The 56,894-nt window shown below is 69.5% G+C and carries 51 protein-coding genes (2 of these 51 cut by a window edge); 22 read left to right on the top strand and 29 right to left on the bottom strand.

Annotated features, from left to right (window positions below; translation table 11 throughout):
- Positions 1-66: the 5' end (the start) of a DUF2332 domain-containing protein gene (locus tag BJQ95_RS13135; RefSeq protein ID WP_130176455.1), read on the bottom strand. It extends 936 nt beyond the left edge of the window; the window shows 66 of its 1,002 coding nt (coding positions 1-66); it begins with the start codon at positions 64-66; its stop codon lies beyond the left edge, outside the window.
- Complete coding sequence (locus BJQ95_RS13130) at positions 59-298, bottom strand: hypothetical protein (protein WP_130176454.1); 240 nt, start codon at positions 296-298, stop codon at positions 59-61. Before BJQ95_RS13130 ends, BJQ95_RS13135 begins: the two co-directional genes overlap by 8 nt.
- Before the next feature lie 267 nt (positions 299-565).
- Between BJQ95_RS13130 and BJQ95_RS13125 the strand changes: the two genes are divergently transcribed.
- The gene (locus BJQ95_RS13125; RefSeq protein ID WP_130176453.1) at positions 566-1,438 is read left to right on the top strand and encodes a phospholipase; all 873 of its coding nucleotides are present in this window, start codon (positions 566-568) and stop codon (positions 1,436-1,438) included.
- Positions 1,439-1,444: 6 nt separating this feature from the next.
- Here the strand turns inward: BJQ95_RS13125 and BJQ95_RS13120 are convergent, their stop codons facing one another.
- The 3 genes from BJQ95_RS13120 to BJQ95_RS13110 form a co-directional block, all read right to left on the bottom strand.
- The gene (locus BJQ95_RS13120; RefSeq protein WP_130176452.1) at positions 1,445-1,777 is read right to left on the bottom strand and encodes a hypothetical protein; all 333 of its coding nucleotides are present in this window, start codon (positions 1,775-1,777) and stop codon (positions 1,445-1,447) included.
- A gap of 31 nt (positions 1,778-1,808) precedes the next feature.
- Positions 1,809-2,549: an META domain-containing protein gene (locus BJQ95_RS13115; RefSeq protein ID WP_130176451.1), complete on the bottom strand. Its 741-nt coding sequence runs from the start codon at positions 2,547-2,549 to the stop codon at positions 1,809-1,811.
- Between the two features lie 113 nt (positions 2,550-2,662).
- Complete coding sequence (locus BJQ95_RS13110) at positions 2,663-3,616, bottom strand: helix-turn-helix domain-containing protein (protein ID WP_165384853.1); 954 nt, start codon at positions 3,614-3,616, stop codon at positions 2,663-2,665.
- Between the two features lie 234 nt (positions 3,617-3,850).
- Here BJQ95_RS13110 and BJQ95_RS13105 point away from each other — a divergent pair, with 234 nt between their 5' ends.
- The 6 genes from BJQ95_RS13105 to BJQ95_RS13080 all read left to right on the top strand — a co-directional run bounded on the left by BJQ95_RS13105 (position 3,851) and on the right by BJQ95_RS13080 (position 12,036).
- On the top strand, positions 3,851-5,572 hold the full coding sequence (locus BJQ95_RS13105; protein ID WP_130176449.1) for an MFS transporter: 1,722 nt from the start codon (positions 3,851-3,853) through the stop codon (positions 5,570-5,572).
- A gap of 8 nt (positions 5,573-5,580) precedes the next feature.
- On the top strand, positions 5,581-7,170 hold the full coding sequence (locus BJQ95_RS13100) for an SLC13 family permease (protein WP_130176448.1): 1,590 nt from the start codon (positions 5,581-5,583) through the stop codon (positions 7,168-7,170).
- A 30-nt stretch (positions 7,171-7,200) separates the two neighbouring features.
- Entirely contained in the window at positions 7,201-8,745 is a 1,545-nt protein-coding gene (locus BJQ95_RS13095; RefSeq protein ID WP_130176447.1) for a leucyl aminopeptidase, read from the top strand.
- Positions 8,746-8,787: 42 nt separating this feature from the next.
- Positions 8,788-10,242 (top strand): cardiolipin synthase, encoded by a 1,455-nt coding sequence (gene cls, locus BJQ95_RS13090; protein ID WP_130176446.1) that lies wholly within the window; start codon positions 8,788-8,790, stop codon positions 10,240-10,242.
- A 20-nt stretch (positions 10,243-10,262) separates the two neighbouring features.
- Entirely contained in the window at positions 10,263-10,949 is a 687-nt protein-coding gene (locus BJQ95_RS13085) for a GAP family protein (RefSeq protein ID WP_130176445.1), read from the top strand.
- 220 nt (positions 10,950-11,169) lie between these two features.
- A complete protein-coding gene (locus BJQ95_RS13080; RefSeq protein WP_256041379.1) occupies positions 11,170-12,036 on the top strand; it encodes a DarT ssDNA thymidine ADP-ribosyltransferase family protein in 867 nt (288 codons plus the stop codon).
- 83 nt (positions 12,037-12,119) lie between these two features.
- Here the strand turns inward: BJQ95_RS13080 and BJQ95_RS13075 are convergent, their stop codons facing one another.
- The 3 genes from BJQ95_RS13075 to BJQ95_RS13065 form a co-directional block, all read right to left on the bottom strand.
- Positions 12,120-12,674, bottom strand: a complete 555-nt coding sequence (locus BJQ95_RS13075; protein ID WP_130178946.1) for an MOSC domain-containing protein — start codon at positions 12,672-12,674, stop codon at positions 12,120-12,122.
- A gap of 35 nt (positions 12,675-12,709) precedes the next feature.
- Positions 12,710-13,549 (bottom strand): DUF4097 family beta strand repeat-containing protein, encoded by an 840-nt coding sequence (locus BJQ95_RS13070; protein ID WP_130178945.1) that lies wholly within the window; start codon positions 13,547-13,549, stop codon positions 12,710-12,712.
- 123 nt (positions 13,550-13,672) lie between these two features.
- The gene (locus BJQ95_RS13065; protein ID WP_130178944.1) at positions 13,673-13,882 is read right to left on the bottom strand and encodes a hypothetical protein; all 210 of its coding nucleotides are present in this window, start codon (positions 13,880-13,882) and stop codon (positions 13,673-13,675) included.
- A 183-nt stretch (positions 13,883-14,065) separates the two neighbouring features.
- Between BJQ95_RS13065 and BJQ95_RS13060 the strand changes: the two genes are divergently transcribed.
- Positions 14,066-14,794, top strand: coding sequence for an endonuclease/exonuclease/phosphatase family protein (locus BJQ95_RS13060; protein WP_130178943.1), 729 nt, complete (start codon positions 14,066-14,068; stop codon positions 14,792-14,794).
- A 125-nt stretch (positions 14,795-14,919) separates the two neighbouring features.
- Entirely contained in the window at positions 14,920-16,170 is a 1,251-nt protein-coding gene (locus BJQ95_RS13055; protein WP_130178942.1) for an exonuclease domain-containing protein, read from the top strand.
- 117 nt (positions 16,171-16,287) lie between these two features.
- Here BJQ95_RS13055 and BJQ95_RS13050 read toward each other — a convergent pair whose 3' ends face one another.
- Positions 16,288-16,578, bottom strand: coding sequence for a GNAT family N-acetyltransferase (locus tag BJQ95_RS13050; protein ID WP_130178941.1), 291 nt, complete (start codon positions 16,576-16,578; stop codon positions 16,288-16,290).
- 96 nt (positions 16,579-16,674) lie between these two features.
- Between BJQ95_RS13050 and BJQ95_RS13045 the strand changes: the two genes are divergently transcribed.
- The gene (locus BJQ95_RS13045) at positions 16,675-20,163 is read left to right on the top strand and encodes a bifunctional RecB family nuclease/DEAD/DEAH box helicase (protein ID WP_240694901.1); all 3,489 of its coding nucleotides are present in this window, start codon (positions 16,675-16,677) and stop codon (positions 20,161-20,163) included.
- A gap of 30 nt (positions 20,164-20,193) precedes the next feature.
- Here BJQ95_RS13045 and BJQ95_RS13040 read toward each other — a convergent pair whose 3' ends face one another.
- Positions 20,194-20,700: a MarR family winged helix-turn-helix transcriptional regulator gene (locus BJQ95_RS13040; RefSeq protein ID WP_205750227.1), complete on the bottom strand. Its 507-nt coding sequence runs from the start codon at positions 20,698-20,700 to the stop codon at positions 20,194-20,196.
- A gap of 110 nt (positions 20,701-20,810) precedes the next feature.
- Here BJQ95_RS13040 and BJQ95_RS13035 point away from each other — a divergent pair, with 110 nt between their 5' ends.
- Positions 20,811-21,491 carry an NADPH-dependent F420 reductase gene (locus tag BJQ95_RS13035; RefSeq protein WP_130178940.1) on the top strand — a complete coding sequence of 227 codons (681 nt, stop codon included), beginning with the start codon at positions 20,811-20,813 and terminating at the stop codon, positions 21,489-21,491.
- Between the two features lie 70 nt (positions 21,492-21,561).
- On the opposite strand, the gene BJQ95_RS13030 is transcribed toward BJQ95_RS13035, so the two are convergent.
- The 4 genes from BJQ95_RS13030 to BJQ95_RS13015 all read right to left on the bottom strand — a co-directional run bounded on the left by BJQ95_RS13030 (position 21,562) and on the right by BJQ95_RS13015 (position 29,721).
- Positions 21,562-24,567 (bottom strand): SNF2-related protein, encoded by a 3,006-nt coding sequence (locus BJQ95_RS13030; protein ID WP_130178939.1) that lies wholly within the window; start codon positions 24,565-24,567, stop codon positions 21,562-21,564.
- A 59-nt stretch (positions 24,568-24,626) separates the two neighbouring features.
- Positions 24,627-25,082, bottom strand: a complete 456-nt coding sequence (locus BJQ95_RS13025) for a GyrI-like domain-containing protein (RefSeq protein ID WP_130178938.1) — start codon at positions 25,080-25,082, stop codon at positions 24,627-24,629.
- 66 nt (positions 25,083-25,148) lie between these two features.
- Positions 25,149-27,446 (bottom strand): bifunctional diguanylate cyclase/phosphodiesterase, encoded by a 2,298-nt coding sequence (locus tag BJQ95_RS13020; protein ID WP_130178937.1) that lies wholly within the window; start codon positions 27,444-27,446, stop codon positions 25,149-25,151.
- Positions 27,447-27,561: 115 nt separating this feature from the next.
- On the bottom strand, positions 27,562-29,721 hold the full coding sequence (locus tag BJQ95_RS13015; RefSeq protein WP_130178936.1) for a S9 family peptidase: 2,160 nt from the start codon (positions 29,719-29,721) through the stop codon (positions 27,562-27,564).
- 131 nt (positions 29,722-29,852) lie between these two features.
- Between BJQ95_RS13015 and BJQ95_RS13010 the strand changes: the two genes are divergently transcribed.
- The 3 genes from BJQ95_RS13010 (at position 29,853) to BJQ95_RS13000 (ending at position 33,914) form a co-directional block, all read left to right on the top strand.
- Positions 29,853-30,953, top strand: a complete 1,101-nt coding sequence (locus BJQ95_RS13010; RefSeq protein WP_130178935.1) for a hypothetical protein — start codon at positions 29,853-29,855, stop codon at positions 30,951-30,953.
- A 469-nt stretch (positions 30,954-31,422) separates the two neighbouring features.
- The gene (locus tag BJQ95_RS13005; RefSeq protein WP_256041378.1) at positions 31,423-33,003 is read left to right on the top strand and encodes an HNH endonuclease signature motif containing protein; all 1,581 of its coding nucleotides are present in this window, start codon (positions 31,423-31,425) and stop codon (positions 33,001-33,003) included.
- A 98-nt stretch (positions 33,004-33,101) separates the two neighbouring features.
- Positions 33,102-33,914 carry an HAD-IA family hydrolase gene (locus BJQ95_RS13000; RefSeq protein WP_205750224.1) on the top strand — a complete coding sequence of 271 codons (813 nt, stop codon included), beginning with the start codon at positions 33,102-33,104 and terminating at the stop codon, positions 33,912-33,914.
- Here the strand turns inward: BJQ95_RS13000 and BJQ95_RS12995 are convergent.
- On the bottom strand, positions 33,898-34,494 hold the full coding sequence (locus BJQ95_RS12995) for a DUF2510 domain-containing protein (protein WP_130178934.1): 597 nt from the start codon (positions 34,492-34,494) through the stop codon (positions 33,898-33,900). The two genes, BJQ95_RS13000 and BJQ95_RS12995, sit on opposite strands and share 17 nt — an antisense overlap.
- Positions 34,495-34,546: 52 nt before the next feature.
- Here BJQ95_RS12995 and BJQ95_RS12990 point away from each other — a divergent pair, with 52 nt between their 5' ends.
- Entirely contained in the window at positions 34,547-36,253 is a 1,707-nt protein-coding gene (locus tag BJQ95_RS12990) for a CYTH and CHAD domain-containing protein (protein WP_130178933.1), read from the top strand.
- A 10-nt stretch (positions 36,254-36,263) separates the two neighbouring features.
- Here the strand turns inward: BJQ95_RS12990 and BJQ95_RS12985 are convergent, their stop codons facing one another.
- A complete protein-coding gene (locus BJQ95_RS12985) occupies positions 36,264-36,695 on the bottom strand; it encodes a MarR family winged helix-turn-helix transcriptional regulator (protein ID WP_240694900.1) in 432 nt (143 codons plus the stop codon).
- Between the two features lie 66 nt (positions 36,696-36,761).
- Between BJQ95_RS12985 and BJQ95_RS12980 the strand changes: the two genes are divergently transcribed.
- On the top strand, positions 36,762-37,571 hold the full coding sequence (locus BJQ95_RS12980; protein ID WP_130178932.1) for a tryptophan-rich sensory protein: 810 nt from the start codon (positions 36,762-36,764) through the stop codon (positions 37,569-37,571).
- Positions 37,568-39,169: an MFS transporter gene (locus BJQ95_RS12975; RefSeq protein ID WP_130178931.1), complete on the top strand. Its 1,602-nt coding sequence runs from the start codon at positions 37,568-37,570 to the stop codon at positions 39,167-39,169. The genes BJQ95_RS12980 and BJQ95_RS12975 overlap by 4 nt, the downstream gene beginning before the upstream one ends.
- Here the strand turns inward: BJQ95_RS12975 and BJQ95_RS12970 are convergent.
- The 7 genes from BJQ95_RS12970 to BJQ95_RS12940 all read right to left on the bottom strand — a co-directional run bounded on the left by BJQ95_RS12970 (position 39,147) and on the right by BJQ95_RS12940 (position 46,331).
- Positions 39,147-40,019 (bottom strand): FHA domain-containing protein, encoded by an 873-nt coding sequence (locus BJQ95_RS12970; RefSeq protein ID WP_256041377.1) that lies wholly within the window; start codon positions 40,017-40,019, stop codon positions 39,147-39,149. The two genes, BJQ95_RS12975 and BJQ95_RS12970, sit on opposite strands and share 23 nt — an antisense overlap.
- Before the next feature lie 4 nt (positions 40,020-40,023).
- On the bottom strand, positions 40,024-40,275 hold the full coding sequence (locus BJQ95_RS12965; RefSeq protein ID WP_130176686.1) for a hypothetical protein: 252 nt from the start codon (positions 40,273-40,275) through the stop codon (positions 40,024-40,026).
- Positions 40,276-40,432: 157 nt separating this feature from the next.
- The gene (locus tag BJQ95_RS12960; protein ID WP_110127836.1) at positions 40,433-40,711 is read right to left on the bottom strand and encodes an HPr family phosphocarrier protein; all 279 of its coding nucleotides are present in this window, start codon (positions 40,709-40,711) and stop codon (positions 40,433-40,435) included.
- A gap of 96 nt (positions 40,712-40,807) precedes the next feature.
- Positions 40,808-42,496 (bottom strand): phosphoenolpyruvate--protein phosphotransferase, encoded by a 1,689-nt coding sequence (gene ptsP, locus BJQ95_RS12955; RefSeq protein ID WP_130176685.1) that lies wholly within the window; start codon positions 42,494-42,496, stop codon positions 40,808-40,810.
- 42 nt (positions 42,497-42,538) lie between these two features.
- The gene (locus BJQ95_RS12950; RefSeq protein ID WP_130176684.1) at positions 42,539-44,578 is read right to left on the bottom strand and encodes a fructose-specific PTS transporter subunit EIIC; all 2,040 of its coding nucleotides are present in this window, start codon (positions 44,576-44,578) and stop codon (positions 42,539-42,541) included.
- A complete protein-coding gene (locus tag BJQ95_RS12945; RefSeq protein WP_130176683.1) occupies positions 44,575-45,546 on the bottom strand; it encodes a 1-phosphofructokinase family hexose kinase in 972 nt (323 codons plus the stop codon). Before BJQ95_RS12945 ends, BJQ95_RS12950 begins: the two co-directional genes overlap by 4 nt.
- Positions 45,543-46,331 (bottom strand): DeoR/GlpR family DNA-binding transcription regulator, encoded by a 789-nt coding sequence (locus BJQ95_RS12940; protein WP_130176682.1) that lies wholly within the window; start codon positions 46,329-46,331, stop codon positions 45,543-45,545. The genes BJQ95_RS12945 and BJQ95_RS12940 overlap by 4 nt, the downstream gene beginning before the upstream one ends.
- 521 nt (positions 46,332-46,852) lie before the next feature.
- Between BJQ95_RS12940 and BJQ95_RS12935 the strand changes: the two genes are divergently transcribed.
- Positions 46,853-47,623, top strand: coding sequence for a DUF559 domain-containing protein (locus tag BJQ95_RS12935; protein WP_130176681.1), 771 nt, complete (start codon positions 46,853-46,855; stop codon positions 47,621-47,623).
- A gap of 17 nt (positions 47,624-47,640) precedes the next feature.
- On the opposite strand, the gene BJQ95_RS12930 is transcribed toward BJQ95_RS12935, so the two are convergent.
- A complete protein-coding gene (locus tag BJQ95_RS12930; protein ID WP_130176680.1) occupies positions 47,641-48,378 on the bottom strand; it encodes an SDR family oxidoreductase in 738 nt (245 codons plus the stop codon).
- Between the two features lie 116 nt (positions 48,379-48,494).
- Between BJQ95_RS12930 and BJQ95_RS12925 the strand changes: the two genes are divergently transcribed.
- The 3 genes from BJQ95_RS12925 to BJQ95_RS12915 are packed head-to-tail and all read left to right on the top strand — an operon-like array spanning position 48,495 to position 53,011.
- Entirely contained in the window at positions 48,495-49,640 is a 1,146-nt protein-coding gene (locus tag BJQ95_RS12925; RefSeq protein WP_130176679.1) for an exonuclease SbcCD subunit D, read from the top strand.
- Positions 49,637-52,630 carry an AAA family ATPase gene (locus BJQ95_RS12920; protein ID WP_130176678.1) on the top strand — a complete coding sequence of 998 codons (2,994 nt, stop codon included), beginning with the start codon at positions 49,637-49,639 and terminating at the stop codon, positions 52,628-52,630. Before BJQ95_RS12925 ends, BJQ95_RS12920 begins: the two co-directional genes overlap by 4 nt.
- 15 nt (positions 52,631-52,645) lie before the next feature.
- Complete coding sequence (locus BJQ95_RS12915) at positions 52,646-53,011, top strand: DUF2834 domain-containing protein (RefSeq protein WP_130176677.1); 366 nt, start codon at positions 52,646-52,648, stop codon at positions 53,009-53,011.
- A 3-nt stretch (positions 53,012-53,014) separates the two neighbouring features.
- Here BJQ95_RS12915 and BJQ95_RS12910 read toward each other — a convergent pair whose 3' ends face one another.
- The 5 genes from BJQ95_RS12910 to BJQ95_RS12890 form a co-directional block, all read right to left on the bottom strand.
- Positions 53,015-53,398: a tyrosine-protein phosphatase gene (locus BJQ95_RS12910; protein WP_130176676.1), complete on the bottom strand. Its 384-nt coding sequence runs from the start codon at positions 53,396-53,398 to the stop codon at positions 53,015-53,017.
- 80 nt (positions 53,399-53,478) lie between these two features.
- Positions 53,479-54,174, bottom strand: a complete 696-nt coding sequence (locus tag BJQ95_RS12905) for a Pr6Pr family membrane protein (protein WP_130176675.1) — start codon at positions 54,172-54,174, stop codon at positions 53,479-53,481.
- Between the two features lie 26 nt (positions 54,175-54,200).
- Positions 54,201-55,022, bottom strand: coding sequence for an amino acid ABC transporter ATP-binding protein (locus BJQ95_RS12900; RefSeq protein WP_130176674.1), 822 nt, complete (start codon positions 55,020-55,022; stop codon positions 54,201-54,203).
- Entirely contained in the window at positions 55,009-55,632 is a 624-nt protein-coding gene (locus BJQ95_RS12895; protein ID WP_130176691.1) for an amino acid ABC transporter permease, read from the bottom strand. Before BJQ95_RS12895 ends, BJQ95_RS12900 begins: the two co-directional genes overlap by 14 nt.
- 41 nt (positions 55,633-55,673) lie before the next feature.
- Positions 55,674-56,495 (bottom strand): amino acid ABC transporter substrate-binding protein, encoded by an 822-nt coding sequence (locus BJQ95_RS12890; protein ID WP_130176690.1) that lies wholly within the window; start codon positions 56,493-56,495, stop codon positions 55,674-55,676.
- Between the two features lie 213 nt (positions 56,496-56,708).
- On the opposite strand from BJQ95_RS12890, the gene BJQ95_RS12885 reads away from it, so the two are divergent.
- Positions 56,709-56,894, top strand: partial view of an ADP-ribosylglycohydrolase family protein gene (locus BJQ95_RS12885; protein WP_205750048.1) — the start only. 822 nt of this gene lie beyond the right edge of the window; the window shows 186 of its 1,008 coding nt (coding positions 1-186); the start codon lies at positions 56,709-56,711; its stop codon lies beyond the right edge, outside the window.

Below are 56,894 nucleotides of genomic sequence, written 5' to 3'. Positions count from 1 at the left end.
CCAGTCGGCGGTCTTCTCCAGGTCCAGGGCGCGCTGGTCGGCGCGCGGCCCGGAGGGATCAGACATCGGTGCGAAGGCGCTCCAGCAGCAGGGCGAAGAGCAGGCTGGAACGCTGCTCGTCGTTGATGATGTCGATGAGTTCGATCACGGCGGCGCGATCGGCCTCTGGGGCGTTCGCGACGTCGACGTTGTTGATGTTCCCCAACGTTGTGATCAGACGCTCGGCGCTGGTGGGCGCTTCGGCCGGAGCGGTCGGGAAAGCTGCGTCGGCCTGCTGAGCGGCGTCTGAAGTGGGCATCGTTCAACGGTACCCCCACGGAGCAACGGCCGGACGCTGCGGCGCGCGACCGGAATGGCGCGCTGGCCGGGTGAATCGATGACGAATCCGGTCGCGGTTCTGCCACCGCACGGCCCCTGTTCACATGGGTTTGGCAGGAAAAAGTGAGTTTCCGCTCAGAAAACTTTGGCAAGTTGGACGGCTTGCCCGCGCCGATCCGCTCGCGTGGGCCCATCGTTCCGTGAGAGCGCCGCCGCCGAGCGGCCCCCACCCCCGACCTGGAAGTTTATGCGCCCCGACAATTCTCTGAATTCCACGCCCGAAATCCCGAGCAGCACCAGCACCAGCACCAGCACCCTCAGTACCCGCGCCGAGCGGAAGACCCGCCGCTCCCGCACCAAGCGCCTCACCCTCCTCGCCGGCGGCCTCGTGCTCGCCGGGGTCGTCGCCGGCACCGGCTTCACCATGCAGTCGGCGGTCGCCGACCAACGGCAGCAGGCCCAGGAGGAGCGTGACGAGCGGGCAGCCGCCAAGGCCGCCACCATCAGCAAGACCCACCTCGCCGCATCCGTGGCCCTCGTCAACGCCGACACCGCGCTCGACGCCGCCGTGAACAAGGTCGACGCGTCCGCCCTGTCGAGCACGAGCAGTTCACTGGTCGGCTACATCTCGATGCCGCTCGGCGAGGTGAGCGAACTCACCGCGCAGGCCAAGGAACAGACCGCGGCCGTGCAGGCCGCCGCCGCCGAAGCCGACCGCGTCGCCGCGGAGGCCGCCGCCGCGCAGGCCGCCGCCGAAGCGCAGGCCGCCGTCGAGGCCCGGGCCACCGCCGAGGCTGTCGCCGCCGGCAACACCCCCGCCGGCGCGAAGGCCACCGCCGCAAGCCTGGCCTCCTCCCGCTACGGCTGGGGCGAATCCCAGTTCTCCTGCCTGGCCCAGCTCTGGCAGAAGGAATCCGAGTGGAAGTACACGGCCTACAACGACAACGGCGGCGCCACCGGCATCCCGCAGGCTCTGCCCGGCAGCAAGATGGCCTCGGCCGGCTCCGACTGGGAGACCAACGCGGCCACCCAGATCGCCTGGGGCCTCGAGTACATCAACGGCTCCTACGGCACACCGTGCGCCGCCTGGTCGCACTCGCAGGCGATGGACTGGTACTAAAAGCAGTCAAGCCCAGTAGTTGCTCTGATACAGGAAGACGATGACCCCCACCTCGAGGGCGAACAGCCCGTAGCCCACCCACAGGGCGGCGTAGGCGAACACCCGTCCGCTGGCCTCGCCGCGGGCGATACGGGCCAGCGTGACGTGGGCCAGCACCACTCCGATCACCGGCAGGATCAGCGCCAGCACGAAGCTGAGAACGGCCAGGGCGCCGGTGGCGTCCGGATTCGGGTCGACCGCTGCCGCCCGGGCGTTCTGGCGGATGCCGAACCGCAGCAGGAAGATCAGCGCAATCGCACCACCCACGATGAGCACGATCGTGATCGGATAGGCGCCCACGCGAAGCCTCCTCCTTGCAGGTTGTGACGCTTCAGCGTGCCGTGAGTTGGCCGACCACGGTGCCGTCGGCCGATTGCAGTGTCATCACGCCCGCCCGCACCCGGCCCTGCACGGCCTGGCTCAGCCACTGGTCGATGCCCTCGCAGGCCATCAGCGTCATCGCGCCGGAACCGAGCAGAATCGCCTCGTCGTCGGCCTGTTCCCAGGTTCCGGTGAGCACATTGCAACCGTCATTGCCGGAGTACCGGCCGTCGGCCTGGATCGACAGGAACGGGGCGGTCGGGGTGTTCGACTCCACCCAGTAGCCGATCGGGCGACCCTGCGGACCGACGGTGCTGTCGGTCGAGCGCACCAGGGTGGTCTCGGTCGAGTCGAACGAACTGCGGATGACCAGGGTGTCGCCGTCGACCTGAACCCTCGTGCCGCGGCTGACCGCCAACGGCAGCTGGGCGCCGTCGCACGCCATCATGGTCTGCGGCCCGGAGGTCGTGGTCAGGGTGCCGTCGGCGGCGAGTTCCCAGGTGCCCTGCACCCGGTTGCAGCCGTCGGAGGCGCTCCAGGTATTGTCTTGCACGAAGGACACGTAGGGCTGCTCCGGACTGTCGAACGTCTGGTCGAGCACCCAGGTGCCCACCAGCGCGCCGGGTTGCGCGGTGCCAGAAGGGGTGGCCGTGTTCGGGGCGGCCGCGTTCGGGGTCTGGATTGAGCAGCCGGCCAGGACCAGCAGGACCGCCGCAGCGGCTAGGAACCGGGCGGAGGAGTGGGGCGCCATGTTGTACGACCTCTCGGCTGGGGAACGTGCGCAGCAGACGTGCACGAGTAGCGTGTTGATGTTCTGCTCACTATGGAGTCAGCGTGCCCGGGCGGGGGGATGCTGACGCGGAATCACTCACCCCGAGGCGCGGAATTGCGCTCAGTGCCGGCGAGTAGCCGGTGGCTACGATACTCGGAGGGAAGCATGGCGTACCGGGCCTTGAACCCGGCCCGCAATTCGAAGGTGGAGCTGAAACCGGCCTTGGCCGCCACATCCGAAATGGTCAGGCCCGCGGAATGCGGCATCGTCAGCAGCACCGCGGCCGATTCGGCCCTGGCCCGCCCGATTTCATGGGCCACGGTGTCGCCGCTGCCCTCGAAGGCTCGCTGCAGGTGCCTGAGCGAGACGCCGAGCTGCGCGGCCAGGGTCGCCGGGCTGAGGTCCGGGTCGCGGTGCCGCGCATCGATCTGCGCCCGCGCCCGAGCTCGCAGGCCTATCCGTAGGACCTCACCGTCCATCGCATAACCGTCACCTTCGAGTAGCAACCCCACCACGAGGTCCTCGATGGTGCGCTCCACTATCAGGGTACCCACGCCGCTGGGCGACCACGCGCTGTCGACGATCGACAGCGCGAACAGGCGCAACGGCAGGCCGAGCGAGCCGGCGTCGTCTATGGGCTGGCTGTCGCTGCGCACCCGTACCCCCCGGTCGGCGAGCCGGGACTGCGGCAGCTGGATGGCGAGACCGCGGGTCATCTCGGTGGCCTCCAGTGTCATGGCGTCCCAGCCGGGCACGGTGTACCCGCTGATCGGCCGCAGGGTGCGCATCGGGCCACCGCCGATCCGGATGCCCATCCGGCCGTTGAGCAGGAAGGCCACGTGCAGTACGTCCGGGGTCGCGTCGGTGCCGACATCGAACCGAAACGCCGACTGCGTTGTGAGGGTCACCGAGGTACGCCCGAACAGGCGCCGCTTCGCGGAGAAGTGGAACACCGTGGACTCCGGCACGAAGAACCGCCGGGCAAGAGCGGCCAGCGCCCGGTCGGGAAGCGGTGCCGGACCGGCCTGGGCAATGATGTGCTGCATGGCGCCGACGGGAATCGGTACCCACATGGTGCACCCCCGGCTTCCTCTGATCAGCGCCGCGAGCGCGGCCCTGGGCGTGGCGTGGATTCACGCAGCACCGTAGTGCCAGACACAGTTTTACGCCAGCACCTGAGCAGACTCGCGCCAACTTCTGCCCCGCCCGAACCCGCGGTCCTAGGGTGACATTCAGCCAGACCGGGTGAGTGACCGAATGAGCGAGGGGATCAACACGCAATGGCCGCACACACCCTGCCGGAGAGCCCGCCGACACCGACCGTCGCGGCCTCCTGGCTGCCTCTGATCGTCGTTGTGCTCACCCAGATCCAGGCCTCGTTCGCTGTAAACGCACTCACGGTGTCGATGCAGGGCATCACCACCGACCTCGACACCCCCGCCACGAGCGTCGGCACGGCCATCACCGCCGGGACCTTCGCGATGGCGGCGTTCATCCTGCTCGGCGCCAAGATCGGCGCGAAGTTCGGCTCCCGCCGGGTGTTCCAGATCGCCGTGGTCATTCACGGCCTGGCGATGGCCGCCGTGGCACTCAGCATCTCCCCGGCCATGCTCTTCGTGGCTCAGGCCGCCTCCGGCGCGGTCATCGCACTCATCGCCCCGGCGCTGGTCGTGTTCATCGCGGCGAACTTCCACGGTGAGCAGCAGGCCAAGGCAATCGGTTTCCTGGCCGCCGCCATCCCCGCTGCCGGCGTGCTGGCCCTGCTGATCGCCGGAACCTTCGCGTCGACTATCGGCTGGCGATACTCCTTCGCGCTCATCGTGGTGCTCGCCGGGGTGAACCTGCTGCTCAGCTTCCGGCTCAAGGTTGTGCCTCCGCAAACCGAAGTCACCATCGACTGGGTGGGGGCGCTGCTCGCGGCCGGGTCGATCATCCTGCTCAGCTTCGGCTTCAGCGGACTCAACTCCTGGGGCGTGGTGCTGGCCACCGACGCGGCCCCGTTCAGCATTCTCGGTGTGTCGCCGGCACCCGTGTTGATCATCCTCGGTGCCATCATCGGCCAGGTCTTTTTCGTTTGGCTGCGCCGACGAAAGGCCGCGCACCAGGCGCAGATCTTCGACCTCGAGGTTCTCAAATCGGGGTCGGAGAAGGCGACGACCTTCGCGATGGCGGCGATGCTGTTCGTGGGCACGGCCGCGAACTTCCTGATCCCGCTCTACATCCAGATCGTGCAAGGCCGGTCGAGCTTCCAAACGTCGATTGCGATCATCCCGTACACCCTGTCGATCTTCATCGCCAGCACCCTTGTCGCCACCCTGTACCGCCGGTACCCGCCGCACACCATCGCCAGGATCGGCTTCGTGGTGGTGGCGTTCGGCCTCACGCTGCTCGCGTTCACCATCCGCAATGAGTGGGAACAGTTCGTCGTCATCCTCGGCCTCATCATCCTGGGCCTGGGTCAGGGCGCGATCGTGGCCCTGGTCTTCAACACGTTGCTTTCGGCCGCGCCCAAACGGCTTGCCGGCGACGTGGGCGCCTGGCGAGGCCTGGTGCACAACATCTCCGGCAGTGTGGGCATAGCCGTGGCCAGTGTCTTCGCGGTCGGGCTGCTGACCACCCTGGTCAGCACCAGCGTGGCCGAGAGCCCCACCCTCCCCCCGGAGCTCACGGCTCAGGTGCCGCTGGACAACGTGAACTTCGTCACCAACGCCCAACTCGAGCAGGTGCTCGGCGAGACCACAGCCAGCCAGGCGCAGGTCGACGAGGGCGTGGCTATCAACGCGGCCGCGCGGTTGCGGGCTCTGCAGATCTCCCTGCTCGGCCTGGCCGGCATCGCGCTGCTCGCCATCATCCCCGCCGGCCGGATGCCCGACTACCGGCCGGGCGACATCCCTGCCGTGCTTTCCAGCGGCGCCGAACCCGACCAGGCCGAGGCCGGCGGCACCGGGCCGAACGGCACCCAGCCGAACGGCGCAAAGCAGCACCCCGCCGCGGGGGAGTAGGCCGGAGCGTGGACCCGATCGCGGTGACCCTGGTGGTGCTGGCCGCCGCCGTGGCGCTCTTCATCTGGAACCGGCTGCCGGTGGAGATCGTGGCGATCGGGGTGGCGCTGGCCCTGTTTGCCACGGGGGTGTTGACTTTCGAACAAACCCTGGCCGGCTTTGGCGACCCGGTGATCGTATTCATCGCCGCGCTCTTCGTGGTCAGCGAGGCCCTCGATGCCACGGGCGTGACTGCCTGGGCCGGCCAACGGCTTGTGGCACGCGCCGGCACCAGCCGGCGCCGGCTGCTAGTGCTGGTGATGCTGCTTGTGGCACTGGTCACCGCGTTGATCAGCGTGAACGGGGCCGTCGCCGCTCTGCTGCCGATGGTGGTGGTCCTGGCCATGCGCATCGGCCAGCCGCCATCGAAGATGCTGATGCCGCTCGCCTTTGGCGCCCACGCGGGCTCCCTTCTGGCGCTGACGGGGACCCCGGTGAACGTGCTCGTCTCCGAACTGGCGCTGGCCAGCGGTGAGCGGGCGTTCGGCTTCTTCGAGTTCGGCCTGGTGGGGCTGCCGCTGGTGACCGGCACGATCCTCATCACGGTGTTGTTCGGCGGCCGGCTGCTGCCGGCCCGCTCCGCCGCGTCGGCTCCGCGCGACCTGAGCGCGCACGCGCAGACCCTCGCGGACCAGTACCGGCTGGCCGCCGGCGGTGCGCCGGGCGAGTTGCTCAACCGGGAGGTCGGCCTCACCGAGGTGCTGGTGCCGCCGCGGTCGCCCTTCGTGGGCGAACACGTGTTCAGCGGCATGGTCACCGACAGCGGCCGGCTCGTGGTGGTGGCCATCCAGCGAACCGGCGACGACCTCACCGACACCGTGCTGGCGCCGGGTGACCTGCTGCTGCTGCGCGGCACCTGGGACGCGCTGGAGACCACCTCCTGCGACCCCAATGTCGTCGTGGTCGATGAGCCGGCCAGCATCCGCCGCCAGGCCGTGCCGATGGGACCGCGGGCCCGCACTGCCCTGGTCGTGCTGGCCGGCATGGTGATCCTGCTGGCCACCAGCCTGGTGCCGCCGGCGGTTGCGGCCCTCGTCGCCGCGTGCGCCATGGTGCTGCTGCGGGTACTCACGGTGCCGCAGGCGCACCGGTCGATGGCCTGGACCACCCTGATCCTGGTGGGTGGCATGATCCCGCTGTCCACCGCGATTCAGGTCAGCGGTGCGGCCGACCTCCTGGCCACAGGCCTCGTCGACGTGGTGGGCCGGATCGGCCCGGCGGGGGAGCCGAGCCCGGTGCTGCTCTTGTTCGGCATCGCCGTGGTCACCGTGATCCTCGGCCAACTGATCAGCAACATGGCCACTGCCCTGATCGTGGCGCCCATCGCGATCGCCATCGCGGCCGAAACGGGCATCTCTGCCCTGCCGCTGCTGATGGGCGTGGCCGTCGCCGCGGCGGCGTCGTTCCTCACCCCGGTGGCCACCCCCGCCAACACCATGGTCCTCGGGCCCGGCGTCTACGCCTTCGGAGACTATTGGAAGCTGGGCCTGCCCCTGGTGGCGCTCTTCCTCGCGGTCGCGACACTGCTGGTCCCCGTCTTCTGGCCCTTCCATCCCTGACCCCTCCCCCCTACCTCCAAGGAGCCCCGCATGTCCGTCGGATCGCACAAACTCATTCCTGAGTCGTTCAGCGCGGCGCCCTCCCTCGACCCGGCCAACGCGGTGGGCGTGCTGGTGGTCAGCGAGGTGTCGGTGGGCCTGGATGCCGTCGGCTTCCTCGTCGGGCCCACCGGAGACCTGCCCGACGCGGTCACGGTGCCCCGCGAGGCGCTCGCCGGGCTCGGCTTCGACGCCACGCCGGGCCAGTCGCTGCTGGTGCCGCAGCAGTTCGGCCCGCAGCTCTACCTGGTGGGCACCGGCCCCGCCGACGAGATCACCGATGCAAGCCTCAGAGATGCCGCCGCCGCCTTCGCCAGGGCCGCGCACCGGCACCCGCGGGTAGGGCTGCACCCGGGAGTGGTGCCCCTGCCGGCCGAGCTGGTCGGGCAACTGATCACCGAGGGCGTGCTGCTCGCGCGCTATCGGTACACCGCGGTGAAGCCATCCAGCGGCCACGTGCCCCTGATCTCGCTCGACATAGTGGTGGCGCCGGAACAGGCCGGCGCGGTGGCCGACGGAGCCCACCGGGGAGAAATCCTGGCCCGCGCCACCAACCTCGCCCGCGACCTGGCGAACTCCCCGCCGAGCCACCTCACCGCCACCGACCTGGCCGACGTCGCGGTGCGGCTCGGCGCCGACCGGGACCTGGAGACGACGATCTTCGACAAGGCACAGATCATCGAGCTGGGTTGCGGCGGCCTGCTCGGCGTCAACGCGGGCAGCGTCGAAGAGCCGCGCATCATCAAGCTGGTCTACCGGCCGAACTCTGCCCTGGCGGCGCCCGGCGCCCGGCTGGCCCTGGTGGGCAAGGGCATCATGTACGACTCAGGCGGCATCTCCCTCAAGCCCTCCGACCCCATGCACCTGGCGATGAAGATGGACATGGCCGGCGCCGCGGCTGTGCTCGGCGCCCTGACGGCGCTGAAGGACCTGGGCTGCTCCAACGAGGTCACCGCATTCCTGATGTGCACGGACAACATGCCATCGGGATCGGCGATGAAACTCGGGGACGTGCTGCACATCCGCGGCGGAACCACCGTCGAGGTCAAGAACACCGACGCCGAGGGTCGGCTGGTGATGTCGGATGCTCTGGTGCTGGCCGGCGAGGACGCGCCGGACGCGATCGTGGACATCGCCACCCTCACCGGGGCGGCGCTGATGGCGCTTGGCCAGCACACCGCCGCCGTGTTCGGCACCAGCCAGCCGCTCATCGACCAGGCCGTGGCCGCCGGGCGGGCGGTCGACGAGTCGCTCTGGCAGCTGCCGCTGGAAAAGCGCTATCGGTCGCAACTGGACTCCGAGGTCGCAGACCTGTCGAACATGGGCGGCAAGTACGCCGGGGCCACAACGGCCGCGCTGTTCCTCGCCGAGTTCGTGGGCGACATCCCGTGGGCGCACCTCGACATCGCCGGGACCATGCAGGCCGAGAAAGATGAATCCTGGCGCAGCCAAGGCGCTACCGGATTCGGCACCCGGCTGCTGCTCGAACTCGCGACGCGGTTCACGCCGGTGCCGCCCAAGGCCCCGGCAGCGTGATGCTGGTGTACGTTCACGTCGACACAGCAGGAGGGAACGACCATGGTGGATTTTCAGCTCGGTGCCTGGCTGCTCGTGGCGCTGCATGCCCTGCTGGTGCTCATCGCCACCGTGTATGTGTCCGCCAACCGGCGGCCATCCGCGGCCATTGCCTGGGTGCTGGCGATCATTTTCATCCCGTTCCTCGGTGTGTTGCTCTTCCTGTTGGTGGGCGTCGGGCGGCTGCCGAAGGCTCGCCGCGAGAAACAGCGCGAGGTGAACGAGCTGATCCTGGCCCGCACCGAGGGCCTGGACCAGGTCAGCCACCGCGACGAGTGGCCGGCCTGGCTCGGCTCGGCGGTACGGCTGAACCGCAACCTCGGCGCGCTGCCGATGGTGGGCGGCAACCGGGTGGAGCTGCTGCCGGACTACGAGGATTCCATCATGCGGATGGTTCAGGCCGTTGACGAGGCCACCGAGTTTGTGCACGTGCAGTTCTACATCCTGGTGCTCGACAGTGTCACCCAGCCCTTCTTCGACGCCCTCGCCCGAGCGGTCCAACGCGGCGTGAAGGTCAAGGTGCTCTCCGACTACCTTGCCTGCCTGATGCTGCCGCGCCGGAAGGAGACCCTGGCGGCGCTGGCTGACATGGGCGCCGAGTGGCATGCGCTGCTGCCCCTGCGGTTCTGGAAGGGCCAGTGGCGCCGGCCGGACATGCGCAACCACCGCAAGCTTCTCGTCGTCGACGCGCGGCTGGGTTTCAGCGGCTCGCAGAACATGATCGACGCCACCTACCTCAAGCCCGGCAACCTCAAGCGCGGACTGCGCTGGCACGAGTTGATGATGCGCATCGAAGGTCCGGCGGTTCGCGAGCTGAACGCCGTGTTCCTGGCCGACTGGTACAGCGAAACCGACCAGATCCTGCCCTTCGACACCTCGCCGATCGTGCTCGATCCGGCGCCGGACCTGCTCGACGCCCAGGTGCTGCCGAGCGGGCCGAGCTTCGAGAACGACAACAACCTCAAGCTCTACGCCATGCTCATCCAGAAGGCCGAGCGCCGGGTCAGCATCACCAGCCCCTACTTCGTGCCGGAGGAATCGACGATGCTGGCCATCGTCACGGCAGCGTCGCGCGGTGTGGAGGTGGAGCTGTTCGCCTCCCACATCGGTGACCAAGCGCTCGTCTACCACGCGCAACGGTCCTACTACGAGGAGTTGCTGCGGGCCGGAGTGTCGATCTACCTCTATGCCGAGCCCACGGTCCTGCACGCGAAGCACTTCACCATCGATGATGACGTGTCGGTGGTGGGGTCGAGCAATATGGACATCCGCTCGTTCAGCCTGAACATGGAGGTGTCGGTGTTGGTGCACGGGGCCGATTTCGTGCGGCGGATGCGCGAGGTACAGGACGGATACCGGGCCAACAGCAGCAAGGTCGAACTGGCCGACTGGCTTGACCGGCCCGCCGGCGCCAAGGTGTTCGACAACCTCGCCCGGCTGACCTCGTCTCTGCAGTAGCCGGAACGGGAGGTGCGCGGGTGAATGAGTGGGGCCAGCTGTTGCCACTGGCCTTGACCATCGCGCTCAGCCCGCTGCCGCTGGCTGGGCTGCTGCTGATGCTGCTCGCGCCCGACGGGTTCAAGGCTGCCGCGGGGTTCAGCATCGGCTGGTTCGTGGGGGTGATGTTCTCGGCGACGCTGCTTGCGCTGCTGTCGTCGCTGTTGCCGCACGACAGGTCGGCCGGCAGCCGCGCGCTGCAGGTGGTGCTACCGCTGGTGCTCGGCATCGTCCTGATCGTGCTGGGCCTGGTGCAATGGCACGACCGGCCGCAGCGAGGAGTCGAGGTGCCGCTGCCGCGCTGGCTGAACGCCCTTGACCGGCTGACGCCGGCGCGCGCGACCATCATCGGGGTCGGCTACGCAGCCTTCAGGCCGAAGAACCTGGTGATGGCCGCCGCGGCCGGGGTGGTGATCCTGGGCTCGAACACCGACCCCACCGGCATTCTGATCTCGGTGGCGGTCTTCACCGCGCTGGCCTCGATCACCATGCTCGGCCCGGTGTTCGCCTACGCGTTCGGCGGCCCAGCGGTGAGGGCGCGGTTGGTGCGACTGCGCGGCTGGTTGGTGCACAACATGTCACTGATCACTGTCATCACGGTGCTGCTGCTCGGCGTGTTCCTGGTGCTGGCCGGTCTCGCCCAGCTGGCCGGCCAACTTCTGCGCTGAGCACAACTCCGGCAGAATTCTCCGGTGGCGCACCGGCGGCGCCCGAACTCGTGGCCGTGCCAGGGCTCAATCACCCGATTGGACCCCGATCAACAGCGGATCAGCCCCGGACGGGGCAGGTTGTGTCACCGCGGGCCGCGAAATGACCGTAACTTAGATAGGTAGGCACACGTCCGTCGAACCCGACGCGCCAGAGCCTGCGCACACGAAGGGTTGAGTAGTGAACGAGGAATGCATCCACGGACTGGACGGGGAGCTGTGCGCCCTGTGTTTCCCACCCGCCGCCCCCGTCGCACCGACCGTGCCCGCCGCCCGTGCCCCGCGTGCCAGCCGAGCACGCACCCCCGAGGCGCCGACGGCGCTGCGCACCATCGTCGCCCCGATCACCACGGGCACCGCCAAGACCAAGCGCCAGGACGACAACGTCGGCGAGCAGCGCATCTACCACCTCACCCACATCCGCAACCTGCCCGGCATCCTGGCCACCGGCCGGCTGCTGGCTGACAGCAGCGACGACTGGGCCGACCGTCCCGTCGTCGACATCTCGTCATCCGCGAACCGTGGCGCTCGCCGTGACGCCCGCGTCGCCGGCGCCGACAGCCTCGCCGTCGCCGACCACGTGCCGTTCTTCCTCTCGCCCAACGCCCTGGTCTGGGAGAACATCCGCGCGCAGTCGCTCGACCCACGCCTCTCCGACGACGCCCACGACGCCGCCGCGTTCGACTTCGTGATCCTGGTCTCCACCGTCAAGAAGGTGCTCGACGCGCAGGCGACCACCGCGGCCGGCCCGTCGGCCAGCCACTTCGCCGTGACCGATGGCGACGCCGCTTTCGCCGCCACCCGGTTCGGTGCCACGGCCGCCGCGGCCGACCGGATGCTGCGTCTGCTCCGCGCCGACCTCGATTCCGACACCATCCTCAAGGCCGAGCTGCTCGTGCCCGGCGAGGTGCCGTTCGGCCTGATCACCCTGATCGGCGTCGCCAACGACCGGGTGCGGGATGCGGTCAAGCCGATCCTCGCGGCCGCCAGCCACAAGCCCAAGGTCGCCGTCTACCCGCCGTGGTTCCACCCGACCGACGAGGACTGACCCTCGGGGACGTTTATCGGGAAAAAGGGCGAAAATCAGGACTCTAGGTGTGATTCCGTCCTAGGAAAGTCACTTTTTCCCGATTACACGACGCCCAGGGGCTGGTGCGCACCGGCCGGGAGCTCGACCCGCAGCTCGTCACCCGGGGCCACCTCGCCGCTGACCAGCACGATGCCCATGATGCCGGCCTTCCGCACGATCCGGCCCGCCGCATCCGTGTGCTTGAGCGCGCCCTTGAGGCCGGACTGGAACTTGTCGATCATCGAGCAGGGGTCCCGCATGCCGGTGACCTCGACAACGGCCTCGGCGCCGAGGTGCAGCCGGGTGCCGAGCGGCAGTGCCAGCAGGTCGATGCCGGTGGTCGTGATGTTCTCTCCGAGCTGACCGGGGGAGACCTCGAACCCCTCGGCTGCGAGCTCGGTCAGCAGCTCAGAGCGCAGCAGGTGCACCTGGGTGAGATTGGCCCTGGCCGGATCGGTGCGGATCAGGTAACGGTGCTGGGTGGTGGCCCCGGCGTGGGAGTCGCCCTCGACGCCGTGCCCGGCCACCAGGCGGATGCCGGCCACGACCGGTTTGCTGAACCGGTGCTTGTCGTCCCGGCTCACGGCCGCAATCGTGCCTGTCTGCTGCTCGCTCATGCCGCCATCCTCGCAGGTCGGCGCGCTCAGCCGCGCTACCTTGTGGCCTCGATGGTGATGGAGCCGTTGGTGGTCTGCGCGGTGATGGCACGGCGCGAGGTGCTTTCTGAGGAGACGCTGTCGTCGGTCACGGAGCCGTTGGTGGTCTGCGCGGTGACCCGGTAGGTCACCCCGTCGACGGGCACCCGCACGGTGATCTGCCCGTTGGTGCTGCCGGCGTTGACCACCTCCGGCGCATCCACGAACTCCAGGGTGACGGACCCGTTCGTGGTCGAGGCGGCCACGGTCTTGGAGACGGCCTCGGTCACCCGGATATCACCGTTGGTGGTCTGCAGGTCCACCCGTCCCACCGTGCCGACGGTCTCGATGACGCCGTTGGTCGTGCTCAGGGTGACCCGGCCGGTGAGTCCGGATGCGGTGATGCGGCCGTTCTCGCCGACCGCGGTGACCGGCAGCGCCCGGGGCAGTTGCACGGTGACGGTGACGGAGCAGCGGGAGAAGAACTGGGGCCGGCAACCGCCGCGCACCTCGGTGACGCCGCCCTCGGTGCGAGCCGAGAGGGTGGGCTCGTTGCCGAAGTAGGACCCGGTCAGGCGCACGCGCACCTGGTCGTCGGTGCTCGCCTGCAATACGATCTCGGCGTTTCGCATGTCCACGCTCAGGCTGGTGCCTGGCGCGAGGTCCGCGCTTCGATCCACCGAACCGCTCCGTCCCCACAACCCGAACGCGAACGCCGTGATGAGCAGGAGCAGCCCGACGATCGGGATGAGAATGTACAGCAGGATGCGCCACGGCGGAGTCGGGCGCTTCCCTGCCGGTGACGCCGGTGACGCCGGTGACAGCGGGGACGGCGGCGGTGCTGAGGCATCGGTCATGGCAGGAGCTCCCCGGTCAACGGCGGGTCAATGGCGCCGGGCGCGCCACAGCGCGCCGCGAGGCATCCGTGCCGGGGACGCTAGCAGGGTTTCGGTCGCCCCGATACGGCGGGGCCACACCGGTCAGCGCCTGGTGATGTCCCTGTTGCGGTAGCGCAGCACGCGGGCGCGCACCGAGAAGATGCCGCCAAGCACCAGCGCGCCGATAGCCAGGGGCAGCAGCGTGGACAGCATCTCGTTGCCGGTGAAGGCGTTGAGGATCAGGAGGGCCAGTGCGAGGCCGCTGCACGCGAAGGCGGCGATCGTGTAGGTGGTGAACGTCCAGGGTTTCACGGGGTAAGCATCCAATCTGTGGCGGTCGGCGTTCGGGCGCCGGCCCGGGACTTACGGTACCAGCGCTCCCAGAGGACCCGGAATACCCGCAGGGCCTGTCGGATGCTGGCGACGCCGATGCTGCATTCGTCACCCAGCGAACGTAGGCTTGATGTCTACCGTCGATTCACAGATAGGTCTGACGTGAAGGTCATCAGCTACAACCTGCGCAAGAACAGTGCCAGCGGCGAACTCATCGCACTGGTCGAGAAGTACGACCCCGACCTGCTGTGCCTGCAGGAGTGCGACACGCTCGACCTGCCCGCCGAGGTCGGTTTGTTGCACCTGGCGGATTCCACCACCCGCAACCGGCTGGGGCTGGCGGTGTACTACCGGCGGGACCGGTTCACCGCACAGAAGACCCAGACCTTCGCGCTGAAGAAGTCGCTGCACGACCTGGTGCTCACGCCGGCGCACGAACGGCTGATCGGCACCCGACTGTTCGACATGGCCGCGCAGCGAGAGCTGGTGGTGGCATCCTTTCACGCCGCGCCGCTGACGGCACTCAACTCGCTGCGGCGCAACCAGATCCGGTCGGCTCACGAGGAACTCGCCGTGCTGGGCCCGAATCTGCCCACCCTGATGGTGGGGGACTACAACTACCCGATTTTCAAAAAACACCTCAGCAACGAGGTCAGGGAGTCCGGCTACGACCTCACCCTGAGCGACAGCCGCACCTACACGCGGTACAAATTCTTCCGCGGCCACTTCGACCTGGCCACCTCGGTGGGCCTCACCATCGACAACGTCGAGACGCTGCCGCGCGGTACCTCCGATCACATGCCGATCCTGGTCACCTCGTCCTACGTCAACACCCCGGCCGCCCCTGCGTTCACCGCCGCTGCCTCGGTCGACGGCGAGTTCTCGATCTGACGACACCCGTCGTTCCCCGCGGGACCGCCACCGGGCCGATCCGCTCCAGCACTGCCACGGACCGGTGGCACGGTTCGACTTGCCCACGGGTCTAGAGTCAGGCATATCGAATGCGAAGGAGCCCCATGGCCGGTCCTGGTTTCGCCGTGATCGATTTCGAAACCACCGGCCTCTCACCCGCCCACAACGACAGGGTCATCGAGCTCGCCGTGGTGCACGTCAGCGACCGGGGACGGATCGAGGGCCGCTGGGAAACCCTGGTGAACCCGCGCCGGGACCTCGGCCGGCAGGCCATCCACGGCATCCGCGCCGCCGACGTGCTGGATGCCCCCACCTTCGCCGCGATCGCCCCGCAGCTCATCGAGCTGCTGCGCGGCCGGGTCGTCGTGGCGCACAACGCGAGTTTCGACATCCGTTTTCTGCTGGCCGAACTGAGCCGGGCCGGCCATGTCGCGCCCGCCGAGGTCGTGAGCCTGTGCACGATGCAGCTGGCCCGCGACTTCCTTCCCGGCGCCGGGCGTTCCCTCGCCGACTGCTGCGCGGCCCTCGACATCGACCTGGGCGGCGCTCATCGTGCCTCGGTCGACGCGTTCGCCACCGCGCAGCTGCTCTCCGCGTACATCGAAGCGGCGGATGCGCCGGAGTTCTGGTTCGCCCACCTCAACGCGGCCGCCGTGTCGCGGTGGCCGGCCGGGGAGGCCTCGTCGGTGCCGTGGTGCGCCCGCACAGTCTCGTCGCACCCGATGACCGCGGACTCCTTCCTCGAATGCATCACCACCCGACTGCCGGATGTGGCGGGCCCGGCCGAATACGTGGACTATCTGGCCCTGCTCGACAGGTGCCTGCTCGACCGGGCGCTCTCGGCGCACGAGGCCCAGTCGCTGGTGCGGTTGGCCGGCGACCTCGGCCTGGGCCCGGGCCCCTGCGAGTCGCTGCACCGGCAGTACTACGCGGCGCTGACCGCACTCGCCTGGTCGGACGGCATCCTCACCGGCGCGGAACTGGCCGACCTCGTGAGCGTGGGCATGCTCCTCGCGCTTCCCACCGACACCATCGCGGCGTCCCTCGACGAGACCCGGCAGCAGACGCCGGCGCCCGCCACCGCGGTTTCGGCCGGTGCGGGCTTCGCGTTGCTGGCCGGCGACCTGGTCGTACTGACCGGGGAGATGAGCCGCACCCGCAGCGACCTGGAGCGGGAACTCCGTGACGCCGGCCTGGTGCCCTGGCGCGCGGTGACCAAAAAGGTCAAGCTCCTCGTGGCCGCGGACCCCGACTCGCTCTCCGGCAAGGCCCGCAAGGCCCGCGACTACGGCATCCCCATCGTGGACGAGGCCGCCCTGGCCCGATTGGCCGGCGCGCGCTTCGCCGGAGCCTGAGCGACCGGCGTTTGCAAGGATAAAGGTCGAAAATCAGGACCCCGTGGCCGATCCCGTCCTTCGAATGTCACTTCTTCCTGGGAACATGGCGGGCGGAATCCCGAGGTGCCGAGAGGGCTAGCCGCGCACCCGCAACAGATTCGCACGCTCCGGATGCTTGGCGAACCACCTGGCAACATACCAGCAGTCCGGCGCCACGGCGCGGGTGCCGGTGGCCTCGACGTCGTCCATCGCAAACGTCACGACCTGCCCGGCCAGGCCCTGCCCGCGGCGGTGGGGATCGGTGAAGGTGTGGTTGAACGACACGGTGTCGCCCTGCACGAGGTAGTCGGCCAGGGCGGCGAGCTCGCCGTCGATGTAGAGGGCGTAGCGGGAGGCATCCGGTTCGTGCACGAGAGCTGTGGTCACCCGACAAGCGTAGACCGCCGCCCGCGCTGCAGGGAGCGGGGCGGTGTCGGAGGTCTCCGGTAACCTGACGACATCCCAGCAGGTGGAGGCGCCTTCGTGTTCTTGCTCGATTCCACAGCACAGCCGGCAGCACAGCCAACAGCACAGCCGACCGTGATCTTCAGCGCCAGCGACCTCGGCGCCGCCGCGGGGTGCGAGTGGGCCGTGATGCACAAGCTCGACGGCAAGCTCGGCCGGATCGACACCGTGCCCGACGAGGGCGACGCCATGCTGCGCCGGGCCGGGGCCCTGGGCGACGAACACGAGCTGCGCTATCTGGAACGGCTGCGGCAGAGCCACGACGTGGTCGAGTTCGCCCGCCCGTCGATGCGGGAGCTGCCAGCGGCGGCGGCCGCGGCGGCCGAGGCCTTCCGGGCCGGGGCCGATGTGCTCTTCCAGGCCACCTTCTTCGACGGCCGTTTTGTCGGGTTCGCCGACTTCATCATGCGCACCGAGAACGGTGCCTACGAGGTCTACGACACCAAACTGGCCCGTTCCGCGAAGATCACCGCGCTGCTGCAGGTGGCCGCGTACAGCGACCAACTCGACCGGCTCGGCATCCGCACCGGAGAAGACGTGCACCTGCTGCTCGGCGACGGACGCACCAGCACCCACCGGCTTCGCGACATCCTGCCGGTCTACCGCAAGCGCCGCACCCGGCTCGAGCGCCTGATCGACGAACGTGTCGCCGACCCGGAGCCCACCCCGTGGGGCGACCAGCGGTACGCGGCCTGCGGGCGCTGTGCGGCCTGCTCCTTGGAGGTCGAGGCCCACCGCGATGTGCTGCTCGTCGCCGGCATGCGGCTCACCCAGCGCCGGCATTTGCTCGAGGCGGGCTTGACTACCATCGAGACGCTCGCGGCGAGCACCGGCCCGGTCGACGGGCTCGTGGACGCCACGGTGGCGGCCCTCCGCGCCCAGGCCCGGCTGCAGCTCCACAGCCGCCAGCTCGCCACCGGGGAGCCTGGCCACGTCGATGCCCCCGCCTTCGAGGTCTACAACCCGGTGGCGCTCGGCGCCCTGCCCGAGCCCGACGACGGCGACATCTTCTTCGATTTCGAGGGTGACCCGCTCTACAGCGAAACCGCCGCCGGCACCGACAGCCCGGAGTGGGGCTTGGACTACCTCTTCGGCCTCATCGAGACCGACGGCACTTTCCGCCCGTTCTGGGCGCACGACTACGCCGAAGAGCGCCAGGCCCTGATCGACTTTCTGGCCTACGTGGCCCTCCGCCGCGCCCGGCACCCAGACCTGCACATTTACCACTACGCCGCGTACGAGCGCACCCACCTGCTCTCGCTGGCCGCCCGGCACGGTGTGGGCGAAGACGCCGTCGACGACCTGCTCCGCGACAACGTGCTCGTCGACCTCTACCCGGTGGTCAAGAAAAGCCTGCGGGTGGGCTCCCGCAGCTACTCGATCAAGAAACTCGAACCGCTCTACATGGGCGACGAGCACCGTGAGGGCGTCGACAACGCCGCCGATTCCATCACCGAATACGCCGACTCCCGCGATCTGTACCGGGCCGGGCAGACGGATGCCGCCCAGGCCAAGCTCGACGCCATCGCCGATTACAACGAATACGACTGCCTGTCCACCCTGCGCCTGCGCGACTGGCTGCTGGCCCGCGCCGACGAGGCCGGCATCCCGCGCGCGGCATCCCGCGATCTCGAACTCGCCATCCCGGTGCGGGAGCCCAGCCCGGTCTACCTGGCCCTGACCGCCCAGGTGGCGGATGCCCCGGCCGGCGACCGCACGGCGGACCAGACCGCGATCGCCCTGGCCTCCGCCGCCATCGACTACCACCGTCGGGAGGGCAAGAAGTTCTGGCAGGAGCACTTCGACCGGCTGCGGAACCCCGTCGACGAATGGTCGGCCACCCGCGACGCGCTGATCGTGACGGCCGTCACCGTCGACCGCGACTGGACGCTGGTGGGCCGCGACCGCAACCTGTCCAGGGTGCTGCGCATCGAGGGCGAGCCGGCGCCGGGCAGCTCGCTCAAGCTCGGCCAGAAACCGTTCCTGCTCTACGACGCGCCCTACCCTCCGCTCGGGGTGACCGGCGAGCCCGGCTCCCGGGTGGCCCACGAACGCACCGAGATCACCGGCCTGGTCGACGAGGCCACCGGCGAGGAGGTGCTCTACGTCACCGAGAAGCTCGGCCGCGGCGTCGACGCCTACGACCAACTGCCGATGGCGCTGGCCCCGGCGACCCCGCCGCCACCGGGCACCCAGGTGCCCGCGATCGCGGAGTGGGGCCAGCGGGTGCTCGACGCGCTGCCGGCCATGCTGCCGGATGCGGCGCTGGACGTTTTGCGGCGGGTGGCGCCACGTGGCGTCGTGAGCTCGACCAGCGGGGGCGACATCACCACGGCCATCCGGGACAGCCTGCTCGGCCTCGACAGGTCCTACCTGGCCGTGCAGGGCCCGCCCGGCACCGGCAAAACCTACACGGGCTCCCGCGTGATCGCCGAGCTGGTGCGTGACCACGGCTGGAAGATCGGTGTGGTGGCCCAATCGCACGCCACCGTGGAGAACATGCTCAGCGCCGTGCTCAGGGCCGGACTCGACTCCGAGAGCGTGGGCAAGAAGGCCAAGGCGGGGGAGGAGGCGCGGGAGAACGGCTGGACCGCGTTGGCGCCCACCCGGTTCGCCGAGTTCACCGGCCAGGCCGGCGGCTTTGTGCTCGGCGGCACCGCCTGGGACTTCAGCAACGCGGCCCGCATCGAACCGGGCTCGCTCGACCTGCTCGTGATCGACGAGGCCGGCCAGTTCTCGCTGGCCAGCACCATCGCCTCCGCCGTCGCGGCCCGGCGCCTGTTGCTGCTCGGTGACCCGCAGCAACTGCCGCAGGTGAGCCAGGGCTCCCACCCCGAGCCCGTGGACGTCTCGGCTCTCGGTTGGCTCACCGACGGGCACGATGTGCTCCCGGCCGAGTTCGGCTATTTCCTGGCCAAGAGCTGGCGGATGCACCCCGCGGTGTGCGCGCCGGTGTCCAGACTCTCCTACGAGGGCAAGCTCGAATCCCAGGCCGCTGCCCGACACCTGGACGGGGTCGCCCCCGGCCTCCATCCGCTGCCCGTGCCGCACCTGTTCAACTCCACCTCGTCGCCCGAAGAGGCCGAGTCCGTGGCCGGGCTGATCGGCTCGCTGCTCGGCCGCACCTGGACCGTGAACGGCGCGAGCACCCCGCTCGGCCAGCAGGATCTCATCGTCGTCGCCCCGTACAACGCGCAGGTCGAGGCGATCCGGCAGCGGCTGGCCCTGGGCGGCTGGCACGACGTGTCGGTCGGCACCGTCGACAAGTTCCAGGGCCGGGAGGCGGCCGTGGCCATCGTGTCACTGGCGGCGTCCAGCGCCGAGGAGGTTCCCCGCGGGCTCGAGTTCCTGCTGCTGGCGAACCGGCTCAACGTGGCCATCTCCCGCGCCCAGTGGGCGGCGTACCTGCTCTACTCGCCCGCGCTCACGGATGCCCTGCCGCACAACGCGGACACGCTCGCGCAGTTGAGCGCGTTCATCGAACTCGTCGAGGGCTGGACCGGCTGAACCGGCTGAACCGGCACGCCGGCCGTCGGCTCAGGCTCCCTTCGGGACCCCGGGGTTGAGGCGATTGGTGGGGTCGAGCTTCATCAGCAGCTGGTTCGAGATGGCGTCCAGCTGGGCCACCTGCTCGTCGGTGAGGGGGTCGATCACGTTTTCCCGCACCGTGCGCACATGCCCGGGCGCGGCGTCCTGAACCACGGCCCAGCCCGCCTCGGTGAGGGAGGCGTTGGTCGCGCGGCGGTCGCTCGGACACGGGGTGCGCTGCACCAGGCCGCGGTCCTCGAGCCGGCGCACCACGTGCGACAGCCGCGGCAGGCTGGAATTCGTCATCGACGACAGCCCGGTCATCCGCAGGGTGCGGTCGGGTGCCTCGGAGAGCATCGCGAGCACGTAGTACTCGAAGTGGCTCAGCGCTGAGTCTCGCTGCAGCTGCGAGTCGAGCAGCCCGGGCACCAGTTCCACCACGGCCACGAAACGCAGCCACGCGTGCATCTGGGCCGGATTGAGTCCCTGAACGGCGGGCGTTTCGTTCGTGTCCATGGGGACAGCTTATCAAGCCAGGCCGAGTTTGGTTGACGCGACAAGTAAAAGGCGGTACATTACTTGTAACAACAACTAATCATCCGCCGGAAGGCGAGAGGGAGTACGTCATGACGAGCATCAGCATCATCGGGGCCGGCAACATGGGAACCGCCATTGCGGCGATCGCGGCCACGGGCGGCGCCTCAGTTCAGCTGCTGGCGCAGGATGCCGAGAAGACCAGGACCGCGGCCACCCAGGCGGGAGCATCCGTCGTCGCCGGAGTCGTGGGCGACGCCCTCACCGGCGAGATTGTGGTTCTCGCGCTGCCGTACCAGGCTGTCGCCGGAGTTCTCGCGCAGTATCAGGGCAGCCTCGACGGCAAGATCCTCGTCGATATCACCAACCCGCTCGACTTCGCCACCTTCGACTCGCTCGTGGTGCCGGCCGACGGCTCCGCCGCGCAGGTCATCGCCGAGGCGGTCCCCGGCGCCCGCGTGCTGAGGGCGTTCAACACCACGTTCGCGGCCACCCTGGCCACCGGCGGCGTCAACGGCGTCGCGCCCACCACGGTGCTGGTCGCCGGCGACGACACCGACGCCAAGAACACCCTCATCGCCCTGCTGGTCGCCGGCGACGACACCGACGCCAAGAACACCCTCATCGCCCTGCTGGTCGCCGGTGGCGTGCTGGCCCTGGATGCCGGTGCCCTCAAGCGCGCCCGCGAACTCGAGGCGCTCGGCTTCCTGCAGCTCACCCTCGCCGCGGCAGGCGCCACGGGCTGGACGGGTGGTTTCGCCCTGGTCAAGTAACCACCCCAGCGAACTGTGAGAAAAGCCCCGTTAATCTGTGATTCGTGGGGCTTTTCTCACGGTTCGCGAGCTATTCGAGCAGGGCGCGGATGTCGTCGGCGGTAAGGGACTTCGCGAAGACGGCCTCGTCGTCGAGCACCGCCTCGACGAGCTTGGCCTTGGACTCCTTCAGCGCCATCACCTTCTCCTCGATGGTGTCGGCGGCCACGAGCCTGTAGACCATCACATTGCGGGTCTGGCCGATGCGGTGGGTGCGGTCGATGGCCTGGCTCTCGCTGGCAGGGTTCCACCACGGGTCGAGCAGGAACACGTAGTCGGCCTCGGTGAGGTTCAGGCCGAAGCCGCCGGCCTTGAGGCTGATCAGGAACACCGGGGCATCCCCGGTCTTGAACTCGTCGATGACGCCCGGGCGGTCGGTGGTCGAGCCGTCCAGGTAGCTGTACCGCACCCCGCGTGCGTCCAGTCGCGCGGCGGCCAGGGCCAGGTAGGAGGTGAACTGGCTGAAGATCAGCGCCCGGTGGCCCTCGGCGACCACCTCGTCGAGCTGCTCGAACAGCGCGTCAAGCTTGCTCGAGGGCACGCCCGCATACTGGTCGTCGACCAGCGACGCGTCCAGGCTCAGCATCCGCAGCAGCGTGATCGACCTGAACACGATGAACCGATTGGCCTCCAGATCGTCCATCAGACCCAGCAGCTTCTGCCGCTCCCGCTGCAGGAAGGTGTCGTAGATCTCGCGGTGCTCGGGGTCGAGGTCGATGCGCAGCACCTGCTCCTGCTTGGCCGGCAGGTCGCGCGCCACAACATCCTTGGTGCGCCGCAGCATCAGCGGGCGGATGCGCCGCCGCAGCCGACCGATCAACTCCGCCTGGCTCTGCACCCCGCGCTCGGCCGGGCGCAGGTATTCCTCGGTGAACCGGCGGGCCGAGGGGAACAGGCCGGGGGCCACGATGGAGAACAGCGCCCACAGTTCGAGCAGGTTGTTCTCCACCGGGGTGCCCGTCACCGCCAACGTGAACGGTACGTCGATGTAGACGGCCGAGCGGTACACCTGTGAGGTGCGGTTCTTCACGAACTGGGCCTCGTCCAGGATCAGGCCCGCCCAGCCGTGCGCCTGGTAGGCGTCGAAGTCGAGGCGGAACAGCGCATAGGAGGTGACGAGCACATCCACGTTCCGCGCCTGGTCGGCCAGGGGGCGGCCGCTGGTGGCCTGGGTGCTGGTGACGGCGCCGACCCGCAACCCCGGTGTGAACTTTTCGGCTTCGGCGAGCCAATTGGACACCACGGAGGTGGGCGCCACGACCAGGAACGGCCGGGCGGGCGCCGCGGGATCGGCCGGGTGCTGCACGGCGTGGCTGAGCAGGGCCAGCACCTGCAGGGTCTTGCCCAGGCCCATGTCGTCGGCGAGGATGCCGCCCAGGCCGTGCTCCCAGAGGAACACCAGCCAGTCGAAACCGGCGCGCTGGTACGGGCGCAGAGTGGCGTTCAGGCCGGCCGGCAGCGGGGTGACTTGGGGCAGGGCTGCCACACCCGCGGCATCCGTTTGGCCGCGTTCGAGCTGGAGCAGCCCACCGACCGCCGCCCGCCACGACACGGCCTGCTCGGTCTCGTCGGCGAGGTCTTCGAAGTCCGACCACAGGCTGGCCTGGTGCCGGTTGATGCGCAGCCCGGTCTCCCATTCCGACAGCGCCCTGGCCTCTTCGATGAGTTCCCGTAGCCGGTCGAACACCGGCTGGGTGAGCGAGAGGTAGCTGTTGTCCACCAGCAGTAACTTTTTCCGGCCCTTCGCGAGGGCCGTGAAGATCGGGTTGAACGGGATGCTGCGGCCGTCGATCCGCACGATCACGCCGAGGTCGAACCAGTCGCGTTTCTCGGTCTCCACGGTCGTCACGATCAGCTGCGGGGTGGCGGTGAGCTCGCGGTAGTCAGGTTTGTCGCCGACCAGCTGCACCCGCACCCCCGGTATCGCCTCGAGCCGGGGCAGGGTTTTGTCGGCGTATTCCGCGGCGGGGAGGCCGGTGAGGGTCACGGCCGGCGCGGCAGGGTCGGCCGGCGCCGAGAGGTCGGGCAGGGCGGTGTTCAGCCGGTGCAGCACGTCGACTTCGGCTTCGTCGTCGCGGTCGCCCTGCCACTGCCAGTCCAGCCGCACGGCCTGCTTGGGTTCGAAGCTCACGGTGTGCACGAGCACCGGCGGCGGTGGCGGCGGGAACTGAATGGAGGCATCCGCGCTGTTGATCGGCAGGCTGCGGCGCAGGGCCGGATAGTACTCGCGGAGGAACTCGTCGACCTCGCCGGCCGGCACCACCAGGCCGGGCGTGGCAGGCGAGCGGCCGCCGGAGCTGCCGAGCAGGCGGCGCTGCTCGGTGCTGAGCGGCTCGATGCTCGGGGCCAGCACGATGGCAGCGTCGGCGCCCAGCCGGTAGGCGTAGACCCCGTGGTCGCCGAGGGCGCCCGCGGCCCCGACCGGATGCTCCTGCCCGTCGATGCTGAGCACCGGGGAGAGGGTGAGGGCGGCTGCAGTCTGAACGGCATCCAGTGTCACGCTAGCCCCGCCGGCCACTTTCACGGCGGCGTCCTTGTGGCTGCCGACCAGGGCGATGCCCAGCCGGCTCGCCTCCGTGAGCAGATGCCAGAGCAGCGGGCTCTCAAACTCGTCGAGGTAAAGCCACTCGGTGTCCTGGCCGTTGTAAACCGGCCGGTGGACCCTGTGCAGCGGCACGAACTGGCAGAACCAGCGGTGCTGGTCAACGTTGAGGCCCAGCCGATTGAGCTGGTAGCCCACGTTGCTCCAGGTGATCGTGGACTTCACCCACTTGCCCGAGTCGCTCTGGATCACCGGGCGCACGCCGAGCCTGATGGCGCCGGCCTTGGCCCGGCTCGCCGAGGCGCGCACGGCGGTGGCGCCGCGCCAGCGATCGTTGCTGCGCGGGGTCTGCTCGCGCAGTTCGAAGAGCAGGCCCATGGCCGTGCGGGGGGTGTCGTCGGGCCCGACGACGGCCGGCAGCGTCCGATCCGCCGGGGTGTCGCCGCTGAGAGCCTCAACGGCCGACTTCCAGTCGGGCGGGACGGTGGGCGGCATGGCTCAATGCTCTCACGCACCCGCCGACAGCCGGGCCGGGCCCGGCGCCAGGGGTCCGCTCAGGCCAGTGGGAACACGATCCGGGTCTGCCAGGTCGCGGGGTCCGGATCGGAGTCGGGGCCGGTGAGGTATTCCTCCCACATGTCCGCCCCCGTTGTGAGGCGCTGCTCCTGCAGCCAGGCCGCGATCTGGTCGTAGGTGCGAGTCATCCCGTCGTAGGGACCCGTGTAAATGCTCGTGATGGCCTCGCCGGCGGGCAACTCGGTCACCACCACGTCGGCGCTTTCCTGGGCTGCTCCGGCGACCGGAAAGCCCGCGGTGACGTCGACGGTGTCTGTGGGCATGCCGTGATACAGCGCCAGCGGCGGCCCTGCGGGCGCCAGGCCCTGCTCGGCCAGCGCCGCGGCCGACACCTCGAAGGCCCGACCGAAGTACTCGGTGAGGTCGGCCATCTTCACTCTCTCGTGCACCCCCAGCATGGTGCGCGGTTCCAGCTCGACCCGGTCGATCTGCATGGTGTGCTCCTTCGCTCGGGGACACTCTATTCCGACCCGTGCGTGCGGCACACCCGCAAGCGGTGGCTAGCGGACGGCGCGCAGCCCGACCGGCAGCGCCGTGCGGGCGTCGAGCCAGCGTTCCAGCTCGGCCGCGGGAATCGGGCGGGACAGGTGATAGCCCTGGGCCACGTCACAGTCGAAGCGGGCCAGCTGGTCGAGCACCTCCGCGGTCTCCACGCCCTCGGCCACGATGCGCATGCCCAGGCTGTGGCCGAGGTGGATCGACGACGCGACCAGCGCCGATGCCCTGGCGTCGTCGAGCATCGGGATCACGAAGGACTGGTCGAGCTTGAGTTCGTCGATCGGCAGGTCACGCAGGTAGGCGAGTGAGCTGTAGCCGGTGCCGAAGTCGTCGACGGCGATCAGCACGCCCGCGTTCCGCAGGCGCAGCAGGATGTTGCGGGCGCGGTCACGGTCCACCAGCAGGAATTCCTCGGTGACCTCGAGCATGAGCGCGGAGCCGGGCAGCCCTCGTTCGGCGAGCATCGTGGTGACCACCCCGGCGAGCTGGTAGTCGGCCAGCGACCGCGACGACAGGTTGACGGCCACCGTCACCGTGCGCCCCTGGGCCTGCCAGAGGACGGCCTGGTCCAGGGCGAGCTCGAGGACCTCCCGGGTGAGGCTTCGCATCAGGCCACCGTTCTCGGCCACGTCCAGGAAGGCGGCGGGGTAGAGCAGGCCCCGCGTGGGGTGGTTCCAGCGCACCAGCGCTTCAACGCCCGGCACCGTGCCGGTGGGCAGGTGCACCTTGGGCTGGTAGTGCAGCACCAGCTGTTTCTCGGCCAGCGCGATGCGCAACTCGTGCAGTGTGCGCAGGCGGGCTTTGTCGTTGCTGTCGTCGCCGGGGGAGTAGACGTGCTGCCCCACCCGGCTGGACTTCGCCGCGTACATGGCCATGTCGGCCTTGCGCATCAGCCCGCTCAGGTCGGAGCCGTGTTCCGGCGCCATCGCGATGCCGATGCTCAGGCCGATCTCCAGGCTCAAGCCGTCGATCACGAGGGGTCTGGCGGTCACCAGGCGTAACCGTCGGGCCATGGCCGTGGCGCGTTTGCGGTCGGCGTGGTGTAGGTGAACGGCGAACTCGTCGCCGCCGAGCCTGGCCAGCAGGTCACCGGACTGCAGGGCACCGGACAGCCGGGCGCCGATCTGTTCGAGCAACAGATCACCCGCTTCGTGGCCGAGGCTGTCGTTCACCTCCTTGAACCTGTCCAGGTCCAGCACCAGCAGGGCGCTCGGCCGGGCATCGACAGCGCTCAGCCGGGTGGAGACATCCATGGCCAGGGCCCGACGGTTGGGCAGCCCGGTGAGTTCGTCGATGCGGGAGAGGGAGTGCAGGTGACGTTGCCTGAAGGCCAGCGGGATCGCGGCCAGGGCCAGGGTGCCGCCGGCCAGGCCGACGGCCAGCAGCGAGACGTGGGCCTGGCTGGCCAGCAGCAGCACGGCCAGGCCGGCGGTCGTGGCCGCCATCGGAGCCGTCACCGACGAGGCGGTGAAGGCGGTGCCGTCCGCGACGGTGGCCATCGCCGTGCGTTCCGGCAGGTCGCGTCGGCGAGCCGACGCGAACACCCACGCGGTTATCAGCGCGAAGCCGATCGCCCGGGCGCCGTCGAGGGCCGAGCCGATGAACACCGAATCACCCTGCACCTGCCGGGCGTAGGCGGTGTCGGCCGTCGCGACGAGCAGCAGACCCACCGCCAGCATCAGCCCGGAGCGGCCCAGCACCCGGCCCGGTATCGCCGCGATGCCCCCGAGGGCCGCGATGAGCAGCAGATCGAGCACGGGAAACGCCACGCTGACGAAGACCGGGACGGAGAAGGGGGAGCCCAACGCCGTCTCGATGGCAGGGGAGAGCAGCACGGCAAACACCGAGGTGGCGCCCAGCGCGCCGAGGGCGCTGTTCACCAGCGCCGGCCAGGCCCGCGTGCGCAACGAACGGCGGGCTATCACGGCGAGCACGCCCACCATGAAGACGTAGAACAACAGATAGCCGGAATCGGCGAGCGAGGGCGTGGCGCCGGCGCCATCGTCCGGCAGCAGCCTGTGCGCGGTGTCGCCCACGGCCAGCGCCGTCACCGCCGCCGCTGCGAGGATGATGTCGGGCCGGGTGAGGCGCACCCTGTTCACGGCCAGCCAGACCAGCACCACGGCTGCCCAGACGCTGAGCACGGCCAGCCAGCGCTCAACGATCGGGTTGAACCCGTCGCCGTGGAACACCAGGCCGGTGAGATTGGCGAGCAGCACCACGGCGATGCCGCCGAAGACGACGCCATCGGCGCGGGACAGGTGGGGCCGGGGACGCAGGATGGTCGGCGCAGACGTCACCGTCGAGTCCCCCCTTCCGAGACCACGTACCTTCGGGCCCAGTGCCGCGACGTGCTCACTTTACCGGGTCGTGAACAACGGCGGCAGGGGAAGGCCGGCACGCTCGCCGGGCAGGCTAGGCGACGCCGCCATCCGCGCGGCTCAGGGACGCGTATTCGCCTTCACCCGACGGATGCGCGCCGGCCGCGTCGATCAGCCAGGCGTAGTCGAATGCCCGCTCGCGCCATCCGGCATAGCGGCCGGAGACCCCGCCGTGGCCGGCCGACATCTCGGTCTTCAGCAACGCATCCGCGCCCACTTCACGGAGCCTGGCCACCCACTTGGCCGGCTCCACGTAGAGCACCCGGGTGTCGTTGAGGCTGGTGACGGCGAGGATGCGCGGATAGTGCGTCTGGTGCACGTTCTCCAGCGGTGAGTACGACTTCATGTAGCTGTACACCTCGGCGTCGTGCAGCGGGTCGCCCCACTCGTCCCACTCGATCACGGTGAGCGGCAGGCTCGGGTCGAGGATCGAGGTGAGCGGGTCGACGAACGGCACCCCGGCGAGGATGCCCGCGAAGAGGGAGGGCGCCATGTTCGCCACCGCGCCCATCAGCAGGCCGCCGGCGCTGCGGCCCTCGGCCACGAGCCTGTCGGCCGAGGTGTAGCCGCAGTCGATGAGGTGCTCGGCGCAGGCGATGAAGTCGGTGAACGAGTTGCGCTTCTGGTGGGTCTTGCCGTTCTCGTACCAGAGCCGGCCGAGCTCGCCGCCGCCGCGCACGTGGGCGACCGCGAAGATCATGCCGCGGTCGAGCAGGCTGAGCCTGGAGATGCTGAACGACGGGTCGATGCTGATCTCGTAGGAGCCGTAGCCGTAGAGCAGGGTCGGCGCGGGCGTGCCGGGCTCGACGAGGTCGGTGCGATAGACGATCGAGATGGGCACCCTGGTGCCGTCGGCGGCCACGGCCCACTCGCGGCGCTGCTCGAACAGGGTCGGGTCATAGTGGCCGAGCACCGGCTGCTGCTTGAGCAGTCGTAGCTCGCCGGTGGCGACCACGTAGTCGTAAACCGTCGAGGGGGTCACGAAGCTCGTGTAGCCCAGGCGGATGGTGGGCTGGTCCCATTCCGGATTGCCGCCGGTGCCCACCGAGTACAGCTCCTCGTCGAAGGTGATTTCGGTGAGGCCGCCGCCGCGCCGGGTGGCGTAGGCCACCTGGGTCAGCCCGTCCTTGCGGTACTCGACCACCACGAAGTCCCGGAATGCGTCGACGCTTTCGAGGCGGATGCGCGCGTTGTGCGGCAGCACCACCCGGCCCTCGCTCTGCGGGTCGCCGGCCGGCACGCTGACCAGTTCGAAGTTTACGGCGTTGTGATTGTGCACGATCAGCAGGCGGTCCTCACCGTCGATGACGGCGTGCTCCACGTCGTACTCCACGTTGTCCCGGCGCGGCCAGACCACGGTGAACTCGCCGGTCGGGTCGTTGGCGTCGAGCAGGAAGGTCTCGCTGGTGACGCTGGAGCCGGCCTCGATCATGAGGTAGCGGTTGCTGCGCGAGCGGCCGACGCCCACCCAGAAACGTTCGTCGGGTTCGGTGAACACCGAGACGTCGGCAGCCTGGCTGCCCACCTCGTGCCGCCAGACGGTGTCCGGACGCCAGGCGTCGTCGACGGTCGTGTAGAAGACGTAGCGGCCGCTCGGGTCGAACAGGGCGCCGGCGCTGGTGTTCCGGATCTCGTCGGCGAGGTCCTCGCCGGTGGCGATGGTGCGCACCCGCACCGTGTAGCGCTCGTCACCCTCGAGGTCGACGGCGTACAGCAGCCGGGTGCCGTCGTCGCTCACGTCGAAACTGCCCAGGGAGTAAAAGTCGTGGCCGGCGGCTTCGGCGTTGTCGTCGAGCAGGACCTGCTCGCCGGGCAGGCCCGGAGCGACGGTGGCTGTGCCGGGCGCCGGTTCGATCACCGGGGGAGTCCAGTCGTCCGGGCCGGCAATGGGGGCGCGGCAGTGGATGCCGTACTCCATGCCCTCGACCGATCGCGTGTAATGCCACCACAGTCCCCGGCGCACCGGCACACTGAGGTCGGTCTCCTGGGTGCGGTCCTTGATCTCCTCGAAGATCTGCTCCTGCAGCAGTTCAAGGTGGCCGGTGCGGGCATCCGTGTAGGCGTTCTCGGCCGTGAGATGAGCCGTGACCTCCGGGGCATCCTTGTCGCGCAACCATTCGTAGTTGTCGATGTACACATCGTTGTGGTGGATGCGCCGCGTGGGCTTCTGGGCGGCGACGGGAGGAAGATTCATGCATTCAGCGTAACCATCTCGTCCGACCGTGTCCCCTGTGGCTCCGGCGGTGGCCGCGGGCGGGCGGTCTTCCCCTTCGGGGGGTGCTGTACAGCGGTGCCGAGACGTGCGTGAGGCTTAGGGTGTGGCGCATGGGGAGTATTCGACGGCTGGCCGGGGTGACGTTGTTGGTGCTGCTGACAGGCTGCGCCGCTGCGCCCGAGCCGTCGACATCGACATCGAGCGCTATCGTCGAGGCCGAGGTGGGCGACGAGATCGTGCTGCTCGACTGCGCCAGCGTGGTGCCGATGGCCGGAGCCGCCGAGATCCTGGGCGTTCCGGCGGCCGAGCTGGCGGCGCGGTCATCCGCGGACGTCACGACGGTCTCGGCGACGGTGACGGTTGGCGCCATGATGGCGTCGGAGTCGTTGCGTGCTGCCGGCCACTACACCTGCCGGTACGAGCTGGCCACGGGGGACGAGGGCGGCCCGGTGGTGTCGGTGTCGATGCTGCCCGACGCTGCCGCCGAGTTCAGGTCGGCACAGCCCGATTCCAACGACGGGCTGAACAACCTGGCGCCGGCTGATCTGGGGGATGAAGCGTTCGCTGCCTGCCTGGACGGCGAATGGCAGGGCTGCCGTGCCGAGGTGCTCGCTGGATCGACCTGGCTGTCGATCTCCGTCAGCACGCCCGAGCCCGATCACGAGGCCTTCCTGGCCTATGCCCGCACCGTGACCGACTCCGTGGCCTCCCTCACGTTGGCCCGGCCGGCCGGCCCCGCGCGACCCGACTGCGGATACCTGCTCAGCCCGCATGATCTGACGGTGTCTGCCGGGCTCGGCGACCCTGCCGGCGGTGACGTTCTCAACCTGGCCGAGTCGGGATCTTTGACGGTGGCCGCGGAGATCCGTGGCGGACTGGTGGACTGCGCATGGTCGGCCGACGGCGATGCCGGCTATAGCGGTGTCGTCCTCATGGTCCTTCCCGGCCGCGGCGGTTCCTGGTCTGCGATGCCACCCGGCGTTGCGGCCTCCACCGCGGAACTGGTCACTGTCGACCTCTCCGGGGAAAAGGGTGCGAGCCGGCCGGCATCCGGGGTGCAGGCGCTCGCCGGGTGCGGCGCCGGCGGCTGCCAGGTGACCCTGTTGGCGGGTGGCGTCTGGCTCACCGTGACGACCCCTCGGGCAGCCGACTCCGTCTCGGCCACGGCGCTCGCCGTTGCGGCCTACGCCCGCTACATCGACGCTGCCTAGATCCGCTGGTCGCGCCCGACAGGCCCCATCGCGCTGGTCGAGCCCGACAGGCCCCATCGCGCTGGTCGAGCCCGTCGAGACCTTGCGGGCCACCCAGGAGGTTAGAAAAAACACCGAAACTTTTTTGTGGACTATCTGACTTTTCCTCACATTTATCTTCGATTCGTGAGAGAATGGGGGTATGGACGACGAGCTGGTATCAGGCTCCACCGCACCGACGGGAACTCCTCCCGCCGGTTCGAATCTCTGTGACTGGAACACCGCTCTGGCTGCTCCGGCGCCGGCTGCCTCCGACTTTGCTGTTTCTGGCTTTGCTGTTTCCGGCTCCGCTGTTTCCGGCTCGGATGCCCACAGGCTAGGGGGTACCACTGACACGGCGATCGGCACCGCCAGTAGCCGCCCGGCCACGCCGCGTCGCGCCTCGGGTGAGGGGCGGCCGGAGTGGCGGGAGCCGGCCGATCTGCCCGGGGTGCAGCGTGCTCGTACCGGGGTGTTCGGTGAGAAGCTGCAGGCTCTGGAGGATGCGGCACGCACGGTGCGGGCGGTGATGGATTCGCTGGACGTGAATGCGTTGAGTGACGCCGAGGTGGTGGCGTTGACGCAGATGGTGGAGCGTGCCGGCCGGCCGGTGGATGCGGCCCGGGTCAGTACCGCGACGGTGGTGGGCTACCGGTCCCGGTCCGGGTTGGGCCGGGACTCGATGGCCTGGCGGTTGGGCGCGACCCACTCGAATGATTTGTTGATCCGGTTGACGGGCACGTCGGTGCCGGAGATGAAACGCCGGGTGCTCTTGGGCGAGAAGGTGGCCCCGCGGGTATTGGGCGGGGTGGTGTTGGAGCCGGTGTTCCCGTTCGTGGCCGCGGCCCTGGCCGCGGGCGAGCTCGGCATCGACGCGGCCGAGAATATCGTGACGGGCCTGTCCGACTACAAGGTGCACGGCCGCTTCGACGCGAACCAAGCCGACGTGGATGCCGGTGAGGCCGGTTTGGTCGAAAGCGCCACCGGGTCGGTCTTCGGCCGCACCCCCGGCCCCGCAGAAACCCGCCCGGACGCTGACAGCGGCGCCGACACCGACACGGACGCCGGCACCGGCACGGACGCCGGCACCGTCTTTACGGGTCCGATCGCCCGCCTGGGTGAATCGGCCGGGTTCACCTTCCCCGCCGACCGGATCCGGGAGATGACCCAGACCTGGCAGGCCGCACTGAACCCCGACGGCGCCGCACCCACCGAGGCTGTTCTCGAGGCGAAATCGACGCTCTCTTTCGGCAAGCTGACCCGGGGGTTGCACCCGCTGCGCGGCGGAGTGACGCCGGAGCTCAAGGGCATCATCCACACCCTCTTCGACAGCTTCCAATCCGCCCGCTCCGCCCCCGCGTTCCCCTCCGCCGAGGAGCAGCAGCGCATCGAGGCCGGCGAACTCGTGCCCGGCGAGATCCTGGACGAACGCACCGGCGGAGAAAAACGCGCCGACATCCTCCGCGGCATCCTGGTCCAGGTCGCCCAAGACCCCCGCACCCCGACCATGGGCGGCATGCCGCCCACGGTGATGGTGCACGTGAACGCGACCGACCTCCTCGCCGGCATCGGCGTGGGCTGGATCGACGGCATCGAGGGTCCGATCTCGATGAAGACCATCAACCAAATGATCGACAACGGCGGCTTCCAACCGATCTTCTTCGGCGGCACCGGCGCCGTGCTGGCCCTGGGCAACAAGGCTCGCTGCTTCACCCCGATGCAACGCAAAGCCATCACCGCCCGAGACGGCGGCTGCATCATCCCGGGCTGCACCTGCCCACCCCAATGGACCGAAGTCCACCACGTCGTGCCCTGGCAGAACGGCGGACCCACCAACGTCACCAACGGGGTCCTGCTCTGCTGGCGCCACCACCACGGCATCAACGACGCCGGAGGCTGGAAAATCCGCATGGTCTTGGGCATGCCCGAAGTCAAAGCACCACACTGGATCGACCCCACCGGCACCTGGCGCACACCACCCCAACACCGCGCCCACAACCCCACAACCCGAAAACCACCCCACACCGAATGACCCGAGCTGCGACGATTACCGCCGCGATGGGGGCTTCGTTAGGGTCGAAGAAGAGGCATCACAGCAACTCCGACGGTGCTTCGGAAGAAGGATCCAGAATGACGAACGCCGAATCCACCTCCGAGAACACCGCCCGCGCTGATATCGAGGCCGATCTCCAGCGAATTCTGCAGGCGGTTCCCGAGGCGGTTCCCGAAACTGGTCTTGAGGCGGTTCCCGAAAGTGGTCTCGAGGCGGCGCCCGAGAGCGTTGCGCACGCTGTTCTCGGCCGGGTTTTCCTGGGCGTGCTTTTCGACATGGACGGCACCCTGGTCGACTCGACCAAGGCCGTGAACCGGTCCTGGCAGCAGTGGGCAGACGAAATGGGCTTCGGCGCCCTGTTCTCCGGCATCCAGCACGGCCGCCCGGCCCGGGAGATGGTGGCCGACCTCGTCGCACCCGAGCTGGTCGAATCCTCCATCCTTCGTGTCAACCAGCTGGAGCTCGCTGACACCGCCGACATCAGCATCCTGCCCGGAGCCGCGGAGCTGATGAAGGCTCTGCCGGAAGGTCGCCGGGCGATCGTGACCTCGTGCGACAGCGCCCTGTGCCGCATCCGCCTCCACTCCGCCGGTTTCACCGCGCCCGCCACCGTCGTCACCATCGAGGACACGGTGAAGGGCAAGCCGGCCCCGGACCCGTTCCTGGAGGCAGCCGACCGGCTCGGCCTGGATGCCCGCCAGTGCGTGGTCATCGAAGACGCTCCCGCAGGCCTCGCAGCCGGCCGCGCGGCGGGCTGCGCAACCATCGGCGTTGTCGGCACCCACTCCGCCGACGAACTGGACGCCGACCTCGTCGTGCCCAGCCTCGACCGCCTCCGCATCGAGCTGCACGACCACGGCGTGGTGTTCTCGCTCACGCCCCAGTCATAAGCCCCCAGATCGCGGTCAGCGCCTCGATCACCGGGCCGACGGACGCGACCACTCCCAGCATCGACACGCCCACCCACACCCAGATGGGCGTGAGCCCACGACCGATGCGGCGCTGCACGATGATCGACCGGCCCACGACGTAGACCCCGGTCGAGAGAAACGCCCACGCCCAGTGGAACGGACGCGCGTACCCAGCCGCCAGCAGCGTCCGGCGATCGGCGTAGGCCAGGGTGATCGTCGTGCCATAAATGAGGAAGCTCAGCAGATTGCGCAGCATCGTCGACGGATCGAAAGCCTGCATCTGCCCGGACGCCTGTGCGTCGAAGACCGACGCGAGCGAACCGGCGGGGATCAGCAGGATACCCACCGTCGACAGCAACGGCAGGAACACGATGACCCAGAGTGGCACCGTGTAGACGACGGTGCCGGCCGCCAACGGCTGCTGCACGGGCGGCCCCAACTCGGCCGGGCCCATCACGGCAGAGGTCCACTGGGTGCCGTCCCACCAGCGCAAACCGGGCCCTCCCTGCGGATCGGCGTGCCAACGTGGTTCCCCGAGTTCTGGCTTTGTAGCGGTCATGATCTCCCCTCAGATGTTTCTCCTGACCCGTCCAAGGTAGTAGACAGGACACATGACAGGGCAAGAGCAGACCGAGATCGAGCGCAAGTACGACATCGCGGGACTCCAGCGCGTTCCGTCCCTCCAGGGGATTGACGGCATCAGTGCCGAGACGGCGGGGGAGCCGTTCATTCTCTCGGCCGTCTACTACGACACCGACGATCACGCCCTGGCGCGCCACCGCATCGTCCTGCGCCGTCGTGAGGGTGGCGGTGACGCCGGCTGGCACCTCAAGACCCCGGCCGACGAGGGCCGCACCGAGGTGCACTGGCCACTCGATGTCGGCGGTGCCGACTCCGCGGAGGGCGAACCGGTCCCCGCCGATGTGCTCGAACCGGTGCGCGCTATCGTGCGCGACAGCCCGCTGACCCCGCTGGCCCGGATCAGCACCGTGCGAACCGCGGTGCGGCTTTCCGGCACCGACGGCCAGGCCCTCGCCGAGATCGCCGACGACCTCGTCTCCGCCTCCGACGCGCGCGGCGGAACTTACCGCAAGTGGCGGGAATGGGAGGCCGAACTGTTGGGCGGTGCCCCCGACACCCGCAAGAAGCGCACCAGACTGCTCGACGCCATCGAACAGGAGCTGCTCGCCGCCGGAGCGACCCCCTCGACGAGTGTGGCCAAGATCGCCCGCGCCGTCGGCGTTCGGTCCCTGGCCGAGCTCAGTGCCGCCGAGGTGCTGCCCGGCCTGCTCCCGGCCGCGGCCCTGCAAAACCCCGACTCGGCCGGAGCCATCGTCGTGGGCGCACTCCGCGAGCTGACCGCCACCCTCATCGCCAAGGACCCGCTGGCGCGAGCGGATGCCCCGGATGCCGTGCACCAGATGCGCACCACCGTGCGCCGCCTGCGCAGCGTCCTCGCGGTCTATGCCCGGCTGTTCGAGAAGTCGGCCGTGACCGAACTCCGCCTCGAACTGGGGCGCCTCGGCGTCGAACTGGGCGGAGTCCGCGATGCCGAGGTGCGCGGCGCCCGGCTGGCCGGTGAACTCGCCGGCGTCGCCGACTATCCCACCGACTACCCCGCCGACGACGCACGGACCCGGCTCGTCGGCGGAGCGCGCCGGGACCACGCGGAAAGCCTCATAGCGGTCCGCAGCTACCTCCTGAGCCCGCGCTACTACCGGCTGCTGGACTCGCTCGAGCGCTTCGTGGCCTGGCCGCCGCTCACCAGCAGGGCCGAGCGGCCCGCCGCCGCCGAGATCGCCCGCAACCTCGACAAGGCCGTCGGTGTCCTCGCGCGCCGCACCAGCGCCGTGACCGACGCGGATGCCCCGGAGCCGGCGCTGCACGAGGTTCGAAAGGCAGCCCGCCGGCTGCGCTACGCAGCCGACGCGGTCGCAGCGGCCCAGCCCGCGGCCGGCGGACCGGGGACAGAACCCGCCACGATGCCCACCACAACACCCGCCAAGAAGGCAGCCAGGAAGAAAGCCGCCAAGCGCGCCGAGGCCGCCGCCCGGTTCGCCAAGCACCGCCGCGGCTACGCTCGCCTCGCCCAGGTGGCGAAGCCACTGGTGAAGCGGCTCGGCGACCGGCATGACGGACTGCTCTACATCGAGGAACTCGACCGGGCCGCGCAGGCGGCACACGAGGGCGGCGAGAACACTCTGGTCTACGGCCTGCTCGTGGCCCGCGCCGAACGCCTGGACGAGACCGTGCCCGTGGCTCTGGGCGAAGCCGAGCGAGCGGTGCGCGCGCTCAAACGGCTCATCCTTGATCTCTGAGCCCTGGCGGCTACCAGCGTTTGGCCGAGGACGCCGTGATGATCTGCAGCAGGGCCGAGCGCAGCTCTTCGGCGTTCTCGAGCGGGGGGAAAACGTCGGCCTCAAGGGTGCGGGCCTGCTGCCAGGCGGCGGTGCCGGCATCCGTGCGGGTGACCAGGTGGCGCCGGGCGTCCCGGTCATCGCGGATTCTGGCCACCAGGCCCTCCCGCTGAAGGCGGTCCAGGGTGCGTGACATGGTCTGCGTCTGCACCCGGGCCTGCCGGGCCAGCTCGGTCTGACTCTGTGCGCCGGGGCCGAGCAGGTGGAGCACGATCAGCCCGGCGTGGGTGAGGCCGAGGGAGTCCAGTGCGTCCACCCATGCGTGCTCCACCAGCCGGGCCGCTGTCGAGAGCAGCCGGCCGTTCGGCCACTGAGACATGGCGTCGGAATCGGGAGTGGTCACCCTCTCAATGTACTGCTAGCGTGGTTTAGTCAGCTAGCTGATCAATACCCCGACGAAGGAGAACCCATGATCACGTCCAAAGACCTGGCCCGCCAGATCGTTGTGCTGCTCTCCGCGATCCTCGGCCTCGTCGGCGCTTTCATCGGCTCCGGCGCCGCCGGCGGTAACGCCGTCGAGACCGCTTCGGGAGGCGCCCTCGCCGCGGATGCCACCCCGATCGCTCCCGGTGGGCCGGCCTTCAGTATCTGGACGCCGATCTACGCGGGCCTGGTGCTCTACGCCATCTGGCAGTTGCTGCCCAAGCAGAAGTCCGACCCCCGCCAGCGCCGGCTCGGTTATCCCATCGCGGCCTCGCTCCTGCTGAACGCCGCCTGGATCCTCTGCGTGCAGTATGACCTGCTCTGGCTGACCGTGCCGGTCATCGTCGTGCTCCTGGCCGTGCTGGTCTGGACCTTCCTCATCATCCTGGGCAGCCGGCCCCGCACCCTGGTGGAAACCGTCCTCGTGGACGGCACCGTGGGGCTCTACCTCGGCTGGGTGTGCGTGGCCACCGCCGCCAACATCACGGCTGTTCTCGTGGATGCCGGCTTCGACGGATTAGGCCTGGCCGCCGACGTCTGGAGCGTAGTGATCATCGCCGTCGCCGGACTCGTCGGCGTGCTCATCGCCGTGGCCGGCCAGGGTCGGCTCACGCCGACCATCGCGCTCTGCTGGGGCCTGTCGTGGGTGGCCGTCGCCCGCCTCACCGGAGACCTGCTCTCCACCCCCACGGCAGCCGCGGCCATCGTGGCCGTCGTCGTGGTCGTCGCCGTCACCGTCGTCCTCCGTATCCGGGCGCCGCGCCGGCAGAACACTTCGGTACTGGTCAACGCATGACCGGGGCACGCCGGCGCTGGTTCGGCCTGGTCTTCATCAGCATCGCCGTCGCCCTGATCATCGTCGACTCCACCATCGTCAACGTCGCCATCCCCTCGATCATCGACGACCTCGACATCACCTCCACCCAGGTGCAGTGGGTGCAGGAGAGTTACACCCTGGTCTTCGCCGCGTTGCTGCTGGTCTTCGGCACCCTGGCCGATCGGTACGGCCGCCGGCGCATCCTGCTCACCGGTGTGGTGATCTTCGCCGTGGCGTCGGTGCTCGCCGCCTTCGCGCAGACCGGCGATCTGCTCATCGCCGCCCGGCTCGTGCAGGGTATCGGCGGCGCCATGGTGCTGCCCACCACCCTGTCGCTGATCAACGCCACCTTCCGCGGCCGGGACCGCGGCATCGCCTTCGCCATCTGGGGCTCCACCATCGGCGGTATGGTCGCCGTCGGTCCGCTGCTGGGCGGCTGGCTGACCACCTACTTCTCCTGGCGGTGGGCGTTCGGCATCAACGTGCCGTTGGGCCTGGTCATCATCGTCGGCGTGCTCATCTTCGTCTCCGAGTCCAAGGATGCCGGCGAGCCCCGCCGCATCGACGTGGTCGGCGCTGTACTGTCGGTCATCACCAGCGCCACGCTGGTGTTCGGCCTGATCGAGGGCCGCACCTACGGCTGGTGGCTCACCAAGACCGCCCCGACCCTCGGCGACTGGACCTATTCGTTCGAGCTGTCGATCATCCCGGTCGCGTTCGCCATCACCCTGATCTCGGGGACAGGGTTCGTCTGGTGGGGCCTGCACCGGCAACGCCAGGGCAAGTCCACCCTGTTGGCGTTCTCGCTGTTCCGGATCCCGTCGTTCCGCAACGGCAACATCGCCGCCCTGATCGTGTCTCTCGGCGAGTTCGGCATCATCCTCTCGCTGCCGCTCTGGCTGCAGAACGTGCTCGGCTACGACGCCCTGCAGACCGGGTTCGTGCTGCTGGCCCTGGCCATCGGCTCATTCGTGGCCAGCGGCGTCGCCGGCGCGTTCGGCAACACGGTGACCCCGCTGACCATCGTGCGGGTGGGCATCGTGGCGGAGATCGTCGGCGTCGCCGGCCTGGGCACCATGATCACGGTGGATGCGACCTGGGTGTCGATCGTGCCGTTCCTCTTCGTCTACGGCCTGGGTGTCGGCCTCGCCACGGCCCAGCTCACCGGTGTGGTGCTCGGCGACGTGCCCATCGATCAGAGCGGCCAGGGCTCCGGCACCTCGAGCACGGCCAGGCAGATCGGCTCGGCGCTCGGCATCGCGGTGCTCGGCACGGTGCTGTTCACCTCGGTGGGGCTCTCCCTGGACGCAAAGCTCGCCGAACTGGATATTCCGGCGGCCACCAGCACTCAGATCGTCGATGCCGTCGTGGACAGCGCCGGCGCTGTCATCCCCTCGCTCGACGCCCAGAGCCCCGCGGTGGCGGAAGCCGCCAGGGAGGCCTTCACCGAGGGAACCAGGTACTCGGCCTACGCGGCCGCCGGCTTCCTGGTTGTCGGCCTCCTCGCGACCCTGCGGCTCACCGCGCGTCCCGTCGAGTACGAGAAGGAACCGGTCAGGACGACGGCCGCCGGCTAACTCCCGTTCTGCTCGGCTGCGGTTTCTGCACCGACAGTTCGCCGCCCAGCCGGCCGCCGAACGGGCGGCCGTGGTCGGCGTACTCCTCGCGGAAGAAGCCCATTCGCCACGGACCCATCTCGAGGCGGGCACCGGTGCGCAGGATCAGGCCGGTTGAGGGCGCATCCGTTTTGGCGCCCCCGCCGACCGGGCCGTGGGCGATGAGCAGATACTCATCGTTCTCGTCGTGCCGGATCTCGGCATGCAATCCCGACAACCCGTCCAGGCGCAGGTCGGCGTCCGCGTCGCTGCCGATGCGGGTCACGCCGGGCAACAGGTCGAATTCGCGCGGTGGTCGGCCGTTCCAGTTCTCCGAGCCCACCACGAAGATCAGGCGCGGCCGCCCGGCCCCCGGCGCGTAGTGGGTGGTCGTGACGCGCCGCCGGATGCGCCTGGCCAGGGTGGGCACCAGCGGGAAGGGGGTGGGCGGCGGTGCCGGCACCGCCCGCCCGGCAGCGTCCGGCTGGCGCCAGCGCCGCACCAGCTGGGTCACCGCTGAGGCGCTGCCGAGCATGAGGTGCGGCGACTTCGTGACCAGGCGCTGGGCCAGCGGGGCCTGAACGGCGCCCATCCGGGCGATCACGCCGTCCGGCCCGCTCACCGACACCACGAGGCCGCGCTCGGCCAGATCGGCCGCTACCGTGCGCAGGGCCGGTAAAGACGACATCCGCGCACGCACAAAACGCTCGGGATCGCTGAGGAACACGTCGATGTCCAACCCGTCCGCACGGATCGTGCCATGCACACCGGGCGGTGGCTCGCCCGCCGGTTCGATCGTGAAAGCCAGATCGATGTCGAGGTGCGTGCCCATGGCCTTAGTCGGCCGGCTTCTCGCTGGTGGTCACCCGCACCGTGCCGTTGAGCTTCCAGGTCGCCCGGGGCGCATCCGGCCCGATGTCGCGGGGAACCTCGACGGTCATGTCGATGAAGCTGTAGTCGATCACGGCACTCTTGCCGGTGAGATACGACCACATCTCCTTGCCCAGGTCGGTCCAGTCCTGGATGCTGTGCGCGTCCGGTCCGGAGGCCGGAACGGATTCGACGGAATCATTCTGCAGATCGGTCATGAGATAGTCCTATTCGCTCGTCGTTGAGGATAGGGCCACCATAGCGGGGCAGGGCGCGGCGGAACTGGGGATCTGCTGGACTCTGTGGGACCCGGCCCCGCACACAAAAACAGCCCGCTCGCCAGTGGCGAGCGAGCTGTCGGGTGCGACGCGGGAGTTACTCGGCGTCGAGGTCGGTCTCGAGGATCTTGACGAGGCTTTCGAGGGCCTCATCCGCTCCGTCGCCCTCTGCGCGCAGCACGACGACCTGGCCGTTTGCGGCACCCAGGCTCATGAGCGACAGGATGCTCGACGCGTCCATGGCGTCGTCGGCCGGGTCGCCCTCGAGGGCGATGGTGACCTCGACCGGCAGGGCACCGACGGCCTCAGCGAAGATCGCTGCGGGGCGGGCGTGCAGGCCAACGCGGCTGGCGATGGTGGCGGTACGTTCTGACATGGTTCCTCCTGAAACTGTACGGATTACAACTGTATTGCCCGCACGATGTGCGCACGCCCTGAGACGGGAGCACGTCGCACGGATCATGCCTGGGGCTTAGAGCCCCAGTTCGTCGAGAACGGGCAGCTCGGCGCGCACCCGGGAGCGTGCCTCGAGAGCGCTCGGCGCGGCCAGGGCGATGCCGGCGAGGCGTTGGGCCTCGGGCAGGGTCACCTTCGCCAGCACGGCCGCGACGGCCGCGAGGGCCCTGGCGGTCATCGAGAGGGTGTTCACGCCGAGACCCACCAGCACCACGGCCAGGGCCGGGTCGGCCGCGGCCTCACCGCAGACACCGACGGGCTTGTTGTTGCCCTCGGCGACGGAACCGGCCACGGTGAGCTGGATCAGCTTGAGCACGGCGGGCTGCCACGGCGTGTTCAGCGCGGCGAGCGGGCCGAGCTGGCGGTCGGCCGCCATGGCGTACTGGGTGAGGTCGTTGGTGCCCAGGCTCGCGAACTTCACCTCGCCCAGGATGGTCTCGGCCGTCAGTGCGGCGGAGGGAACCTCGACCATGACACCAGGCGTCTTCAGGCCGGCCTCGCCGCACAGACGTGCGAAATCGGCGGCCTCTTCGGCGGTGGAGATCATCGGGGCCATGACCCAGACATCCGCTTCGGTGCCCTCGACGGCGGTGGCGATGGCGGCCAGCTGGCGCCCCAGCACACCGGGGGAGGTGAAGTCGGTGCGGTAACCGCGCACGCCGAGGGCCGGGTTGGGCTCTGACGCGTCGGTGAGGAACGGGAGGGGCTTGTCGGCGCCGGCGTCGAGCGTGCGCACGACGACCTTCTTGCCGGGGAACGCGTCGAAGACACCGCGGTACGCGGTGACCTGTTCGTCCTGGGTGGGTTCTTCGTCGCGGTCGAGGAAGCAGAACTCGGTGCGGAGCAGGCCGACACCCTGGGCGCCGGCTGCGGCGGCCTTGACGGCATCCGCGGCGCCGCCCACGTTCGCCAGCAACGGCACGAGGTGGCCGTCGGCGGTTACGCCCTCGCCGGCGAACACCGCGAGGGTGGCCGCGTTGGCGGCCCAGGCCTTGGCCGCGGCGACCTGGTCGGCGTCGGGGTCGACGGTGATGCTGCCGGCCGCGCCGTCCACGTAGACGGCGGAGCCATCCGCGATGGACTCGACGCCCACGGCGGCGACGACGGCCGGCAGGCCGAGCGCGCGCGCGATGATGGCGGTGTGCGACTGCGGTCCGCCACCGGAGGTCACCAGCGCCAACACGACGGCCGGGTTCAGCGTGGCCGTGTCGGCCGGCGCCAGGTCGTCGGCGACGAGGATGAACGGTTCGTCGGAGGCGGGAATGCCCGGTGCGGGCACCCCACGCAGCTCCGCGACGATCCGGGCACGCACGTCGAGGACGTCCGTGGCCCGCTCGGCCATGTAGCCGCCGAGGTTGTGCAGCATTTCGGCCACGGATGCCGCGGACTCCCAGATTGCCCGCTCAGCGGAGGTGCCGTTGTTGGTTATCAACTTGACGGCGCCCTTGATGAGCATGGGGTCCGCGGCCATCAGTGCGGTGGCCTCCAAAACCGACTTGCCCGCCCCGGTGGCGCTGACCGAGCGCTGCTTGAGCTCGGCCTGCACCGCCTTCGCGGCTGCGCGCAGGGTGACGGCGGCATCCTCTGCCGTCGTCGACGAGGCCAGCTTCTCTCCTGCTGGCGGCTCGCTCACGGCCTTGGGCATCTGCCGAACGGATCCGATGATCCGCCCGGGGCTGACCCCTACTCCTGTGAAACTCTGCACGGAACTTCCTCTATTCTTCGGCGTTAATGGTGCCCACTAATGTTAGGCGGTCACCAGGGTGTTGTTTTGCTGGATCGACTCCACCTTCGGGGTCTTACGGACGTAGCGCTTGAGCGCGATTACTGCTACAGCCGAGATGACGGTACCGATCAGGATTGCCAGGATGAAGCCCAGAACGTTCTCAATGGCGAAGAAGACGAAGATTCCGCCGTGCGGAGCCTTCGACGTGACACCCCAGGCCATGGTCAGCGCACCGGTGGTGGCCGCGCCGAGCATGCTGGCGGGGATCACACGGAGCGGGTCGGCCGCGGCGAACGGGATGGCGCCTTCGGAGATGAACGAGGCACCGAGCAGCCAGGCCGCCTTGCCGTTTTCGCGTTCGACCGGGGTGAACAGCTTGCGGTCGAGCACCGTGGCCAGGGCCATGGCGAGCGGCGGAACCATACCGGCGGCCATGACCGCGGCCATGATCTGCCACGGCGCCTGGTTGGCCAGCGTTGCGGCACCGAGGCCGGCGACGGCGAAGGAGTAGGCCACCTTGTTGACCGGGCCGCCGAGGTCGAAGGCCATCATGAGGCCGAGGATCAGGCCGAGGATGACAACCGATGCGCCGGTCATGCCGTTCAGCCAGTCGCTGAGGGCCACGGTGAGCCAGGCGATCGGTCCGCCGAGCACCAGGAACATCAGCCCGGAGGCGAAGATCGACGCCAGCAGCGGGATGATCACAACCGGCACCAGGCTGCGCAGCCAGCGCGGAACGCTGAACGAGCCGATCCAGGCTGCGGCGAGTCCGGCGAGCAGACCACCGACGATACCGCCGAGGAAGCCGGCACCCATGAAGCCTGAGACCGCACCGGCGACGAAGCCGGGGGCGATACCGGGCCGGTCGGCGATGCCGTAGGCGATGTAACCGGCCAGGGCCGGAACCAGGAAGCCCATCGACAGAGCGCCGATCTTGAACAGCACGGCACCCAGGTAGATGAGCATGCCGCCCTCAGGAAGGTTCCAGAGGCTGTTCTGCAGCACGACGGTGTCGGCGACCTCGGTGATCTGGTAGCCACCGAGCAGGAAGCCCAGCGCGATGAGCAGGCCTCCACCGGCGACGAACGGGATCATGTAACTCACGCCGGTGAGCAGGGCGCGCTTGACCTTCTGGCCCAGGTGCTCGTTCCCGGAGACCGAGTCGGACTCGGCCGCCGCTCCACCGCTGACGCGGCGGGCGTTCGGGTTATCCACGGCGGCGAGGGCCTCCTGGATCATCTTCTGGGGCTCGTCGATGCCGCGTTTGACCGGCGCCTGGATGACGGGCTTGCCGGCGAACCGGGCCTTGTCACGCACGTCGACGTCGACGGCGAGGATCACGGCGTCAGCGGCGTTGATGACGGAGGCGGCCAGCGGGGTCGCTCCGGCTGAGCCCTGGGTCTCGACCTGCAGGTCGATGCCCATCTCCTTGGCGGCCGCGACGAGCGCATCCGCTGCCATGTAGGTGTGCGCGATGCCGGTGGGGCAGGCGGTGACGGCGACCAGGCGGCGTGCCCCGGTGGCCGGGGTGCCCTCGGTGCCGGCGCCGGTGGGGGCTGCGGTGGCACGCGTGGCGGCCGGGCCGGAGTGCGCTCCGGCGGTGGCGGTGACCGGGGCGACGATGTCGGTGACCAGGGTCACGATCTCTTCGGGGGTCTTGGCGGCGCGGAGGGCCGTGGTGAAGTCGGACTTCATCAGCGACCGGGCCAGCTTGGACAGGATCTTCAGGTGGTCCTGGTCTGCGCCTTCGGGGGCGGCGATCATGAAGATCAGGTCGGCGGGACCGTCTGCGGAGCCGAAGTCGACGGGCTGGGAGAGGCGGGCGACGGCCAGCGTCGGCTCCGTGACCGCCGACGAGCGGCAGTGGGGGATCGCGAGTCCACCGGGGATTCCGGTGGAGGTCTTCGCCTCGCGGGCGAGGGCGTCGGCGTAGAGGCCGTCGATCTCGGTGGCCCGGCCGGCTCCGACGACGAGCTCGGCGAGGTGCCGGATCACTGTCGCGGGCTCGGCACCGAGGTTTTGGTCCAAAGCAACGAGCTCTGGGGTAATCAGTGCGCTCACTGGTCATCCTCCTTTGGATGTGTAGCAAATGCCGTCACTGTGACGGCGCTGGGGTCGGTTTGGGTCACGGCCGGCACTGTTGAGCCGGGCAGGGAAGCGGCAGCGGCGCCGTGGGCGACGGCCTGACGCAGGCAGTCCGGGGCGGATGCTCCGGCCAGGTCGCTGAGCAGGAACCCTGCCAGCGAAGAATCTCCGGCGCCGACGGTGGAGACCGCCGCGATCGGGGGACGAGTGGCGAGCCAGTAGCCGTCGGCGGTGACCAGCAGGGCGCCCCTAGAGCCGAGGGTGGCCAGCACGGCGCCGACTCCGGCGGTGATCAGGGTCTGGCTCGCGCGGGCGGCGAGGTGCGGGTCGGCTTCGAGGCTCTCCGGGTCGGAGATGCCGGTGAGCTCGGCGAGTTCGTCGGCGTTGGGCTTGAGCAGGTCGGGGCCGGCACTGATGGCCGCGGCCAGGGGGGCACCTGAGGAGTCGATGGCCACCTTGGGGGCGTCGGCCCCGAACCGGGTCTTGAGCGCCCGGGTGAGGTCGGCGTAGAAGGTGTCCGGCACTCCGGGCGGAAGCGAGCCGGCCAGCACCAGCCAGGCGGCGCCGGCGGCCTTCTCCAGGACCAGTTCCACCAGGGCGGCCTGCTGGTCGGTGCTGAGCGCCGGTCCGGGCTCGTTCACCTTGGTGGTGGTGCCGTCGGGTTCGGTGATGGCGATGTTGCTGCGCAGGGTCGCGTTGATCGGCAGGCCGAGGTGCGGGATGCCCTGGGCGGTGAGCGCGACAAGCACCGGGTCCTCGGCGTCGCCGGGCAGGATCGCCAGGCTCTGCACGCCGGAGGCCGCCAGGGCCCGGCAGATGTTGACGCCCTTGCCGCCGGGTTCCTGGTGGGCGTCCAGCGCGCGCTGCACGTCGCCGCGGGCCAGCGGGCCGCCGAGCTCGATGGTGCGGTCGAGGCTGGGGTTGGGGGTGAGTGTGACGATCATGCGATTACGACCTCGACATCCGCCGCGGCCAGGGCCTCGGCAAGTTTGGGGGAAGGGGGAGCATCGGTGATGAGCGCGTCGATGTCACTCAGAGCAGCGAACCTGACCAGGGTTTCCTGGTCGAGCTTGGAGGAGTCGGCCAGGGCGACGACGCGGCGGGCCGACCGCACGATCGCGGTCTTCACGGCGGCCTCGACCGAGTCGGGGGTACTGAAGCCGAACTCGGCGGCCACGCCGTTTGCGCCGACGAAGGCGATGTCGGGGCGCATCGCGTCGAGCATCTGCGTGGTGCGGGTGCCCACGATGGCCCGGGTGAGGCCGCGCACCCGGCCGCCGAGGATCTGCAGCGAGATGGCCTCGTTGGCGGCCAGCTTGTAGGCGATGGGCAGGGCGTTGGTGATCACCAGGAGCTGGTCGCCGGTCTTGGCGGGCGACCAGTCGAGCAGGCGGTCGGCCAGCAGCTCGGTGGTGGTGCCGGAGTCCAGGATGATCGACCCGGTGGTGCTCGCGGGGATCATGGCCAGGGCGGCATCGGCGATGCGGGCCTTCTCGTCGTGGCGCTGGCTCTGCCGTTCCTCGAGGCTCGGCTCCGTCATGCTCAGCCGGTCGATGGCCACGGCGCCGCCGTGCACCCGGCGCAGGTGCCGGCTCAGCTCGAGGGCGGAGAGGTCGCGGCGCACGGTCTCCGGGGTGATGTCGAAGCGTGCGGCGAGTTCGTTGACGGTCACGCGGCTCAAGTCGGAGACCAGTTCGGCGATCATCGATTGACGCTCTTCGGCGAACATCGGGCCTCCTCGACAGTGAGAACTCTGGGGTGTACGTCGATCGGGGGACCGGCGCAAAAAGTTGGTATGGGCTGACTTTAGACCCGTTTGTTTTTGTTTGTCAACATAAACACAGACAAACAAAGATTCCTGGACGCTGGTCGGATGTTTCTAGGGTGTTCGTGGCGACTGCCCCACGTGTTCGCACCACTGACACTCTCGTTTCGGGACTTCGCAGGGTTGAGCGGCGCCATGAAGGTGCTTTCTTCCGAAACGAAGCCCAGCCAGCAACTCCTTGTGGAGAACTGCAGCGGGGACCCGGCGTTGTGGGGCACCCTCGACCGGTGACCGCGCGCATCCCTCTCCCCGACGGATGGGCCGACCGCCCGTTTCGGGTCGGTGATGCCTTCGATGCCGGGGTGGGGCGATCGAGGTTGCAGAGCAGCGACCTCGATCGGCCTTTCTGGGGCATCCGTACCCCGGCGCGGCGGCCCACCGATGGTCCGAGTGGCGGTGTGGCGTTTGGGAGGGGACGTGGCCCGGTGCGCCGCACGGAGTTGGAGGCACTCTGCCGGTCGCTCCTGGTTCGGCTGAAGCGCGAGGCATTCTTCACGCACACCACCGCGGCGTTGCTGCTCGGCCTGCCCGTGCCGACCCGGCTTGCGCAGCTGCGCCCAGTACACGTTGGTATTCCTGCGCCTGCCTCCGCGATGGCGGCACGCGACATCCTCGGCCATAGCCTGCGAATCTGCCCCGACGACCTCGTCGACCGGGGCCCACTGCGGCTCACCGGCCCGGCGCGCACCTGGCTCGACCTGGCCGCGTTGCTCACAGTAGGCGAGCTGGTGGCAGTCGGCGACTACCTCCTCTACTGGCGGTCCCCGATCCTCACGCAGGGCGAGCTCGCCGACGCCCTCGAGAAGCACCCGAGCAGCACCGGGCTCACGCGCGCCCGAACCGCCCTCCCGCTGCTCCGCACCCGCTCGGAATCACCGCGGGAATCAATGCTCCGGGTGACCATCGTGCTCGGCGGGCTGCCCGAACCCGAGTGCAACGACAACGTTTTCGACGAGCAGGGACGGTTCCTGGCCAGGGGAGACCTCGTCTACCCCGCATACAAGCTCCTTCTCGAATACCAGGGCGACCAGCACCGCACCGATCGAGCCCAGTGGCGCTCGGACATCCGCCGTGTCGGCCGGCTCGAAGACCACGGCTGGCAGGTGCTGCAGTTCACCGACGACGACCTGCAGGACCCGACGGCGCTCCTGGCGCGGATCAGGCTCAGGTTGCGGGCCAGAGGAGCCGCCCTGTGACAGTGCTGGTGTCAGCGCTACTGGTAGTGCGACAGGCCGCTCAGCTCGCCGCCGTCGGTGAGGAACTCGGCGCCGGTGGAGAAGCTCGACTCGTCGCTGGCCAGGAACAACACCAGGTTGGCCACCTCGACGGCCTGGCCGATGCGGTGCAACGCCACATGGTTCTGCGGAAGGTCGAGTCCGGCGGTCATCGGCGTGGCGATGGCACCCGGATGCACCGAGTTGACCCGCACGTTGTACTTGCCGAGGTCCAGCGCCACCGCCTTGGTGAGCCCGCGCACCCCGAACTTCGCCGCCACGTAGCCGGGCAACGCCTCGTAGCCCTGCAGTCCCGCAGTCGACGACACGTTGATGATCGAGCCGGCCTTCGACCGGATGATCACCGGCACCGCGGCCTTGATACCCAGGAACACCCCGGTGAGATTGACCGCGATGATGGTGTTCCAGGATTCGAGGGTGTAGTCCTCGACGGTGCCGAAGTTCACGATGCCGGCGTTGTTCACGAGCACATCGAGGCCGCCGAATTCATCCACGGCGGTGGCGACCGCGGCGTCCCAGTGCTGGGCGCGGGTGACGTCGAGGTGCACATACCGGCACGCCTCGCCGAGCTCGGCCGCGAGGTCCGTGCCCTCCTCGCTGAGCACATCGCCGATCACCACCTGCGCGCCCTCCTCCACGAGGCGCCGGGCCATGGCGGCCCCGAGTCCTCGAGCTCCACCACTGACGAGTGCGACCTTGCCGCTGACACGGGCCATGTTGCTACCTCCCTACGAGTCATACGAGTCGACCTTCGAAGAAACGAGTTCGACGGGGAATGTACACGCGCAGGGCTTGGCCAGTACTGTCGGTGGCCGACGGTAGCGTGAGTGACATGAAGATCCTGCACACGAGTGACTGGCACATCGGGCGCACCTTCCACACCCACCAGACCCTGGGCCACTTGGCGAGCGTGCTCGACGCCCTCGTCGACATCGTGCGCGAGCGCCAGGTCGACGTTGTCGCCGTGGCCGGCGACGTCTTCGACTCCGCCACACCCTCCGCCGACAGCTACGCCCTGCTCAGCGACACCCTGGCGCGCCTGCACGGCACCGGCGCTCGCGTGGTGATGACCAGCGGCAACCACGACTCGGCCACCCGGCTCGGCTTCCAGTCCGAGTGGGCCGGCCTGGCCGGCATCCACGTGGTCACCGGGTTCGACCAGTACCGCACCCCGATCACGATCGACGATGAACACGGCCCCGTGCACTTCTATGGCATCCCGTTCCTTGAGCCGGCGCTGGTGCGCCACCACTACCCGGACGACCTGCTCAAGACCCACGAACAGGTGCTGGGCCTGGCGATGCGGCAGGTGCGCGCCGACCTGGCCGCGCGCGGCGGCCGATCCGTGGTGCTCTCGCACTGCTTCGCCGCTGGCGTCGCGGCCAGCGACGTGGAGCGCGACATCAGCGCCGGCGGCCTCGACCTCGTGCCGGTCAGCGTGTTCGACGGCCCCGACTACGTGGCGCTCGGTCACATCCACGGCCGCGCCAGGATCACCGATCGGGTGCGCTACTCGGGGGCTCCGCTGCACTACTCCTTCGCCGAGGCCGACAAGCCCCGCGGCGCCTGGCTCGTCGAGCTCGACGCGACCGGACTCGCCGAGACCGAATGGGTCGACCTCCCGGTTCCGCGGCGCCTGCGCGTGCTCACCGGCGAACTGGATGCCCTCGCCCACGACGACGAATTCGCGCCGTTCGAAGACGATTGGGTCGCCGCGGTCCTCACCGATCGGGTGCGGCCGCTGGACGGCATGCGCACGCTGCAGAAACGCTTCGGGCACTGCGTGGCCCTCGAGCACCGCCCGGCCATCACCGACACCCCCGCGGAGTCGACCTACTCCGACCGGGTCAAGCACAAGAGCGACCCCGAGATCGTTGCCGGATTCCTGGAATTCGTGCGGAACGGCGTGGGCCTGACCGCCTTCGAACGGGAGCTGGTCGCCGACGTGCTGGGCCAGAACGGGGACGCCGCGGTATGAAGATCACCCGGCTGCGCATCGCCGGCTTCGGCCCCTACAAGACCGAGCAGCAGGTGGACTTCACCCGTTTCGACGCCGACGGCATCTTCCTGATCACCGGCAAGACCGGCGCTGGCAAGTCCAGCATCCTGGACGCCATCTGCTTCGCCCTGTACGGCGCCGTGCCCCGCTTCGACGGCAGCGAACTCAGGCTGCGGAGCGATCACTGCGACCCGGCCGACCCGAGCTTCGTCGAGCTCGAGTTCACCCTCAAGGGCGAGACCTTCCGGGTCTACCGCACGCCTGCATACGACAAGCTGAAGAAGAACGGCGGCGGGACCACGCCCGCGAAGCCGGAAGCCCGGCTAGACCGTCTCGAGGCCGGTGGCTGGGTGGGCATCGCCGCCAAGCCCGTCCTCGTCGGTCGCGAGCTTGAGAGCATCCTGCCGCTCAAACAGGACCAGTTCCTGCAGGTGATCCTGCTCGCCCAGAACCGGTTCCAGCGGTTCCTGCTGGCCAAGACCGACGACAGGCTCACGGTGCTGCGCACACTGTTCGGCACCCTGCGCTTTCAGCAGCTGGAAGCCGAACTGCTCGCACGCCGCAAGGTGCTCGACGACGAGCTGGCGCTGGTGCGGCACGAGATCGACGGGATCGTGGCCGCCGCGCTGCGTCAGCTCTGGCGCGACGATGACGATGCTGCGGATGCCGACCGCCCCGAGGCCCCCGTCGACCCCGACCTCGGCTGGTTCGAGGCCGCACTCGGCACCCTCGACGTGCGGCTTGAGGCCGCCACCCAGCGGGCCGAGACGGCCGCCGCGGCGCTGGCCGCCGCGACAGCGGACTACCAGGCCGTCGAGGACCGCCGCCGGCGCCAGGACCGCCGGGATGCTGCCGCGAGCACGCTCACCGCTCTCGAGGCCCGCGGCGACAAGATCCTGAACGACCGCGAGGCCCTGCGCCTGGCCGAGCACGCCGCCAGGGTCTGGCCGCAGGTGCGGGGCGCCACCGACGCCAGGGCCGCGGTCACCGAGGCCGAGGCCGCGGAGTCCGCCGCCCGCGACACCTGGCCGGCCGGTGCGGACGGCATCACCGCCGCAGGCCTGACGAGCCTCATCGACGACAGGCTGCGTCAGCTCGGCGGCCTGGACGACCTGCTCGTCGAGGAACGCCGGCTGCCCACCCTCGACGAGCAGATCGCCGACCTCGAGCGCCGCTCGGCCGCCCACGTCGCCGCGCTCGACGAGGCCAGGCTGCTGCTCCTCGCCCTGCCCGAACGCATCGACGCGGCCTCGGACGCCCTCGCCCAGGCCGCCCTCGGCGCCGCGCGCGCCCCGGAGGCCGAGGCGGCCGTCGCCCGCGCTGAGGCGGCGCTGGCCGCGGCCGAGGACGTGCGCCGGCTGGAGACCGAACTGGTGGGCGTGCACCGCGCCGAACGGGACGCCGTGGCGCAGAACACCGCTGCCGCCGTGCACTATCAGCAGCTCGTGGATGCCCGGCTCGGCGGCTTCGCCGTCGAACTCGCCGCCGGCCTGGTCGACGGCAGCCCGTGCGCGGTCTGCGGGGCCACCGAACACCCGGCGCCCATGACCGGCGCAACCGACCCCGTCACCGAGGCCGACCTGGATGCGGCCCGCTGCCTGATGGGCCGCCGACAGGCCGCCGCGGAGGCCGCCCGCAGCCAGTCCCAGGCCGTGGCCGGCCTGCTCACCGCGGCCCGCACCCGCGCCGGCGACGAGGATGCCGAGACGCTCGACGCTGCCCTGGGGAAGGCCAGGCACACCCTCACTATCGCCACCGACCATCGAGCCAGGATGCCCGCCCTCGAGGCCGAGCTGGCGAGACTGCGCGAGGACCAGGTCGAGGCCCAGGCCGCCGTCGCCCCGCTGCAGCTGGTGCGGGACGACACCGCCGTGCACCTGGCCGAGCGGCGCACCGAACGCGACGGCATCGCCGGCCGGGTCGAAGCCCAGCGGGCCGGGTTCGACAGCGTGACCGACCGGGCCGACCGGTTGCAGACCGAACTCGACGCCGCCCGCACCCTGGCCGACGCGCTGGCGCATTCCGCCTCCGCCCGCCGCGCCGCGGAAGCCGCCGAGGATGCCCTGGCCCGGCAACTGCGGGAGGAGGGCTTCGCCGACGAGCAGGCCGCCGTCGCCGCCCGGCTCAGCCCGGCCGCGATGCAGTCCGCCCAGGCCTCCCTCCGCGGCTACGACGATCAGCTCGCCGCAGCCCACGGGGTCCTGGCTGAGGCCGACCTGGCCGGACTGCCCGACGACCCCATCGACCTGGCCCCAGCCCGGCTCGTCCGCGAAGAGGCAGGCGCCGCCCGCGACGACGCCCTGGCCCTCCGCGAGTCGCTGCGTGAACGCTCCAGCGCGCTCATCGCCCTGGTGGCGGATGCCGGGGCCCGGATCGCCCTCGCCGCCGACCTGCTCGCCACGCAGGCCCAGGTGCGCCAGCTCGCCGCCGTGGTGCACGGCGACGACCCGAACACCAAGCGGATGAAGCTGGAGACCTACGTGCTCGCTGCGCAACTCGAGGAGATCATCGCCGCGGCGAACAACCGGCTGCGCACCATGACCGGCGGCCGCTACGCCCTCGAACACGACGACGCCCTGCAGTACCGCGGCAGTCAGGCCGGGTTGGGGCTGGCGATCCGCGACGAGCACACCGGTCGGGCCAGGGCCACGCACTCGCTGTCCGGCGGCGAGACCTTCCTCGCCTCGCTCGCCCTGGCGCTCGGCCTGGCCGAGGTGGTCTCCAACCAGGCCGGCGGCATCGCCCTTGACACCCTGTTCGTCGACGAGGGGTTCGGCTCGCTCGACGCGGAGACCCTCGAGACGGCCATGAGCACCCTGGACAGCCTGCGCGCCGGTGGCCGCACCATCGGCCTGATCAGCCACGTCGAGTCGATGAAGGAGCAGATCCCGGCGAAGTTGCAGATCCGGGTGACGCCGCAGGGCTACAGCGAGATCGACGGCACCAGGCTCGCCTTGGCTGCGTCCTAGCGGCACACTGGTGTCATGAGCCGCACACAGCCCCAGCCCGCCGCCGCCCCCGCCGCGGCGGGCTGGACCACCCTGACCTTCGTCTACCTGGCCCTGGCCATCGTGGGCCTGATCGGCACCTGGACCTGGAACATCCAGGCCATCATGGCCGCCAGCGACTTCATCGGCGACTGGACCATGAGCGGACCTGCGGTGTCGTCGCTCACCACCGACCTGCTGGTGGTGGCGATCGCCGGGAGCGTCTTCATCATCGTGGAGGCCCGCCGGCTGGGAATGAGGGCCGGTTGGGCCTACGTCGTACTGGGGCTGGTCACCGCGTTCGCGTTCACCTTCCCGCTGTTCCTGGCGATGCGGGAACGCCGCCTGGTGCGGGGGCGCTGAGACTCAGCTCACGTCGCCGGCAGCGAGGCCGGCCTCGTCGCCGGCGAACCGCTCCCGCAGCGCAAGGAAGTGCGACACCATCAGGCCGTGCCGGAGCAGGTACGGTTCGGTGCCGCCGAGGGCACCGATGGCGGCCAGCGCCTGGATCAGGGCATCCGGCCGTGTCTCGGCGGGCAGGGCGGCGGCCACGGCGTCGTCGTGCGTCAGGCCGGCGGCCAGCAGGGCCAGGGCGAGGACCAGGCCGGACTGGTGTTCGCCGCCGGGACCGTGAACCAGCAGCGGACCCTCGCCCTCGGCGAGAACGGCGACGGCGTCGGCCAGCTCCCGGCCGCGGTGGGCGACCACGTCGGCGTAGCCGGACTCGTTTTCAGTAGCTTGACGGTTCATCTCACCCTCCGGAACGCTCCCATGGCCCGTTGGCCACGTTCGGCCCAGTATCCGTCGCCGAGGTGAACGGCAGATGAAGCTCAGACCGGGTCGGGCTCCAACAGCGCCGGCTCGCGGCGCCCCAGCCGGCTCAGCCCGATGGCCGCGGCCGAAATCGCGATGATCACCCCGGCGATGACGACGATGTACAGCAGCACCGACGGCCAGCCGCCCGGTTCACCCGGGTTCAGGAACGGGTAGGTCCACCAGTCGGTGAACGTGCCGCGGAGCAGCGCGTAGGCCAGCCAAGCCAGCGGGTAGATCAGGGCGAACCAGATCCGCTTCCAGGCCAGCGCCGGGCGGCCCGGCGCCAGCAGCCAGTCGAGCAGGATCAGCGCGGGCGCCCACACGTGCAGCACCTCGTTGGGCCAGTCCAGCCCCACGAAGCTGCCGTCGGCGGGCAGGTTGCGCAGCAACAGGTTGTAGACCACTCCGGTGATCACGGCGTACGAGAGTGTGGACATCCGCACCCGCGCCAGCAACTCGGGTTCGGCGGCCACGCGCAGGGCGAGCACCCCGCCCACGACGAGCACCACCACGTTCATCAGGCTGGACTGGATGGTGAAGAAACCGAAGTAGGCAGCGGGATCGAACGCGTCGTTCAGAATCTGGTCGGTGATCTGGGTTACGACGGCGGCCAGCACGAGCACGGCCAGCAGGATCCGCAACACCCCCACGATGCGTCTGAGGGGAGTCGGGGAGTCGTCGAGCCTGGCGGGCGCAGCTTCGGAATTCACCTGATCAGGTTAGTGCAGCGTTCACTCTAGAAAGGGAAGAGTAGCCTGTGCAGGAACTGCCGGGTGCGCTCGTGCTTCGGGTTCCGCAGCATCTCCTTGGGGTCGCCGTGCTCCACGATGGTGCCGCCGTCGACGAAGGCCACCTCGGTGGCCACCTCCCGGGCGAACTCGAGCTCGTGGGTGACGATCACCATGGTCCAGCCCTCGGCCGCGAGTTCCTTGATCAGGCGCAGCACGTCGCCGACGAGTTCGGGGTCCAGCGCGCTGGTCGGCTCGTCGAAGAGCAGCAGGGTGGGGCGGAGCGCCAGGGCGCGCACGATGCCCACCCGCTGCTGCTGGCCACCGGACAGCTCGAACGGGTAGCTGTCACGCTTGTCGCCCAGGCCCACCCGCTCGAGCAGCGCCAACGCCTCGGCCTCGACCTCGGCCCGATCTCGGCGCTCCACGACGACGGGGCCTTCCATCACGTTCTCGAGCACGGTCTTGTGCGGGAACAGGTTGTAGTGCTGGAAGACCATCGCGGACTGGTCGCGCAGGTTGATGAGCGCCTTCTTGGGCACACCGGCGCGGGAGCCGTGCGCGGCGGCGAAGTCGATGGTGACCGGTGCATGCCTGGCGTCGTCGGCGCCGACAACGCTGATGGTGCCGCCGTCCGCTATTTCCAGCCCGTTCAGGCAGCGCAGCACCGTGGTCTTGCCGGAGCCGGACGGGCCGATCAGCGCGAGGACCGTGCCTGGCGCCACCGTGAGGTCGACGGAGGTGAGCACCTGGTTCGCGCCGAAGCTCTTCTGCAGGCCGCGAACCGTGAGCAGGGCCTGGGCGGGCGGAGTCTGGTCAGTGGGCGACATATCGGTCCAATCGCTTTTCGAGCACGCCCTGGCCACTGGACAGAACGAGGCAGATCACCCAGTACAGCAGGGCGGCCTCCAGGTAGAGGGCCATGAACTGCCCGCTGAACGCCGCCACCTGCTGGGCCTCGCGGAACAGCTCGGTGACCAGGATCAGCGAGGCCAGCGAGGTGTCCTTGACCAGGCTGATGAAGGTGTTCGACAGCGGCGGCACCGACACCCGCGCGGCCTGCGGCAGGATGATCCGGGTGAGCGCGCGCTGGTGCGACATGCCGATCATGTAGGCGGCTTCCCACTGCCCCTTGGGCACCGAGAGGATGGCCGCACGGATCACCTCGGCCGCGTAACCGCCGACGTTGATCGAGAAGGCGATGATGGCGCTGGGCCAGGGATCGATCACGACCCCGAGCGACGGCAGGCCGTAGAAGATCACGAACAGCTGCACCAGCAGGGGGGTGCCGCGCACCACAGAGATGTACACCCGGGCGATCGACGACAGCCAACGCCGCCTGGACAACCGCATCAGGGCCAGCGCGAGGGCCAGCACCAGCCCGATCGCGAACGACGACAGAGCCAGCGGTATGGTTCCCGTGATGGCGCCGTGGATCATCGGCCACAATGAGTCCAGCAGGAGCTGCCAGGTGGAGTCGGTCACTTCGAGACGTCGGCCCCGAAGTAGGCGTCGGAAATGGCGGCGAGCGTGCCGTTCTCGCTCAGCGTGGCCAGGGCGTCAGAGACGGCGGCGGCCAGTGCGGTGCCGTCCTGGGTGAACGCGAACGCGCTCTCGGAGCGGTCCTCGGTCTCGGCGGCGACCTTGAGCCCGGCGGCGCCGGTCTGCTTCTTGTAGTCGAGGTAGGTGAGTTTGTCGTTGATGGTGGCGTCGACGCGGCCCTGCTCGACCAGCGCGACCGACTGCGCCCAGCCCTCGACGCCCTGCACGGTGGCGCCGCTCTCGGTGGCCAGGGTGTTCCAGTTGCTGGTGAGCGACTGGGCGGTGGTCTTGCCGGCGAGGCTCGTGAACGAGGTGATGTCGGTGTTGTCCTCCGGTACCACGATCACGCCGGTGGAGTAGGTGTACGGGGTGGAGAACGTGTAGGACTGCTCGCGCTCCGGGGTGATCGACACCTGGTTGGCGATGGTGTCGAACCGGCCGGCCTCCAGGCCGGCGAAGATGGCATCCCACTGGGTCTCTTCGAAGGTGACCTCGACGCCCAGCTCGGCGGCGACGGCCGTGGCCACCTCGACGTCGTAGCCGGTGAGGTCGCCGGAGCCGTCGGCGTGGAAGGAGAACGGGCGGTAGGTCCCTTCGGTTCCGACGGTCAGCGTGCCGGACTCGAGCACCGAGCTCAGTGAGTCGTCGGTTCCGGCCGTGGCGCCGTCGCTGCCGGAGTCACCGGCGGAGCCGCTGCATCCGGTCAGGGCCACCGCTGCGGCGAGGGTGAGGACGGTGGCGGAGACGAGGTGGCGCTTCATGTATGTGGTCATCCAATGTGCTGATCGAGGTACAGGGCCGGCGCGGGCGCGCAGGCCCGTATACCGAGGTTAACAAGTCCGGGGCCCCGGGGATTATTCCGATGACGCCGGATGACGCCTCCGCAGCTCGTCAGGCCCCCCATTCGAGCACCTGTCGGCCCCACGGCTTTTGGCATAGGCTGCCGCCGTCGCACTCAACCCGAAGGAGTACGCATGAAATTGTCGATGGTTCAACACGATCGTTCGGCCGCTGTTTTGCTGGGCATGGCCTGCGGTGATGCCCTGGGTGCCGGTTACGCCTACGCCGGGCCGCTGCCGCCGTCCGCAGTGGTGGGGATGCGCGGACGCAGCGCGAACTGGGCGCGCGGGGAGTGGACGGACTATACCGCCCTGGCGATC

This window comes from Cryobacterium sp. SO1, assembly GCF_004210215.2.
In the GTDB taxonomy this organism is placed as follows: domain Bacteria; phylum Actinomycetota; class Actinomycetes; order Actinomycetales; family Microbacteriaceae; genus Cryobacterium.
Note: the sequence above shows the minus strand (reverse complement) of the source record. Positions and strands in the feature narration are given on the sequence as shown.

Coding starts and splice junctions, on each gene's coding strand:
- BJQ95_RS13130 (WP_130176454.1), bottom strand. CDS start 298: ATGCCCACTTCAGACGCCGCTCAGCAGGCCGACGCAGCTTTCCCGACC.
- BJQ95_RS13125 (WP_130176453.1), top strand. CDS start 566: ATGCGCCCCGACAATTCTCTGAATTCCACGCCCGAAATCCCGAGCAGC.
- BJQ95_RS13115 (WP_130176451.1), bottom strand. CDS start 2,549: ATGGCGCCCCACTCCTCCGCCCGGTTCCTAGCCGCTGCGGCGGTCCTG.
- BJQ95_RS13110 (WP_165384853.1), bottom strand. CDS start 3,616: ATGCAGCACATCATTGCCCAGGCCGGTCCGGCACCGCTTCCCGACCGG.
- BJQ95_RS13105 (WP_130176449.1), top strand. CDS start 3,851: ATGGCCGCACACACCCTGCCGGAGAGCCCGCCGACACCGACCGTCGCG.
- BJQ95_RS13095 (WP_130176447.1), top strand. CDS start 7,201: ATGTCCGTCGGATCGCACAAACTCATTCCTGAGTCGTTCAGCGCGGCG.
- cls (WP_130176446.1), top strand. CDS start 8,788: ATGGTGGATTTTCAGCTCGGTGCCTGGCTGCTCGTGGCGCTGCATGCC.
- BJQ95_RS13075 (WP_130178946.1), bottom strand. CDS start 12,674: ATGAGCGAGCAGCAGACAGGCACGATTGCGGCCGTGAGCCGGGACGAC.
- BJQ95_RS13070 (WP_130178945.1), bottom strand. CDS start 13,549: ATGACCGATGCCTCAGCACCGCCGCCGTCCCCGCTGTCACCGGCGTCA.
- BJQ95_RS13055 (WP_130178942.1), top strand. CDS start 14,920: ATGGCCGGTCCTGGTTTCGCCGTGATCGATTTCGAAACCACCGGCCTC.
- BJQ95_RS13040 (WP_205750227.1), bottom strand. CDS start 20,700: ATGGACACGAACGAAACGCCCGCCGTTCAGGGACTCAATCCGGCCCAG.
- BJQ95_RS13035 (WP_130178940.1), top strand. CDS start 20,811: ATGACGAGCATCAGCATCATCGGGGCCGGCAACATGGGAACCGCCATT.
- BJQ95_RS13030 (WP_130178939.1), bottom strand. CDS start 24,567: ATGCCGCCCACCGTCCCGCCCGACTGGAAGTCGGCCGTTGAGGCTCTC.
- BJQ95_RS13025 (WP_130178938.1), bottom strand. CDS start 25,082: ATGCAGATCGACCGGGTCGAGCTGGAACCGCGCACCATGCTGGGGGTG.
- BJQ95_RS13015 (WP_130178936.1), bottom strand. CDS start 29,721: ATGAATCTTCCTCCCGTCGCCGCCCAGAAGCCCACGCGGCGCATCCAC.
- BJQ95_RS13010 (WP_130178935.1), top strand. CDS start 29,853: ATGGGGAGTATTCGACGGCTGGCCGGGGTGACGTTGTTGGTGCTGCTG.
- BJQ95_RS13000 (WP_205750224.1), top strand. CDS start 33,102: ATGACGAACGCCGAATCCACCTCCGAGAACACCGCCCGCGCTGATATC.
- BJQ95_RS12995 (WP_130178934.1), bottom strand. CDS start 34,494: ATGACCGCTACAAAGCCAGAACTCGGGGAACCACGTTGGCACGCCGAT.
- BJQ95_RS12990 (WP_130178933.1), top strand. CDS start 34,547: ATGACAGGGCAAGAGCAGACCGAGATCGAGCGCAAGTACGACATCGCG.
- BJQ95_RS12980 (WP_130178932.1), top strand. CDS start 36,762: ATGATCACGTCCAAAGACCTGGCCCGCCAGATCGTTGTGCTGCTCTCC.
- BJQ95_RS12975 (WP_130178931.1), top strand. CDS start 37,568: ATGACCGGGGCACGCCGGCGCTGGTTCGGCCTGGTCTTCATCAGCATC.
- BJQ95_RS12970 (WP_256041377.1), bottom strand. CDS start 40,019: ATGGGCACGCACCTCGACATCGATCTGGCTTTCACGATCGAACCGGCG.
- BJQ95_RS12965 (WP_130176686.1), bottom strand. CDS start 40,275: ATGACCGATCTGCAGAATGATTCCGTCGAATCCGTTCCGGCCTCCGGA.
- BJQ95_RS12960 (WP_110127836.1), bottom strand. CDS start 40,711: ATGTCAGAACGTACCGCCACCATCGCCAGCCGCGTTGGCCTGCACGCC.
- BJQ95_RS12945 (WP_130176683.1), bottom strand. CDS start 45,546: ATGATCGTCACACTCACCCCCAACCCCAGCCTCGACCGCACCATCGAG.
- BJQ95_RS12940 (WP_130176682.1), bottom strand. CDS start 46,331: ATGTTCGCCGAAGAGCGTCAATCGATGATCGCCGAACTGGTCTCCGAC.
- BJQ95_RS12930 (WP_130176680.1), bottom strand. CDS start 48,378: ATGGCCCGTGTCAGCGGCAAGGTCGCACTCGTCAGTGGTGGAGCTCGA.
- BJQ95_RS12925 (WP_130176679.1), top strand. CDS start 48,495: ATGAAGATCCTGCACACGAGTGACTGGCACATCGGGCGCACCTTCCAC.
- BJQ95_RS12920 (WP_130176678.1), top strand. CDS start 49,637: ATGAAGATCACCCGGCTGCGCATCGCCGGCTTCGGCCCCTACAAGACC.
- BJQ95_RS12915 (WP_130176677.1), top strand. CDS start 52,646: ATGAGCCGCACACAGCCCCAGCCCGCCGCCGCCCCCGCCGCGGCGGGC.
- BJQ95_RS12910 (WP_130176676.1), bottom strand. CDS start 53,398: ATGAACCGTCAAGCTACTGAAAACGAGTCCGGCTACGCCGACGTGGTC.
- BJQ95_RS12900 (WP_130176674.1), bottom strand. CDS start 55,022: ATGTCGCCCACTGACCAGACTCCGCCCGCCCAGGCCCTGCTCACGGTT.
- BJQ95_RS12895 (WP_130176691.1), bottom strand. CDS start 55,632: ATGATCCACGGCGCCATCACGGGAACCATACCGCTGGCTCTGTCGTCG.
- BJQ95_RS12890 (WP_130176690.1), bottom strand. CDS start 56,495: ATGAAGCGCCACCTCGTCTCCGCCACCGTCCTCACCCTCGCCGCAGCG.